General features: G+C 68.9%; 52 protein-coding genes and 1 pseudogene (1 of these 53 cut by a window edge). 14 read left to right on the forward strand and 39 right to left on the reverse strand.

Features of this window, described 5'->3' with window-relative positions:
• Positions 1 to 678: 678 nt before the first annotated feature.
• Positions 679 to 3,177, reverse strand: coding sequence for a PAS domain S-box protein (locus tag AC1DXV_RS00550; protein WP_477932094.1), 2,499 nt, complete (start codon positions 3,175 to 3,177; stop codon positions 679 to 681).
• A 150-nt stretch (positions 3,178 to 3,327) separates the two neighbouring features.
• On the opposite strand from AC1DXV_RS00550, the gene AC1DXV_RS00555 reads away from it, so the two are divergent.
• The gene (locus AC1DXV_RS00555; protein ID WP_477865586.1) at positions 3,328 to 4,329 is read left to right on the forward strand and encodes a Bug family tripartite tricarboxylate transporter substrate binding protein; all 1,002 of its coding nucleotides are present in this window, start codon (positions 3,328 to 3,330) and stop codon (positions 4,327 to 4,329) included.
• A 28-nt stretch (positions 4,330 to 4,357) separates the two neighbouring features.
• Positions 4,358 to 4,744 carry a GtrA family protein gene (locus AC1DXV_RS00560; protein ID WP_477865585.1) on the forward strand — a complete coding sequence of 129 codons (387 nt, stop codon included), beginning with the start codon at positions 4,358 to 4,360 and terminating at the stop codon, positions 4,742 to 4,744.
• A 30-nt stretch (positions 4,745 to 4,774) separates the two neighbouring features.
• On the opposite strand, the gene AC1DXV_RS00565 is transcribed toward AC1DXV_RS00560, so the two are convergent.
• From AC1DXV_RS00565 to AC1DXV_RS00575, 3 genes are read right to left on the reverse strand one after another with little or no spacing between them, the layout of a single operon-like run.
• Positions 4,775 to 5,617, reverse strand: a complete 843-nt coding sequence (locus tag AC1DXV_RS00565) for a ChbG/HpnK family deacetylase (protein WP_477932096.1) — start codon at positions 5,615 to 5,617, stop codon at positions 4,775 to 4,777.
• Positions 5,614 to 6,603, reverse strand: a complete 990-nt coding sequence (locus AC1DXV_RS00570) for a glycosyltransferase family 2 protein (RefSeq protein WP_477865583.1) — start codon at positions 6,601 to 6,603, stop codon at positions 5,614 to 5,616. Before AC1DXV_RS00570 ends, AC1DXV_RS00565 begins: the two co-directional genes overlap by 4 nt.
• A gap of 46 nt (positions 6,604 to 6,649) precedes the next feature.
• Positions 6,650 to 7,036 (reverse strand): hypothetical protein, encoded by a 387-nt coding sequence (locus AC1DXV_RS00575; protein WP_477865582.1) that lies wholly within the window; start codon positions 7,034 to 7,036, stop codon positions 6,650 to 6,652.
• 110 nt (positions 7,037 to 7,146) lie between these two features.
• On the opposite strand from AC1DXV_RS00575, the gene AC1DXV_RS00580 reads away from it, so the two are divergent.
• Entirely contained in the window at positions 7,147 to 8,829 is a 1,683-nt protein-coding gene (locus AC1DXV_RS00580) for a SulP family inorganic anion transporter (RefSeq protein WP_477932098.1), read from the forward strand.
• A 71-nt stretch (positions 8,830 to 8,900) separates the two neighbouring features.
• Here AC1DXV_RS00580 and AC1DXV_RS00585 read toward each other — a convergent pair whose 3' ends face one another.
• From AC1DXV_RS00585 to AC1DXV_RS00610, 6 genes are read right to left on the reverse strand one after another with little or no spacing between them, the layout of a single operon-like run.
• Complete coding sequence (locus AC1DXV_RS00585) at positions 8,901 to 9,476, reverse strand: GNAT family N-acetyltransferase (RefSeq protein WP_477865580.1); 576 nt, start codon at positions 9,474 to 9,476, stop codon at positions 8,901 to 8,903.
• Positions 9,477 to 9,516: 40 nt separating this feature from the next.
• The gene (locus tag AC1DXV_RS00590) at positions 9,517 to 11,913 is read right to left on the reverse strand and encodes a glycoside hydrolase family 3 N-terminal domain-containing protein (RefSeq protein WP_477932100.1); all 2,397 of its coding nucleotides are present in this window, start codon (positions 11,911 to 11,913) and stop codon (positions 9,517 to 9,519) included.
• A complete protein-coding gene (locus AC1DXV_RS00595) occupies positions 11,910 to 12,392 on the reverse strand; it encodes a GNAT family N-acetyltransferase (protein ID WP_477865578.1) in 483 nt (160 codons plus the stop codon). The genes AC1DXV_RS00590 and AC1DXV_RS00595 overlap by 4 nt, the downstream gene beginning before the upstream one ends.
• A 38-nt stretch (positions 12,393 to 12,430) precedes the next feature.
• A complete protein-coding gene (locus AC1DXV_RS00600; protein ID WP_477865577.1) occupies positions 12,431 to 12,652 on the reverse strand; it encodes a DUF167 domain-containing protein in 222 nt (73 codons plus the stop codon).
• Positions 12,649 to 13,050, reverse strand: a complete 402-nt coding sequence (locus AC1DXV_RS00605) for a PDZ domain-containing protein (RefSeq protein ID WP_477865576.1) — start codon at positions 13,048 to 13,050, stop codon at positions 12,649 to 12,651. The genes AC1DXV_RS00600 and AC1DXV_RS00605 overlap by 4 nt, the downstream gene beginning before the upstream one ends.
• Positions 13,051 to 13,063: 13 nt before the next feature.
• Complete coding sequence (locus AC1DXV_RS00610) at positions 13,064 to 13,579, reverse strand: hypothetical protein (RefSeq protein WP_477932102.1); 516 nt, start codon at positions 13,577 to 13,579, stop codon at positions 13,064 to 13,066.
• A gap of 220 nt (positions 13,580 to 13,799) precedes the next feature.
• Between AC1DXV_RS00610 and AC1DXV_RS00615 the strand changes: the two genes are divergently transcribed.
• Both AC1DXV_RS00615 and AC1DXV_RS00620 read left to right on the forward strand, forming a co-directional pair.
• Entirely contained in the window at positions 13,800 to 15,392 is a 1,593-nt protein-coding gene (locus tag AC1DXV_RS00615) for an anti-phage dCTP deaminase (protein WP_477932104.1), read from the forward strand.
• The gene (locus tag AC1DXV_RS00620) at positions 15,379 to 15,606 is read left to right on the forward strand and encodes a hypothetical protein (protein WP_477932106.1); all 228 of its coding nucleotides are present in this window, start codon (positions 15,379 to 15,381) and stop codon (positions 15,604 to 15,606) included. The genes AC1DXV_RS00615 and AC1DXV_RS00620 overlap by 14 nt, the downstream gene beginning before the upstream one ends.
• A gap of 11 nt (positions 15,607 to 15,617) precedes the next feature.
• On the opposite strand, the gene AC1DXV_RS00625 is transcribed toward AC1DXV_RS00620, so the two are convergent.
• A complete protein-coding gene (locus tag AC1DXV_RS00625; protein ID WP_477866865.1) occupies positions 15,618 to 17,321 on the reverse strand; it encodes an AMP-binding protein in 1,704 nt (567 codons plus the stop codon).
• A 146-nt stretch (positions 17,322 to 17,467) separates the two neighbouring features.
• On the opposite strand from AC1DXV_RS00625, the gene AC1DXV_RS00630 reads away from it, so the two are divergent.
• Positions 17,468 to 18,973, forward strand: coding sequence for a glycosyltransferase family 39 protein (locus AC1DXV_RS00630; RefSeq protein WP_477866855.1), 1,506 nt, complete (start codon positions 17,468 to 17,470; stop codon positions 18,971 to 18,973).
• Here AC1DXV_RS00630 and AC1DXV_RS00635 read toward each other — a convergent pair.
• A pseudogene (locus AC1DXV_RS00635) lies at positions 18,940 to 19,230 on the reverse strand (DJ-1/PfpI family protein); the annotation flags it as partial. The gene AC1DXV_RS00630 and the pseudogene AC1DXV_RS00635 sit on opposite strands and share 34 nt — an antisense overlap.
• A gap of 5 nt (positions 19,231 to 19,235) precedes the next feature.
• On the opposite strand from AC1DXV_RS00635, the gene AC1DXV_RS00640 reads away from it, so the two are divergent.
• The gene (locus tag AC1DXV_RS00640; RefSeq protein WP_477866857.1) at positions 19,236 to 19,403 is read left to right on the forward strand and encodes a hypothetical protein; all 168 of its coding nucleotides are present in this window, start codon (positions 19,236 to 19,238) and stop codon (positions 19,401 to 19,403) included.
• A gap of 212 nt (positions 19,404 to 19,615) precedes the next feature.
• Here the strand turns inward: AC1DXV_RS00640 and AC1DXV_RS00645 are convergent, their stop codons facing one another.
• From AC1DXV_RS00645 to AC1DXV_RS00675, 7 genes are all read right to left on the reverse strand, one after another.
• Positions 19,616 to 20,860 carry a carbohydrate porin gene (locus tag AC1DXV_RS00645; RefSeq protein WP_477866859.1) on the reverse strand — a complete coding sequence of 415 codons (1,245 nt, stop codon included), beginning with the start codon at positions 20,858 to 20,860 and terminating at the stop codon, positions 19,616 to 19,618.
• Positions 20,857 to 21,057, reverse strand: coding sequence for a hypothetical protein (locus AC1DXV_RS00650; protein WP_477866861.1), 201 nt, complete (start codon positions 21,055 to 21,057; stop codon positions 20,857 to 20,859). Before AC1DXV_RS00650 ends, AC1DXV_RS00645 begins: the two co-directional genes overlap by 4 nt.
• Before the next feature lie 9 nt (positions 21,058 to 21,066).
• Entirely contained in the window at positions 21,067 to 22,158 is a 1,092-nt protein-coding gene (locus AC1DXV_RS00655; protein ID WP_477866863.1) for an ABC transporter ATP-binding protein, read from the reverse strand.
• 652 nt (positions 22,159 to 22,810) lie between these two features.
• Positions 22,811 to 24,124 carry a GH1 family beta-glucosidase gene (locus tag AC1DXV_RS00660; protein WP_477864990.1) on the reverse strand — a complete coding sequence of 438 codons (1,314 nt, stop codon included), beginning with the start codon at positions 24,122 to 24,124 and terminating at the stop codon, positions 22,811 to 22,813.
• A gap of 27 nt (positions 24,125 to 24,151) precedes the next feature.
• A complete protein-coding gene (locus tag AC1DXV_RS00665) occupies positions 24,152 to 25,000 on the reverse strand; it encodes a carbohydrate ABC transporter permease (RefSeq protein WP_477864991.1) in 849 nt (282 codons plus the stop codon).
• A gap of 4 nt (positions 25,001 to 25,004) precedes the next feature.
• Positions 25,005 to 25,991, reverse strand: a complete 987-nt coding sequence (locus AC1DXV_RS00670) for a carbohydrate ABC transporter permease (protein ID WP_477932108.1) — start codon at positions 25,989 to 25,991, stop codon at positions 25,005 to 25,007.
• 93 nt (positions 25,992 to 26,084) lie between these two features.
• On the reverse strand, positions 26,085 to 27,335 hold the full coding sequence (locus tag AC1DXV_RS00675; RefSeq protein ID WP_477864993.1) for an ABC transporter substrate-binding protein: 1,251 nt from the start codon (positions 27,333 to 27,335) through the stop codon (positions 26,085 to 26,087).
• Positions 27,336 to 27,969: 634 nt separating this feature from the next.
• Between AC1DXV_RS00675 and AC1DXV_RS00680 the strand changes: the two genes are divergently transcribed.
• A complete protein-coding gene (locus tag AC1DXV_RS00680; protein WP_477864994.1) occupies positions 27,970 to 28,956 on the forward strand; it encodes a LacI family DNA-binding transcriptional regulator in 987 nt (328 codons plus the stop codon).
• A 13-nt stretch (positions 28,957 to 28,969) separates the two neighbouring features.
• Here AC1DXV_RS00680 and AC1DXV_RS00685 read toward each other — a convergent pair whose 3' ends face one another.
• A complete protein-coding gene (locus tag AC1DXV_RS00685) occupies positions 28,970 to 29,785 on the reverse strand; it encodes an HDOD domain-containing protein (protein WP_477864995.1) in 816 nt (271 codons plus the stop codon).
• Positions 29,786 to 30,010: 225 nt separating this feature from the next.
• On the opposite strand from AC1DXV_RS00685, the gene AC1DXV_RS00690 reads away from it, so the two are divergent.
• Complete coding sequence (locus AC1DXV_RS00690) at positions 30,011 to 32,662, forward strand: DUF3857 domain-containing protein (protein WP_477864996.1); 2,652 nt, start codon at positions 30,011 to 30,013, stop codon at positions 32,660 to 32,662.
• On the opposite strand, the gene AC1DXV_RS00695 is transcribed toward AC1DXV_RS00690, so the two are convergent.
• The 3 genes from AC1DXV_RS00695 to AC1DXV_RS00705 form a co-directional block, all read right to left on the reverse strand.
• The gene (locus tag AC1DXV_RS00695) at positions 32,631 to 33,392 is read right to left on the reverse strand and encodes a TSUP family transporter (protein ID WP_477864997.1); all 762 of its coding nucleotides are present in this window, start codon (positions 33,390 to 33,392) and stop codon (positions 32,631 to 32,633) included. The two genes, AC1DXV_RS00690 and AC1DXV_RS00695, sit on opposite strands and share 32 nt — an antisense overlap.
• A gap of 270 nt (positions 33,393 to 33,662) precedes the next feature.
• Entirely contained in the window at positions 33,663 to 35,186 is a 1,524-nt protein-coding gene (locus tag AC1DXV_RS00700) for a sensor histidine kinase (RefSeq protein ID WP_477864998.1), read from the reverse strand.
• Positions 35,183 to 35,896, reverse strand: a complete 714-nt coding sequence (locus AC1DXV_RS00705) for a response regulator (RefSeq protein ID WP_477864999.1) — start codon at positions 35,894 to 35,896, stop codon at positions 35,183 to 35,185. Before AC1DXV_RS00705 ends, AC1DXV_RS00700 begins: the two co-directional genes overlap by 4 nt.
• A gap of 154 nt (positions 35,897 to 36,050) precedes the next feature.
• Here AC1DXV_RS00705 and AC1DXV_RS00710 point away from each other — a divergent pair, with 154 nt between their 5' ends.
• Together AC1DXV_RS00710 and AC1DXV_RS00715 are read left to right on the forward strand one after the other, a co-directional pair.
• The gene (locus AC1DXV_RS00710) at positions 36,051 to 36,599 is read left to right on the forward strand and encodes an RNA polymerase sigma factor (RefSeq protein ID WP_477865000.1); all 549 of its coding nucleotides are present in this window, start codon (positions 36,051 to 36,053) and stop codon (positions 36,597 to 36,599) included.
• Positions 36,600 to 36,716: 117 nt separating this feature from the next.
• Positions 36,717 to 37,655, forward strand: coding sequence for a CysB family HTH-type transcriptional regulator (locus tag AC1DXV_RS00715; RefSeq protein ID WP_477865001.1), 939 nt, complete (start codon positions 36,717 to 36,719; stop codon positions 37,653 to 37,655).
• 89 nt (positions 37,656 to 37,744) lie between these two features.
• Here AC1DXV_RS00715 and AC1DXV_RS00720 read toward each other — a convergent pair whose 3' ends face one another.
• The 12 genes from AC1DXV_RS00720 to ssuE all read right to left on the reverse strand — a co-directional run bounded on the left by AC1DXV_RS00720 (position 37,745) and on the right by ssuE (position 48,925).
• Positions 37,745 to 38,800, reverse strand: coding sequence for a sulfate/molybdate ABC transporter ATP-binding protein (locus AC1DXV_RS00720; protein WP_477865511.1), 1,056 nt, complete (start codon positions 38,798 to 38,800; stop codon positions 37,745 to 37,747).
• A 10-nt stretch (positions 38,801 to 38,810) separates the two neighbouring features.
• Positions 38,811 to 39,713, reverse strand: a complete 903-nt coding sequence (cysW, locus tag AC1DXV_RS00725; protein WP_477865512.1) for a sulfate ABC transporter permease subunit CysW — start codon at positions 39,711 to 39,713, stop codon at positions 38,811 to 38,813.
• On the reverse strand, positions 39,710 to 40,543 hold the full coding sequence (gene cysT, locus AC1DXV_RS00730) for a sulfate ABC transporter permease subunit CysT (RefSeq protein ID WP_477865513.1): 834 nt from the start codon (positions 40,541 to 40,543) through the stop codon (positions 39,710 to 39,712). Before cysT ends, cysW begins: the two co-directional genes overlap by 4 nt.
• Before the next feature lie 9 nt (positions 40,544 to 40,552).
• Positions 40,553 to 41,581 carry a sulfate ABC transporter substrate-binding protein gene (locus tag AC1DXV_RS00735; RefSeq protein ID WP_477865514.1) on the reverse strand — a complete coding sequence of 343 codons (1,029 nt, stop codon included), beginning with the start codon at positions 41,579 to 41,581 and terminating at the stop codon, positions 40,553 to 40,555.
• A 191-nt stretch (positions 41,582 to 41,772) separates the two neighbouring features.
• Complete coding sequence (locus AC1DXV_RS00740) at positions 41,773 to 42,783, reverse strand: sulfate ABC transporter substrate-binding protein (RefSeq protein ID WP_477865515.1); 1,011 nt, start codon at positions 42,781 to 42,783, stop codon at positions 41,773 to 41,775.
• A gap of 109 nt (positions 42,784 to 42,892) precedes the next feature.
• On the reverse strand, positions 42,893 to 43,249 hold the full coding sequence (locus tag AC1DXV_RS00745) for a thioredoxin family protein (RefSeq protein ID WP_477865516.1): 357 nt from the start codon (positions 43,247 to 43,249) through the stop codon (positions 42,893 to 42,895).
• Between the two features lie 87 nt (positions 43,250 to 43,336).
• Positions 43,337 to 44,218 (reverse strand): ATP-binding cassette domain-containing protein, encoded by an 882-nt coding sequence (locus AC1DXV_RS00750; RefSeq protein ID WP_477865517.1) that lies wholly within the window; start codon positions 44,216 to 44,218, stop codon positions 43,337 to 43,339.
• Between the two features lie 17 nt (positions 44,219 to 44,235).
• On the reverse strand, positions 44,236 to 44,985 hold the full coding sequence (gene ssuC, locus AC1DXV_RS00755; RefSeq protein WP_477865523.1) for an aliphatic sulfonate ABC transporter permease SsuC: 750 nt from the start codon (positions 44,983 to 44,985) through the stop codon (positions 44,236 to 44,238).
• A 218-nt stretch (positions 44,986 to 45,203) separates the two neighbouring features.
• A complete protein-coding gene (gene ssuD, locus AC1DXV_RS00760) occupies positions 45,204 to 46,373 on the reverse strand; it encodes an FMNH2-dependent alkanesulfonate monooxygenase (protein WP_477865518.1) in 1,170 nt (389 codons plus the stop codon).
• Positions 46,370 to 47,335: a sulfonate ABC transporter substrate-binding protein gene (locus AC1DXV_RS00765; RefSeq protein ID WP_477932110.1), complete on the reverse strand. Its 966-nt coding sequence runs from the start codon at positions 47,333 to 47,335 to the stop codon at positions 46,370 to 46,372. The genes ssuD and AC1DXV_RS00765 overlap by 4 nt, the downstream gene beginning before the upstream one ends.
• Complete coding sequence (locus AC1DXV_RS00770) at positions 47,332 to 48,315, reverse strand: sulfonate ABC transporter substrate-binding protein (RefSeq protein ID WP_477865520.1); 984 nt, start codon at positions 48,313 to 48,315, stop codon at positions 47,332 to 47,334. Before AC1DXV_RS00770 ends, AC1DXV_RS00765 begins: the two co-directional genes overlap by 4 nt.
• Positions 48,316 to 48,385: 70 nt before the next feature.
• Positions 48,386 to 48,925 (reverse strand): NADPH-dependent FMN reductase, encoded by a 540-nt coding sequence (gene ssuE, locus AC1DXV_RS00775; protein WP_477865521.1) that lies wholly within the window; start codon positions 48,923 to 48,925, stop codon positions 48,386 to 48,388.
• 246 nt (positions 48,926 to 49,171) lie between these two features.
• On the opposite strand from ssuE, the gene AC1DXV_RS00780 reads away from it, so the two are divergent.
• From AC1DXV_RS00780 to AC1DXV_RS00790, 3 genes are read left to right on the forward strand one after another with little or no spacing between them, the layout of a single operon-like run.
• Positions 49,172 to 49,729, forward strand: coding sequence for a hypothetical protein (locus AC1DXV_RS00780; protein WP_477865522.1), 558 nt, complete (start codon positions 49,172 to 49,174; stop codon positions 49,727 to 49,729).
• Positions 49,726 to 52,065 carry an RHS repeat domain-containing protein gene (locus tag AC1DXV_RS00785; RefSeq protein ID WP_477864327.1) on the forward strand — a complete coding sequence of 780 codons (2,340 nt, stop codon included), beginning with the start codon at positions 49,726 to 49,728 and terminating at the stop codon, positions 52,063 to 52,065. Before AC1DXV_RS00780 ends, AC1DXV_RS00785 begins: the two co-directional genes overlap by 4 nt.
• 28 nt (positions 52,066 to 52,093) lie before the next feature.
• A complete protein-coding gene (locus AC1DXV_RS00790; RefSeq protein WP_477864328.1) occupies positions 52,094 to 52,540 on the forward strand; it encodes a hypothetical protein in 447 nt (148 codons plus the stop codon).
• Positions 52,541 to 52,614: 74 nt separating this feature from the next.
• Here the strand turns inward: AC1DXV_RS00790 and AC1DXV_RS00795 are convergent, their stop codons facing one another.
• The 4 genes in view from AC1DXV_RS00795 to tauB are tightly spaced (at most 7 nt apart) and all read right to left on the reverse strand, a layout consistent with a single transcriptional unit that may run on beyond the window.
• A complete protein-coding gene (locus AC1DXV_RS00795) occupies positions 52,615 to 53,610 on the reverse strand; it encodes an isopenicillin N synthase family dioxygenase (protein WP_477864329.1) in 996 nt (331 codons plus the stop codon).
• Positions 53,611 to 53,617: 7 nt separating this feature from the next.
• A complete protein-coding gene (gene tauD / locus AC1DXV_RS00800) occupies positions 53,618 to 54,451 on the reverse strand; it encodes a taurine dioxygenase (protein WP_477864330.1) in 834 nt (277 codons plus the stop codon).
• A gap of 5 nt (positions 54,452 to 54,456) precedes the next feature.
• Positions 54,457 to 55,326 carry a taurine ABC transporter permease TauC gene (tauC, locus tag AC1DXV_RS00805; protein WP_477864331.1) on the reverse strand — a complete coding sequence of 290 codons (870 nt, stop codon included), beginning with the start codon at positions 55,324 to 55,326 and terminating at the stop codon, positions 54,457 to 54,459.
• A 7-nt stretch (positions 55,327 to 55,333) separates the two neighbouring features.
• Positions 55,334 to 55,444: the 3' end of a taurine ABC transporter ATP-binding subunit gene (gene tauB, locus AC1DXV_RS00810; protein WP_477864332.1), read on the reverse strand. It continues 684 nt past the right edge of the window; 111 of the gene's 795 nt are visible here — the last part of the coding sequence; the start codon falls outside the window, past its right edge; it ends in the stop codon at positions 55,334 to 55,336.

Here is a 55,444-nt window from a genome sequence, read left to right on the forward strand (position 1 = left end):
CCCTGGGGGGCGAAGACTTCCCTCCGCTGACTGGTTTCATGGCCCGTCGCCCAAACTCCCGCCACTCACTTCGTTCGTTGTGGTCAAACAGTGGGCGACAGTCAGTTCACGAAGCGTGCTGCGCACGCGGGCCACGAAACCCGCCAGCTCCGGCGCCCCGTCCCTATTGGCGCTCCCCAGCCTCCCCCCACATGCCTTTGTGGCACCACCCTGCTCCTTTGGGAGGTGACAAGCGAACAAGTGAAGGTTGAGCCCGGGTTATTACCCGGGCAAGGAATGCCGCTGACCGGCGCCACCAGACGCAGCACATGAGGGTGTCGAGATGGAGGAACGACTGACCGAAGACGCGGAACCGGGCCCGGGTGACAACCCGGGCATCAAACCCCACTTGTTCGCTCGTCACCCAAAAAGTAGCAGTGCGGTGGCACAAAGGCGCGGGTGGGGAGGCTGGGGAGCGCCAATCAGGGTGGGGCGCCGGAGCTGGCTGGTTTCGTGGCCCGCGTGCGCAGCACGCTTCGTGCACTGACTGTCGCCGACTGTTTGACCACAACGAACGAAGTGAGTGGAGGGAGTTTCGGCGACGGGCCRCGAAACCAGYCAGCGGAGGGCAGTCGTCGCCCCGCCAGGGGCSACGACCGCACCGACCGGCGAGCCCCAGCCTCCCCACCCGCGCCTTTGCTACGCCCCCCGTTGCTCATCCAGACACCGCAGCAGCTGCGCCACATTCACCGGCTTGGTCAGGTAGGCCGCGAAGCCCGCCGCGCGCGCCGCCTTGGACTGCTCCGGCGTCGCATCCGCCGACAGCGCGATGCGCGGGCAGCCGAGCGCCGCCTCCAGCGCGCGCGACACCTCGACGCCGCTCATGTCGCCCAGGTGCATGTCGAGCAGCAGCAGGTCGGGGCGCTGCTGCAGCGCCATCTCGACCGCCTGGCGCCCGTTGGCCGCCACCAGCAGCCGCCAGTCGGGCCGCATCTTCATCACCTGGCGCACCAGCTCGACGTTCATCGGGTTGTCCTCGGCGTACAGCACCGTCCACGGCACCGCCGGAATGTCGACGGACACCTCGGTGGGCGCGAAGCCCGGGTCCGACGCCGCCGCCGGCACCCACGGCAGGCTCGCGGTGAAGACGCTGCCGACGCCCGGCTCGCTCTCGACCGACAGCCGGCCGTTCATCAGCTGCACCAGGCGCTGCGTGATCACCAGGCCGATGCCGGTGCCCTCGACGCCGCTGCGCTCGGCGCCGAGCCGGTTGAACGGCTCGAACAGGTGCGCGATCTGCGCCGGCACCAGCCCCTCGCCGGTGTCGCGCACCCGCAGGTGCACCAGCCCCACGCCCTCGTCGACCGGCCAGCTCAGCAGCACCTGGCCGCCGCGGCGGTTGTACTTGATCGCATTGCTCAGCAGGTTCACCAGCACCTGGCGCAGCCGCAGGTGGTCGGCCTGCACGCAGGTGCGCGGATCGGCCGCCTGCGGCGATGCGCGCTCGATCAGCAGCTGCACGCCGGCCTCGGCCGCGGCCGGCGCGACCATCGCGAGCGCCTCGTCGACGACGCGCCGCAGCGCGACGCTGCCCGACACCAGCGCGACGCCGCCGCTCTCGATGCGCGACAGGTCGAGCACGTCGTTGATCATCGCGAGCAGGTGGGTGCCGGCCTGCGTGATGTGCTGCACCCGCATCTGCTGCGCCGCGTTCAGCGGCTGCTGGCTGTCGAGCTCCAGCAGCTGCGCGAAGCCGAGCACCGCGTTCAGCGGCGTGCGCAGCTCGTGGCTCATGCGCGACAGGAACTCGGTCTTCGCGGCGTTCGCACGCTGCGCCGATTCGGCCGCGAGCACCGCCTCCTCGACGCGCTTGCGCTCGGTGATGTCGATCATCAGCCCGCGCAGCAGCCGGTGGCCGCCCTCGGGGCGGAACACCGTGACCCAGCTGCTCATCCAGCGCACGCTGCGGTCGGCCGCGTAGAAGCGGTACTCGATCGCGCTGACCGAGCCGGTGAGCTGCGAATCGGCGACCTCGCGCAGCGCGCGGTCGCGGTCGTCGGGGTGCACGTGCAGGATCCAGAAGCGCGGCTGCATCCAGTCGGCCTGCGGGTAGCCGAGCAGCTGCTTGGCCTTGTCGCTGACGAAGGTGAAGTTCTCGGTGCGTGGGTCGCCCTCCCAGAAGATGCCGTCGACGGAGTTCAGCAGGTCGACGAAGCGCTGGCGGCTCGCGCGCAGCTCGGACTCGGCCTGCTTGCGCTCGGTGATGTCCTGCACCACCGCGATCAGGTAGTCGGGATGGCCGTCGGGCTTGCGCACCAGCGTGACGTTGATGGTGGCCCAGACGATGCGGCCGTCGGCATGCAGGTAGCGCTTGTCGGCACGGTAGCGCGGGATCTCGCCGGCCAGCAGCTGGCGCCGCCGGCGCCGCTCGCCCGCCAGGTCGTCGGGGTGGGTCACGTCTTCGGTGCTGAGCGCGAGCAGCTCGGCGCGGCTGCGCCCGAGCATGTCGCACAGCTGCTGGTTCAGGAACAGCGGGAAGCCGTCGAGCCCGATCTGCACGATGCCGGAGCCGGCCATCTCGAGCACCGCGCGCAGCTGGGTCTCGCTCGCGCGCAACGCGTTCTCGGCCTCGCGCCGCTCGCGGTCGTTGCGGACCGCGCCGAGGATCGCGCCGACGCTGGTGAAGAGCGGCTGCAGCCGCTCGACCAGGGCCTGGTCGAAGCCATCCGGCCGGTTCGCGAGGCCGACCATGCCGAGCATCTCGCCGCCGTGGAACAGCGGCACGCCAAGGAAGGAGCGCATCGCCGGATGGCCGGGCGGCAGACCGCCGCGCCGCGGGTCGACGTCGGGGTCGTTGCTGATGACCGGCGCGCCGCTGGTGATGGCGGCACCGAACAGCGTGCGCATGTTGTGGAACTCGATCGTGTGCTCCGGGCCGCCCTGCATGTGGCGCTCGTACAGCGCGCGTGTCGCGTCGTCCCACGAGATGTCGGTCAGCACGTAGAAGCGCAGGTAGGGCGCGCCGTCGCCATCGTGCAGCACCTCGGCGATGAAGCCGTACTCGCAGGCGGTGCTCTCGAGCAGGTCGGTCAGCAGCGGCGCCAGCATCTCGCGCGGCGGCGCGGCGCGGATGTAGCGCGACTGGACCCGGGCGATGATCGCGCCGAGGTCGTCGGCAGGCGGAAACGGTGGGGGCACGGTCGTCGGTTCCGGTGGGCACGAGAGCGTGCTGGATGCAGGTGAATCGTGGCACAGCGCCCGGGTGGTGAGAAGTAGGGCGAGCGCGGGTACGGGGTGGCGTTGCGCTGCCGCACACTGGGCCCATCCCTCGAGAAGACCGGAGTTCCCATGACCTGTCCGACACGCCGCCAGGTGCTCGCCACCGCAACGGCCGCCGCCACTGCCGCCCTGACCTTTCCCGTGCGCGCCCAGGGCGCCTGGCCGACCAAGCCGGTGCGCATCGTCGTGCCGTTCGCGCCGGGCGGCACCACCGACATCCTGGCGCGTGCGCTCGCGCCCGAGCTGAGCCGGGCGTTCGGCCAGCAGTTCATCGTCGACAACAAGCCGGGGGCCGGCGGCAACGTCGGTGCCGAGCAGGTGGCGAAGTCGCCGCCGGACGGCTACACGCTGCTGATGGGCACGGTCGGCACGCACGGCATCAACCAGTCGCTGTACCCGAAGCTGCCGTTCGACCCGATCAAGGATTTCGCGCCGGTCACGCTGGTGGCCGGCGTGCCCAACGTGCTGGTGGTGAACCCGGCCAAGGCCGAGGCCGCGGGGATCCACAGCGTGGCCGACCTGATCCGCTATGCGAAGGCGCACCCGGGCAAGCTGAACATGGCGTCCAGCGGCAACGGCACCTCGATCCACCTGAGCGGCGAGCTGTTCAAGAGCATGACCGGCACCTTCATGCTGCACTTCCCGTACCGCGGCTCGTCGCCGGCGCTGCTCGACCTGATCGGCGGCACGATGGACCTGATGTTCGACAACCTGCCGTCGGCGATGCCGCAGATCAAGGCCGGCAAGCTGAAGGCGCTGGCCGTCACCAGCGCGCAGCGCAGCGCCGCGCTGCCCGACGTGCCGACGGTCGCCGAGGCCGGGCCGGTGAAGGGCTTCGATGCGAGCTCGTGGTTCGGGCTGCTGGCACCGGCCGGCACGCCGGCGGAGATCGTCAACCGGGTGCAGCAGGAAAGCGCCAAGGCGCTCGGCACGCCGGCGCTCAAGGAGCGGCTGCTGGCGCAGGGCGCGATCCCGAGCGGCATGCCGCCGGCGGAGTTCGCGGCGTACATCGCGGCCGAGACGAAGAAATGGGCGCAGGTGGTGAAGGTGTCGGGCGCGAAAGTCGACTGAGGTCGCTGGTGGGGTTTAATGCGCGGCCATGGCCGCCTCGCTGACCGATCTGTTCGCCCGCTTCCTTCGCTACGGCCTGGTGGGTGTGCTCGCGACCGCGGCGCACTATGCGCTGCTGGCCGCGCTGGTGGAGTGGATGCATCTGCCGGCCTGGATCGCATCCGGGCTCGGTGCGGCGCTCGGCGCGCAGGTCGCGTTCTTCGGCAACCGGCGCTTCACGTTCGATCACCGCGGCGCGCTCGGGCCGGCCTGGCTGAAGTTCCAAGGGACGGCGCTGATCGGGGCGCTGGTCGGCATGGCGATCGTCGCGAGTGGTGTTGCACTGGGGTGGCACTACCTGCTGGCGCAGGTCGTCGCGACACTTGCCGGGCTGGTTCTGACCTTCCTGATCAACCGGCGCTGGACATTCTCGTAGCCCGGGTGACAACCCGGGTTCTCACCCGGGCTACGGAACGGTGATGCCGCGCTGCCAGACCCGCCCGAGCTTGACGTTCGCCGCCGCCAGGTCGTCGGCGAACGCCCCGCTTTCCAGGTAGGCCAGCTCGCGCTGCCGCGCCGCGGCGATCGCGTCGCTGGCCGACTGCGCATCGATCTCGCCCGGGTGGCAGAACACCAGCCCGCCGGAATCCGGCAACGCGCGCAGCCAGCGCTGCATCCAGCCGCGGTAGTCGGTGTCGACGAAGTCGTAGACGCCGAGCAGCGCCGGGTTGTGCAGCCAGCCGCGGCGCAGCAGCTCGCGGTGCAGCCGGCGCCCGCCGGTGCCGGCGATCAGCTGGCGCTTGATGGCGAAGCCCGGCCCGGGCAGCACCCCGGTGTCACGCACCGCCGGCGCCGGCAGCAGCTGGCCGATGCCGTGCAGCAGCAGCTCGCGCACCTGCGGCAGGTGGTGCACATGCTGGTGGCCGTCGATGGTCTGCGGCACGCGGCCGGTCGCGTCGGTGAAGGCGGCCAGCTGCGCCTGCCATTCGGCGCGCAGCGCGTCGACCGGCAGCCGGCGCAGGTGGGCCTGCACGATCAGCGTGGGCAGCGGCGGCAGCACCGGCCACACGCGCGCCAGCTCGGCGCTCAGCGGCAGCCCCTCGGTCAGGTTGAAGTGCAGGCCGCACTCGACGCTGTCGGGCAGGTCGGCCAGCAACGGCGCACTGGCCCGCCAGGCATCGCCGGTCGTGATGCACGACACCACGGTCAGGCGCTGCGCATGCGCCAGCCGTGCGATGCCGCGCGAGACCGACAGCCACAGCCCGAAGTCGTCGGCACACAGGCCGAGGGTGCGCGGCGCGCCGGTCATCGGGATTCCGTCTCCGCCAGGCCCTGGCCGGCCTCGCTCGCCACCAGGTAGATCGGGCGGCGCTTGACCTCGTCGAAGATGCGGCCGACGTACTCGCCGAGGATGCCGATCGACAGCAGCTGCACGCCGCTGAAGAACATCAGGCTGCACACCAGCGTGGCCCAGCCCGGCACGTCGTGGCCGTAGATGAAGTGCTGGGCGATCACGAGCAGCCCGAAGCCCATGCCGCCGAACGCGATCAGCGCGCCGAGCGCGCTCCACAGCCGCAGCGGCACGTTCGAGAACGCGGTGACGCCGGTCAGCGCGAGCCGCACCAGGCTGCGCATCGAGAAGCTGCTGGTGCCGGCATGCCGTTCGGCCGGCGTGTAGTCGATGATCTCGGTGCGGAACCCGACCCACGCGTACAGCCCCTTCATGAAGCGGTTGCGCTCGGGCAGCGACTTCAGCGCATCGACCACGCGCCGGTCCATCAGCCTGAAATCGCCGGCATCCACCGGGATGTGCACCGAGTGCTTCGTGTTGACGAGCCGGTAGAAGGCCCAGGTGCCCAGCCGCTTGGACCAGGTCTCGTCGGCGCGCGAGGCGCGCGCGGCGCACACCATGTCGGCCCCGCCGACCCAGGCCTGCACCATGCGGTCGATCAGGTCGACCGGGTGCTGCAGGTCGGAATCCATCAGCACGACGACCTCGCCGCGCGCCAGGTCGATGCCGGCGGTCAGCGCCTGTTCCTTGCCGAAGTTGCGCGACAGCCGCACATAGCGCACGCCGGGCGTCGAGAGGAAGGGCGCGACCGCGAGCGCGGTGCCGTCGGTGCTGCCGTCGTCGACGATGACGACCTCCCAGCGGTCGGTGAGCCCGGCCAGGTGCGCGCTCAATTGCGGCAGCAGCACCGGCAGGTTGGCGGCCTCGTTGTAGGCCGGCATCACGCAGCTGATGGCGGGGCGGGTCGGTCGCGGGGTGGCGGGGGAGTCGACTGTCGAACGCATGGGTGGGCTGTTCACCGAAACAGCCCGCGACTTTACGCCGGGAAACTCAGCGTTTGCGTCCGGAGGGGACGGCAGCCACGAGTTCGGGGTAGTGCGCGAGCAGCGCCTGCAGCTGCGAGCGGGCCTGGTCGGCCGTCGGCGGCAGCGGTGCCTGGCCCAGCTTGATGCGCTCGATCCGGCCGGCCATCTCCTCGAGCTGGTCGAGTGCGTGGCGGGCGTCGTCGTCCAGCTCGCCGGCCGGCAGCCGCTTCGCCAGGCCCAGCACCAGGTCGCTGAGCACGCCGATCTGCTTGCCGTACGACGCCACCTCGCGCAGCACGCGCAGCTCGGTCTCGTCGTTGCCGGCACGGGCCAGCAGCGAGGGGTGGATGTCCTGCACGACCGAGCCGCTGAACGGCCAGTTGAACTGCGGGTTGAAGTTGAGCCACCACATGGTCGTCGCCTCCCTGGCCGCGGTCGCAGCCTCGCCCGGCGAGTGTTGGGCCGGCACCCGCCGAAGGCAATCAGCTGCCTTGGGGATTGCACTCGACGGACAATCGCCGCATGCGTTTCACCCCCTGGCGCCTGGATTGGCGCGCCTACCGTCGCGAGGCCCTGCGCGACGACCTGGTCGCCGCCTTCGTCATCAGCGTGCTGCTGATCCCCCAGAGCCTGGCCTATGCGCTGCTCGCCGGGCTGCCGGCGCAGGTCGGGCTGTATGCGAGCCTGCTGCCGCTGGTGGCGTATGCGGCGCTCGGCTCCAGCCCGGTGCTCGGCGTCGGGCCGGCCGCGGTGCTCGCACTGATGATCGCGCAGGCGATCGGCCAGGCGCCGGCCGGCACCCCGGCGCCCGTGGTCGCGCTGGTGCTGGCGGCCGAGGTCGGGCTGCTGCTGCTGGCGGCGGCCTGGCTGCGGCTCGATGCGCTGGCCGCGCTGCTCAGCGTGCCGGTGCTGCACGGCTTCGAGACCGGCGCAACGCTGTCGATCGCGCTCAGCCAGCTGCCGGTGCTGCTCGGCTCGTCGGCGCGCGGTGCCGACGCGGTGCAGGTGCTGCACAGCTGGTGGCAGGCAGTGCGGCCGTGGGCACCGATGACAGCGGCCTACGGCCTGGGCGCGGTCGCGCTGCTGTGGTTCACGCGCCGCCATGCGCAGCCCTGGCTGGCCGCGCGGCTGGGCCGGCCGCGCGCGGTGCTGATCGGCCGGCTGGTGCCGCTGGCGGTGCTGGTCGGCGCGATGGCGATCGCGATGCTGAGCCGCGCCGACCAGCACGGCGTGACGCTGGTCGGCGCGCTGCCGACGCTGTCGCCCACGTTCGCGCTGCCGCTGCTCGACGCCGCGCTGTGGTGGGGGCTGCTGCCGCAGTCGCTGCTGATCGCGCTGGTCACCTACGTCAGCAGCCTGGTCGTCGCCGAATCGCTGGCACGCCGGCTCGGCCAGCGGGTGGATCCGCGGCGCGAACTGGCGGGGTTGGGCGCGGCCAACGTGGCCGCGGCGCTGACGGGCGGCATGCCGGTCAGCGCGAGCTTCTCGCGCAGCATCGTCAGCCTGGAGGCCGGCAGCCGCACCCGCATGGCGGGCGTGTTCACCGCGGTGCTGATGGTGCTGGCGATGCTGCTGCTGGCGCAGCCGCTCGGCTGGCTGCCGACGCCGGTGCTGGCCGCGACCATCCTGGTGGCGGTGCTGTCGGGCCTGGCGCTCGGGCCGTTCCGCGAGGCCTGGCACTACGCGCGCAGCGAATGGGTGGTGATGGTCGCGGTGGCCGCGCTGATGCTGCTGTTCGGCGCCGGCTGGTCGCTCGGCCTGGGCGTCGCGGCGTCGATCGCGCTGCTGCTGCAGCGCACCGCGCGGCCGCACGTGGCACTGATCGGCCGCGTGCCGGGCACCGAGCACTACCGCAACATCGACCGCTACCAAGTGGAGCTGACGCCGGGCGTGCTGGCACTGCGCATCGACGAGAGCCTGCTGTTCACCAACGCCCGCCAACTGGAGGACGTGGTCGCGCAGCACCTGGCGACTCACCCGGACACGCGCCGCGTGCTGCTGCAGATGGCGCCGGTGAACCGCATCGACCTCAGCGGCCTGGAGGCGCTGCGCGCGCTGCAGGACATGCTGGCCGCACGCGGCATGCGGCTGGACCTGTCGGAGGTGAAGGGGCCGGTGATGGACGGGCTGCGGGCGGGTGGCTGGCAGCAGTGGTTCAAGGGGGAGGTGTTCCTGAGCGTGCACCAGGGGGTGACGAACCCGTAGCTCGGATGCCAATCCGGGGACCGTCCTTCACTTTCGCCGCCGCTCCCGGATTGCGCTTCGCTCCATCCGGGCTACGAATCCAGCACCACCACCCGCTGCTCGCGCCGCAGCAGCGAGAACTGCACCAGGTCCTGCGCCTGCCCGCCCCACCAGCCGGCCTCGCGCAGCAGGCCTTCGCGCACGAAGCCGAGCCGCTCCACCAGCTTCAGCGACGCGACGTTGTCCGGATGCACCTGCGCCTCGACCCGGTTGAGCTGCATCTGCACGAAGCCGAAGCCCAGCACCGCGAGCAGCGTCTCGTGCATGTAGCCCTGGCCCCAGGCCTCGCGCGCGAGTTCGTAGCCGACCATGCAGGCGCGCCAGTGGCGGTTCCAGCGGAACATCCCGCAGGTGCCGATCAGCCGGCCGTCGTCGCGCCGCTCGATGCCCCAGCGGATGCCCGGGTTGGCCAGCGTGCGCGCCGTCGCCCAGCCCTCGATCACCTTCTGCGCCGCCTGCTCGTCGGGCAAGGGCTCGGTGCCGAACCAGCGCATCGCATCGGCATCCGAATGGATCGCGAACAGCACCGGCGCATCCGCCAGCGAGGTCTCGCGCAGCAGCAGCCGCTGCGTCTCGAGGACAGGGAAATGGCTCGACGGCTCGGACATGGCGGACCTGCAACAACGGTTCGCCGAGTCTACGTCTGCTTCACCCTTGCATCTGACAGACGACCCGGCTCTCCATGCGCCAGTCGCGCCCCAGCGTGCGCACCGCGCCGGTGACCTGCACGCGGGTGCGCAGCCGGATGTCGGCACTCGACGCACCGACCTGCAGCTCGAACTCGCCGGGCTCGACGATGCGTGCGCCGGCCGCGCCGGTGAAGTTCAGCATGTCGACCGGCAGGTGGAAACTGACGCGCGCCGATTGGCCCGGCGCGAGCGCCACGCGGGCGAAGCCCTTCAGCTCCTTGACCGGCCGCACCGCCGAGGCCAGCACGTCCCGCACGTACAGCTGCGGCACCTCGACGCCGGCGCGCGCGCCGGTGTTGGTGATGCGGCACGACAGCGCAATCTCGCCGCGCTCGATGTCGACCTGCGGCTGCGCGAGCTGCAGCTCGTCGTAGGCGAACGCCGTGTACGACAGCCCGTGGCCGAACGGATGGCGGCTGCCGAAATGCAGCGCGATCGGCGTGCCGGCGCTCTTCAGCTTGTGGTTGTAGAAGTACGGCATCGCGCCGGCGCTCTTCGGCACCGACAGCGTCAGCCGGCCCGACGGCTCGACCGCGCCGCTCAGCACCTCGGCGATCGCGGTGCCGCCTTCCTGGCCGCCGGCGAAGGCCATCACCAGCGCGGCCAGCTCCTGCTCGCGCCCGCCGAGCGTGTAGGGCCGCCCGCCGGTCAGCACGACGATGGTCGGCGTGCCGGTGTCGAGCACCGCATCGAGCAGCGCCTGCTGCACGCCGGGCAGCGCGAGCGAATCGGCGTCCGAGCCCTCGCCGACGGTGCCGGTCTGGAACAGGCCCGCGAGATCGCCGACGCAGACGATCGCGACATCGGCAGCCTTCGCGCGGGCCGCCGCCTCGGCAATGCCGTCGCGGCGCTGCGAGACGCGCGAGACCCGCTCGCCGTTCACCGCCTCGGCGACGTCGCCGGGGAAGACCGGCGCGCCGGCGCTGCGCTCCTCGAGGATCGGGCAGCCTTGCGCGTAGCGCACGTTCGCGTCGCCGAACACCGCCTTCAGCGCAGCCAGCGGCGTGACGACCTGCGAGGCGCCTTCGGCCTGGTCGTTGATCTGATCGTTGAGGATGAGGTGCACCGGGAAGCTGTAGCCGCCAAGCAGCGCCAGCGGGTCGTCTGCCGTCGGCCCGATCACCGCGATGCGCCGGCCGGCGCGCGCCTCCAGCGGCAGCACGCCGTCGTTGTGCAGCACGACGACCGATTGCCGCGCCACCTCGCGCGCGAGCGCGATCGTTTCGGGCTGCTGCAATGCGATGGCGGCGACGTCGGTATACGGCCGCTCGAACAGGCCGAGCCGGATTTTCTCGGTCAGCACGCGGGCGACGATCTCGTCGATCTTCTGCATCGTGATCAGGCCGCGCTCCAAGGCCACGCGCAGCTGCGGCGCGCAGTCGTCGCCGGGCAGCTCGATGTCGAGCCCGGCATTGAACGCTTGCGCCGCCGCCTCGGCGCGGTCGGCGGCCACGCCATGGTGCTGGTAGAGCAGGCTGATGCCGACGTAGTCGGCGACGACCAGCCCGTCGAAGCCCCACTGGCGGCGCAGCACCTCGGTCAGCAGGTGCTGCGAGGCATGCGACGGCTCGCCGTCGATGTCGTGGTACGCCGGCATCACCGAGCCGGCGTTCGCCTGCTTCACCGCCATCTCGAACGGCAGCAGGAACACGTCGTTCAGCTCGCGCCAGCCGAGGCTCACCGGCGCGTGGTTGCGCGCGCCCTCGCTGGCCGAGTGGCCGGCGTAGTGCTTCAGCGTGGCGAGCAGGTCGCGGCGCGGCCCCTGCAGCCCGCGCACATAGCGCGTGGCCAGCACGCCGACGAGGTAGGGGTCCTCGCCGAAGGTCTCTTCGGTGCGGCCCCAGCGCACGTCGCGCGAGACGTCGAGCACCGGCGCCAGCCCCTGGTGGCAGCCGACGCTGCGCGCCTCGCGGCCGATCGCCTGCGCCACCTGCTCGACCAGCTCGGGGTTCCAGGTCGCGCCATACGACAGCGCCGACGGGAACAGCGTCGCGCCGCGACCCATCAGCCCGACCAGGCACTCCTCGTGCGACAGCGCCGGGATGCCGAGCCGGGTCTCCTCGACGAGGAATTTCTGCAGCCGGTTCAGCGCACGCACGCCGCTGGCCGCGTCGACGCTGTGGCTGCCGAGCGGGCGCGAGATCTGGCCCAGGCCATGGCGCAGGCCGTGCCGCACCGTGTCGGCGTCGCTGCCGCCGGTGAAGCTGTCCATGCGCGGCCGATGGTTGCCGTCCTCGGACAGCACCAGCCAGAAGGCGTGCAGCTGCGCGATCTTCTCGTCGAGCGTCATGCGCGCGAGCAGGTCGGCCACGCGTTCGGGGACCGGGCGGGCCGGGTCTTGATAGGGATGGGTCATGGGTTTGTCTCGGATCTGTTCTGGGAAACGTCGAGCGCCTTCGCCAGGCACACCGACTGCGTGCGCCCGGCGTAGTGGCCGAAGTTGGGGATGCGCGCATAGCCGCGCGATTCGTAGAAGCGAACGGCCCGCTCGTTGACGACACGGGTCGACAGCCACAGGGCGTGGTAGCCGAGGGCAGACGCCTCGGCTTCCAGGAAGGCGAGCAGCGCCGAGCCGACGCCGCGGGTGCCAGGCAGGGCGTACATGCGCTTCAGTTCGGCGATGCCCGGTTGCAGCGGCCGCAGCGCCCCGCAGCCGAGCGGCCGCGACTGCGCGTCGCGCGCGACAGCGAAGCGCGCCAGCGGATGGCGCACGTCGTCCGGATCGAACGAGGAGCGACCCGGGTCGCCGGTGATCGCGGCGAGCGTGTCGGAGAGTTCGTCCATCAGCGCCCGCGCATCGGGCGATCCGGGGTCTTCGGCAGTGATGGTCAGCATGGCGACATCGAGGAAAACTGCGCGACACCGCAAGCTCGTCACTCGAACTGCACCAGCTTCATCCGGCCGGACGCCCCGCTCTTGATCTGCACCTGCGATTTGCGCAAGCCGAAATGTTCGGCGATCAGCGCGATCAGTTCCTGATTGGCCTTGCCATCTATCGGGGGCGATTTGAGGTGGGCGAGCCAGCTGCCGTCCGGCTGGGCCTCGAGCTGGCGCAGGCGCGCGTTCGGCTTGACCCTGACCTGCAGCGTCGTCACCGGGCCGGTGCCGCGGGGGCGGGCTTCGCGACCGCGACCAGCGTCACCTCGTAGGCCTTGCCGTCCGGCCGCTTCAGCGCAAGGCGCAAGGACTGGCCGACCGTCTTGTGCATCACCGGCTCCAGCTCGCGGGCCTTGCGCCCGGCGATCGTCAGGCCGTCGGCGGCGATCACCTGGTCGCCGACCGCGACGCCCTTCTGCGCGGCCGGCGACGCAGGCGCCACGCGCGAGATCGTCACGCTCTGCAGCTTCGGGTTCCACGGCATGCCGCCGTCGGTCTTCACCGAGATGCCGATGCCGTAGTAGCCGACCGGCGGCGCGTCGGCCGCGTGGGCCGCGTCGACGACCGGCAGGCACAGCGCAACCGCGGTGGCCGCGAGCAGCAGGTGCCGTCTCATCCGAGCCCCTCTCTCAGCTGGCGGCGCGCGGCATGGCCGGGATCTCGCACGTCGCGGCGGCGCCCAGTCCCTTCAGGAACGCACGGCGCACGGTGCCGGCGGCGATGGCGGCGGCGACATCGCGCGAATAGCGCTCGGCACCGCTGAGCTTGCGGATCCAGCCGCGGAACGGCACCACGCCTTCGGCAGCGCTGCGCAGGTTGCCGACTGCCATGCCGCTGGCGGTGCCGGCGCCGCGCTCGATCAGGCTCGGGTTGCTGGACGACGGCGGCGTGTCGAGATCGGGGCCGAGCACCGCGTCGAGGGATTGCACCTCGGCGACCAGCGCCGTGCAGCCGGCCGGCGACGGCACCGCGTACGGCGCCTTCTGCGCGGCCTGCAGCGGTGCGGGGATGTCGGTGCGGATCAGGTTCAGGTCGTTCAGCGGGGTGACCATCGCCTCGCCGGCCTGCGTGAGCGTCTGGCGCGGGGCGTCGGAGGCGCAGGCGGTGAGGGCGAGCGCGAGGCAGGTGAGGGCGAGTTTGGTCATGGGGTGGCAGTCTAGTGGGGAACGGCACGATCCAGAGCAGGTGCTACAAAGCCGGCATCCCCCAGATGATGGATGCCGTTGACGGTGGTTGACGATTCCCCTCTTGGCGGGCTCGCAGGCGAGGCACAGAATTCGCCGCATTGCAGCGTCGGCGACGCTCCATGGCAGTTCCGAAGTAGCAGTGCATCGCCCGCCCGCTGTGAATCTGGAATTCAGAGACATGAACAAACCTCGCCCCGTACTCGCCCCTCCGAAGCACGCCCGCTCGGCAGAACTGTTCGAAGGCACAGCCACCTCGGACCTATTGGCGTCGACTCACACGCGCGAACTCGTCATCGCCCTGTGCGGCCCCATCGGCTCACCTGTCCATGAAGTCGCCGCAAAACTGCAGGACATGCTCAAGACGGCATTCGGTTACGCATCCTGCAAGGTCATCAAGCTGAGCGGCTTCATCGAGGACCACGCGAGGAAGGCCAGCAGGTCCATCGATCAAAGACCAGACCGTCGCAGGCACGCCCTGATCAGCCTCGGCGACGAGATGCGGCAAAGGTACGGGCATGGCGTGTTGGCAGAACTCGCCGTCCATGAAATCCGGATCGACAGGGAGTTGGAGGGAAAAGATCCCACGAGCGGCCAGTACGTGCCCCGTCGGGTGTGCCACATCATCGACTCGATCAAGAACCAGGAAGAGCTGGAGTTGCTGCGCACCGTGTACCGCGAGGCGCTGTATGTCGTTGGTGTCTTCGCACCGCTATGGCAGCGCGAGGAAGCATTGCGCTCGCATGGACTCGACGGCCCTGCTGTTGCCGCATTGATGGATCGCGATTCAGGTGAAGAACTGGCGGGTGGGCAAACCGTTGCCGAAACCTTTCCCCAATGCGACTTCTTCTTGCGGATGGACTCGCAGACCGAAACTCAGCTGCGTGCCCGAGTTGAGCGATTTCTGAACCTCATCCTCGGCACGCAGGTCATCACGCCGACGCGATCGGAAGCCGCCATGTACGCCGCCGCTTCCGCAGCAGGAAACTCCGCCTGCCTGTCGAGGCAAGTGGGCGCTGCGGTCACCGACGCCACAGGCGAGGTTCTGGCCGTCGGCTGGAATGATGTGCCGAAGGCATTCGGCGACCTCTACGTGACCGATCTCGCTGCCGACACGAACGGCGACCAGGACAAGCGTTGCTGGAATCATGGCGGCAAGTGCTACAACGACGAGGAAAAATCACTGCTGGCAGAGCATGTCATCGCATCGCTCGATGGGTTGATCCCTGCGGAGAAGCGTGATCAGGCCGTCACCGCAGTACTGACGAACAAGAAGCTGCGGGGGTTGATCGAGTTTTCCAGATCGATCCACGCGGAGATGCATGCCATCCTGACGGCGCTGCGACAGAAGGGCGACCGGGTGCGAGATGGCCGCATCTACATCACGACCTATCCCTGCCATTCATGTGCCCGCCACATCATCGCGGCTGGAATCCGGGAGATCTACTACATCGAGCCCTACCAGAAGAGCTTGGCCATCAAGCTGCACGGCGATGCGTTGAGCGAGCATGAACAGGACGCATCGAAGGTTCGCTTGATCCCCTACGACGGCGTGGCGCCCAGCCGCTATCTGAGCCTGTTCCGCATGCGGCCGGATTCGCGCAAGAAGAATGGCAAGGTGATCCGCGTCAGGCCCGATGTCGCTACGCCAAAGCTTGAGAAGAGCCTGGAGGCGTTGCCCGCGCTGGAAGCGCTGGTCGTAGAATCTCTCATCCAGCGCAGGCTGGTTTCTCAAGCCCCGTCCCAAGCAGGAGCAGCACATGAAGACACCTGAGCAGCTCCCCCTCAATTTCTCTGCATCCCCGTTCGATCGCGCGAATTCGAACGAACCCACATCGGCCGATGTCGTCGATCTCGGTGCGGTGCGAGCTGCAAAGCGCGATCGGCGCATGAGCGCCGTCTACAACGCTATTCGAGAGTCCATCCGGCACATCGACCTGCGTCGCGCGGCCACCGGTCGCGACTTCGAGGATTCGTCCTACGGCTGACCACCGAGACGTCAGCCCGCGTGCCACAGCACGGCACGACCCGCCCGTGACCAGCCCTCGAACAAGGCCCCGTACGCCTCCTCGATCCGGTTGCGCTTGACCTTGAAGGTCGGCGTGATGAAGCCGTTGTCGACGGTCCACGGCTCGCTCACCGTGACCAGGCAGTCGAGCTGCTCGTGCGGATCGAGCCGCTCGTTGACGTGGCGCAGGTGCGCCTCGAACGAGGTCTCCAGCTCCTGGCGCGACAGCGGGTTGCCCGCGCCCTGCGCGGCCGCCGGCGACAGCATCAGGATGCCCATCGGCTGGCCCAGGTTCGCACCGATCACGCAGCAGGCCTCGACCGCCGGGTGCATCACCAGCTGGTCCTCGATCGGCGCCGGCGACACGTACTTGCCCTTGCTCGTCTTGAACAGGTCCTTCACGCGGCCGGTGATGCGCAGGTTGCCTTGCGCGTCGATCTCGCCCTTGTCGCCGGTGTGCAGCCAGCCGTCGTCGGTCATCGCCTCGCGCGTCAGCCCGGGCGCCTTGTAATAGCCCATCATCAAGCCCGGGCTGCGCATCTGGATCTCGCCGTCGATTGCGGCGATGCGGCACTCGACGCCGTCGTAGGGCGGGCCGACCGTGCCGGGGCTCGCGCGCCCGGGGTGCGTCGCATGCGACACGCCGCAGTTCTCCGTCATGCCATAGGCATCGAGGATCGGCAGCCCCAGGCCCTCGTACCAGCGGCGCAGCTCCGGCGGCAGCGGCGCGGCGCCGCAGGCGGCGATGCGGCACTGGTCGAGACCGAGCGCGCGCAGGATCTTGCGCCGCACCAGCGCACCGACCAGCGGGATCCGCAACAGGCGCTGCAGCTTCGCCGGCGGCAGCTTCGCGTGCACGCCCTGCTGGAACTTGACCCACAGCCGCGGCACCGAGAAGAACACCGTCGGCCGCGCGCGCTGCAGGTCGCTCGCGAAGGTCTCCAGGCTCTCGGCGAAGAACAGGTGCATGCCGGTCACGAGCTGCCCGTGCTCGACCAGCGCCCGTTCGGCCACGTGGGCCAGCGGCAGGTAGCTCAGCATGCGGGTGTCGGGATCGATCGCGTCCAGCCGCTTCAGGCCCGCGCGGATCGACCATGCGAACGCGCCGAAGCTCTGCATCACGCCCTTGGGCATGCCGGTGGTGCCGGAGGTGTAGATGAGGGTCGCGAGCTCGGCCGCGTCGCGCACCGGCTCGCCGGTCAGCGGCGCGGTGCGCGCGACGAGCGCATCCCATTGCGGGTACCCGTTCGGCGGCGCGAGCGGCATGCCGATGCACGGCAGCTCGTCCGGGATGCCGGACTTCATCGCCTCCCAGCCGTCGAGCTTGCCGACGAACAGCAGCTGCGCCTCGCTGTGCAGCAGGATCTGCCGGATCGTCGCGGCCGACAGCGTCGGGTACAGCGGCACCGAGACGCCGCCGGCCATCCAGATCGCCCAATCGGCCATCAGCCAGTGCGCGCAGTTCTTCGACAGCAGCGCCACCTTCGCGCCGTCGCGCACGCCGCGCTCGCGCAGGTGGGCGGCCATGCGCCGCACCTCGGCCATCGCCTGCGACCAGGTGAACTCGCGCAACACGCCGCCACCCTGCGGCTGCGTGAAGCAGATGCGGTCGGGCGCGCTGCGCTCCCAGTGGTACAGGCGCTGCAGCGCGAGGTGTTCCGGCAGGATGGGATCGGCCACGTGCAACTCCGGCATCGGCGCGATGGCACCGGTCACCGACGATAGGAGCGGCGGGGCCTCGGCGCCTAGAGGGTGAGTACCGATCGACCGCGAAGCACCCTTGTCCATGGGGGGCGGGGATTAAACTGCGGCGCCCTGTCGGCAGCCGGCTTCCCCCACCCATGGCCTTGTCTTCCCCTGTCTCCGCTCGCGCTCCGCGCCTGCCGCCGGCGCTCGCATTCGCGTTGCTGTTCGGCATCGGCTGGGCGCTGTTCGGAGCGCTGCTGAACCCCGGCCAGCCGGGCGATCACTTCGAGCAGTTCACCTGGTCGCACAGCTTCGAGGGCGGCTACCACAAGCACCCACCGCTGCCGACCTGGATGCTGGCCGCCGCGATCCGCGTGTTCGGCTTCTCGCCGCTGTGGCCCTACGTGCTGGCCGCGCTGTGCGTCGCCGGCACTGCCGTGTTCACCTTCCTGGTCGCGCGCCGCCTGCTCGGCGAGCGGCTGGCCGGCGTGGCCATCGTGCTGTGGGGGCTGCACTTCGCGTTCAGCTGGAAGGGCCAGCTGTTCAACCACAACACGGTGATGATGCTGTGCCTGGCGGCTGCGGCCTGGGTCGCACTGCGCGCCGCCGATGCCCGCGCCGGCTGGGGTGGGTGGATCGCGCTCGGCGCGCTGGCGGGGCTCGCGCTGCTGTCCAAGTACCAGTCGGCGGTCGGGCTGGCGGGGCTGATCCTCGCGCTGGGCCTGGGCGGCATGCTGGCCACCGCCCGCGCGCGCATCGGGCTCGCGCTCGCGGTGCTGATCTCGCTCGCGATGTTCGCGCCGCACATCGCCTGGGTGTTCCACCACCAGTTCTCGACGCTGCGCTATGCGTCGACGACCGCGCTGCAGCTCGATGCCGCGGGCCGCGTGCAGAAGCTGCTGTCGTTCACTGCGGTGCACCTGCGGATGCTGGTGCCGGTGCTGGTCGCGATGCTCGCGCTGCTGGCCTGGCAGCGCGCCGCGCCGGCCGCTGCGGCGCATGAGGATGCCGTGCCTCCCCGCGTGCGCCGAGCCTGGCTGTTCGGGCTGCTCGGCTTCCCGCTCGCGGTGCTGGTCGTGATGTGCCTGGTGTTCGGCGTGCGCCTGCAGGATCACTGGGGCTTCCAGAGCGTGCAGTTCATCAGCCTGTGGTTCGCCTGGCTGCTGCGCAAACGCACCGGCGCGGCCACGCTGCGGCGCCTGTGCGTGCTGGCGCTCGTGATCCACGTCGCGTTGATGGCGGCCTACGCGCGCTCGGTGCTCGATCCGTCGACGCTCGCCGGACGCGGCCGCCCCGACCAGTTCTACCCGGCGCAACGCCTCGCCGACACGGTGCTGGCCGCCTGGCGGCAGACGACCGCGTGCCCGCTGCGCTTCGTGGTCGGCCCGACCTACGAGGGCGGCATGGTCTCGGTGTATTCGGGCGGCAACCCGCCGGTGCTGGAGTCGGGCGATCCGCTGAAGTCGCCGTGGGTCGACCTGGCGGCGCTGCGCGAGGCCGGCTCGGTGCAGCTGTTCCACAGCGCCGACGAGGCCCCGCCCGGCACGCCGCCGCTGCACAGGCTGCCGTTCATGCCCGGCGGCTCGACCACGTCGACCTACGACATCCTGTGGACCATCGTGCCGCCCCGCGACCCCGCCTGCGCTGCCCCGGTCAAGTGAACTGCCGCCGATAGTCGCGCGGCGCCACGCCGACGCGCCGCGCGCAGCGCAAGCTCGCGGCCATGGTCCTCTTCGACCATCGCGAGCGCCAGGTCCATGCCTGCCGTCACGCCCGCCGAGGTGCAGAGCGGGCCGTCCTTCACGTAGATCGCGTCGGGCTCGACGGTGGCGCCGGGGTTCTCGGCGGCGAGGCGTTCGACGGAATTCCAGTGCGTCGCGACGCGCCGCCCCTGCAGCAGCCCGGCCGCGGCGAGCACGAAGGGTGCATCACGAGCCGCTGGTGGGGGCGATGGTGCCGTCGCTGCTGGTGCTGATCGGGCCGTTCGCGGTCGGCTTCCTCGCGCTGCTCGCCTTCCTGACGATGGTGCTGGCGGTGCTGACGATGCGCACGCTGCGCATCGCGATCGACGGCCGGCTGCTCGCCGGCTGAAACGAGCAGATCGGAAAGAGCACACGCAAAAAGGCCCGGCACAGGGCCGGGCCAACGCTCTCTCGCTTCGGACCCCCACCGCCGTGGGGATCCCGCGGGTCACGGCGCCGAGGCGCCGAGCCCGCGTGATCGGGCCGCACACCGGGGGAGTCGGGCAAGCACGATCCCCCAACCGCGGCAAAACCTCTCCGTCCGGCGGCGGCCCGGGCCGATCACCACCAGGTCTCGCCTTGGACCCCGACGGACGTGCCGGCCTTCTTGTCGCCGAAGACGGCCTGCGTGGTGCCGCCCAGGTTCAGGCGTGCCGCCTCGTTCCACGCGGCGTGGGTGACGAACAGGCGCACGGTCGGACGCGACCCCGGGTCCTTGCCGGCCGAAGCGGCCAGCGTGCCGGTGATCTTGGTCATCGTCAGGTTGCCGGTGCTGCCGGCAGCGGCCGCGAGGCTCGAGCCGAGGTCCGGCTTGACCTGGTCGTGGCCCACTTCGAGCAACGCGCGGAACGGCCCGCCGAGGTAGGTGTCGGTGCGCGCACCGAGCGCGAACCACTTGTTGCCGGCGTCGCCGCCGGCGGCGTTGATCTGCTTGTTGATGCGGTACTCGGCGATCGCATCCCAGCCGGTGGTCTCACCGAACTTGCCGGTCTGCTGGATCACCACGCGGCTGTTCTTGGTCTCGCCCAGCTTGTCGAACTTGGCGCCGAAGATGGTCGCGCCGCCGAGCGTGCCGTTGATGGTCTGGTAGGCGCCGACCGCGAGGCCCTTCGGTTGCTTGGGAGCTTCCTGGCCGTTGGCACCGCTGGTCTTCGACTGCATCGAGCCGGTGACGTAGATCGACAGCTCGCCGTTCGGGATGTCCTTGATGCCGGTCAGGCGCACCGGGAAGGTGAAGCGGTTGTTCTTCACCGAGGTGTCGGTGGCGACACCGGGCACGCCGTAGTTCGGGTCCATCATGAACGCGACGCTGAGCTTGCCGATGCCCAGCTCCATGTCCTCGATGCCGGCACCGTTGCCGTCGTTGTTCTCGAGGAACTGGTCGTTGATGCCGAGCTGCAGGCGGTTGTAGAAGCGGCGGCCGGCCCAGATCTTGCCGTTGGCCAGCTGGCTGATGTGGTCGCCGTAGGTGTAGATCTGGCCGAAGCGCGTGGTCAGCGCGTCGGGCTGCGACTGGCCGGCATCCCAGGCCTTGTAGACGCTCGGCATCACGTGCACGTGCCAGTCGGAGCCCTCGAATTCGGCGAGCTTCGCGTTGATGTTCGGCTCGACGACGTAGTCGCATTCATTGCCGAGGCGCCACTTGGTGTCGGCGCCGGCCAGCTGGTAGCACACCTGGTTGCCGCCGCGCGTGTTCAGGCCGACGCCCGCACGCATGTAGCCCGAGAAGTCGATGACTGGTCCGGCGGCGGCCGAACCGACGGCGCCTGCAAGCGCCATCGCGAGGAACAGAGGTTTCTTGTTCATGGTTTCTCCTGGTCTCCTGTTGGGGTGGAAGGAAGGTCGTTCGCCGAAGTGGCGGCTTTTGGCCTTTGGAGTGGCAGGCCAAAACGGGGGCGCGACGCTGCAGCCGGCACCGGGCGGTCCGTGGAAAACGCGCGCGGCAACAGCGGTGCAATCGTTTTCATCACGGCGGTGAGGAGCGTGGGCAGCGGAACGTGCATGGGGGATCCCTAGTGGAGGGCGAGGGCGGCGCCGTTGTCGTTGAACAGCAGGGCGCGCGAGGCTTGCGGCACGAGGCCGATGTCCTGGCCGGCGCCGAGGCCTTCCTGGTCGGCGGGCACGCGCAGCGAGACGGTGTTGGCGGTGCCGCGCAGCGTGGCGTGCACGATGATCGAATCGCCGAGGTGTTCGAGCAGGTCGACGCGGGCGGCGAGGCCGTTCTCGACGCGGCCGATGCCCAGGTGTTCGGGGCGGATGCCGAGCACGAGTTGCGCCGACGCGCCCGAGGGCAGGCCACCCGGCAGGCTGAGCGTGCCGGCCTGTTCGACGCGCAGCTGCACCGCGCCGCCGCCGGCCGCCGCCGCGACGCAAGGAATGAAGTTCATGCGCGGCGAGCCGAGGAAGCCGGCGACGAACTGGTTGGCCGGCTGCTCGTACAGCGACATCGGCGTGCCGACCTGCTCGATGCGGCCGGCGTTGAAGACGGCGATGCGGTCGCCGAGCGTCATCGCCTCGACCTGGTCGTGGGTGACGTAGATCATCGTGTTGCCGATTTCCTTGTGCAGCTTCGACAGCTCGATGCGCATCTGCACGCGCAGCGAGGCGTCGAGGTTGGACAGCGGCTCGTCGAACAGGAAGACGCGCGGCTTGCGCACGATGGCGCGGCCGATCGCGACGCGCTGGCGCTGCCCGCCCGAGAGCGCCTTCGGCTTGCGTTCGAGCAGGTGCGTGATCTGCAGGATCTCGGCGGCGCGGCCGACGGCCTTCTTGACGTCGTCCTTCGACTGCCCGGCGAGCTTGAGCGCGAAGCCCATGTTCTCGGCGACGGTCATGTGCGGGTAGAGCGCGTAGCTCTGGAACACCATCGCGACGCCTCGGTCGGCGGGCGGCACCTCGTTGATCAGGTCGCCGCCGATGTGGATCTCGCCGCCGCCGATGTCCTCGAGGCCGGCGATCATGCGCAGCAGCGTGGACTTGCCGCAGCCGGACGGGCCGACGAAGACGGCGAATTCACCATCGGCGATGTCGAGGTCGATACCGCGGATCACCTCGACGTTGTTCTCGTAGCTCTTGCGCACGCCGCGCAGGGTCAGGGTGGACATGGTTGCTCAGGTCTCCGATGAGGTCTTGTTGTGCGCGTCGGCTGCGGCTGGGGGTGTGGCCGGGCGGCTCATGCCGGGGCGGTCGGCCCTGGCGGGCCGACTCCACGAAGAAGAGTGGCTTCGGCGGTGCATCGCCAAACTCCCTCCACTCACTTCGTTCGTTGTGGTCAAACAGTGGCGATGAGTCAGTTCACGAAGCGTGCTGCGCACGCCACCGCCGAAGCCACTCTTCTTCGTCGCCCCAGAAATCGCCCCCCAGCCACACCCCCAGCCGCAGCCGCCGAACGGCTTGTGTTCGTAGCCCGGATGCCAATCCGGGATGTGTCGAACAAACCCCGGATTGGCATCCGGGCTACGGATCACCGTCGTCGCCACAAAGGCGCGGGTGGGTAGGCTGTGGAGCGCCAATAGGGACGGGGCGCCGGAGCTGGCTGGTTTCGTGGCCCGCGTGCGCCAGCACGCTTCGTGAACTGACTGTCGCCGACTGTTTGACCACAGCGAGCGAAGCGAGCGGAGGGAGTTTCGGCGACGGGCCGCGAAACCAGTCAGCGGAGGGAAGTCATCGCCCCTCCGGGGCGATGACCGCACCGGCCGGCGAGCCACAGCCTGCCCACCCGCGCCTTTGCCGCTCCGACACGCGAACGTCGCCATCTCAACCCCCACTCCGAGAACGCGCGATGAACTCGCGGTACCAATGAGCGCTGTCCTTGAGGGTGCGCTGCTGCGTCGCGTAGTCGACATGCACCAGCCCGAAGCGCTTCGCGTAGCCGGAGTTCCACTCGTAGTTGTCGAGCAGGCTCCAGTAGAAGAAGCCGCGCACATCCACGCCCTGCGCGATCGCGTCACTCACCGCACCCAGGTGGCTGCTCAGGTAGTCGATGCGCTGCGGGTCGGCCACCTTGCCGCCCTCCAGCTTGTCCGCACAGGCCGTGCCGTTCTCGGTGATCCACACCGGCGGCAACGGGTAGTCGCGGTGGATCTTCACCAGCAGCTCCGTCAAGCCCTGCGGATAGTTCTCCCAGCCCATGTCGCTCTCGCCACGCAGCTTCGGCGGCGGACGCGGCGGGTCCTCGCTCGAGGCCCAGATCCGCGTGTAGTAGTTGACGCCGAGGAAATCGAGCTTTTGCGCGATCACTTCGAAATCGTTTTCATGAGTGACCGGGTAAAGGTGCACACCGGGGGCCGTCGGGTAGCGCTTCAGGAAGATCGGGTCCATGTACCAGCGCACGAAGGTCGCGTACTCGCGCTCGGCCAGTGCGATGTCGGTCGCGCTGTTCGTGGCGGGCGTCGCCGGCGACTGGTTCAGCACGATGCCCAGCGGCGCCTTCACGCCGGCCGCGCGCATCGCCTGCAGCGCGAGGCCGTGCGACAGCAGCAGGTGGTGCGCGACCTGCACCGTCAGCTGCGGGTCCTTGAAGCCCGGTGCGAACTGGCCATTGCCGTTGCCGAGGAAGGCGGTGCACCACGGTTCGTTGTGCGTGGCGATGCTCGCCACCCGGTCGCCCAGCCGGCGGCCGATCACCTCGGCGTACTCGGCGAAGCGGTACGCGGTGTCGCGCGAGCCCCAGCCGCCCCGATCCTGCAGGCCCTGCGGCAGGTCCCAGTGGTACAGCGTCAGGTGCGGCGCGATGCCGCGCTCGAGCAGCCGGTCGACCAGCCGGTCGTAGAACGCCAGCCCCTTGTCGTTCCAGGCGCCATGGCCCAGCGGCTGCACGCGCGGCCACGCGATCGAGAAGCGGTAGCTGTCGACGTTCAGGCCGGCGATCAGCTCGACATCGTCGGCCCAGCGGTGGTAGTGGTCGCAGGCGACGTCGCCGGTGTGGCCCTCGAAGGTCTTGCCCGGCGTGTGCGAGAACGTGTCCCAGATCGACGGGCCGCGGCCGTCCTCACGGGCCGCGCCTTCGATCTGGTAGGCGCTGGTGGCAACACCCCACGCGAAGCCGCGGGGAAATTTCGGGTCGGTCACGGGTCGGAATCCTTGAGATGAAACGGGTCAGGCCTTGACCGCGCCGGCGGTCAGCCCTTCGATCAGCCGGCGCGAGGCCAGCACGAACATCACGAGCAGCGGCAGCACCGCGATCGACGAGCCGGCGCAGATCGCGCCCCACGGCGTCTGGCCGGTGCCCTGCAGCGAACGCAGCGCGAGCGGCACGGTGAACATCTCCATGTCGCGCATCACGATCAGCGGCCCGAGGAAGTTGTTCCACGCACCGATGAAGGTGACCAGGCCCAACGTGCCCAGCGCCGGGCCGATCAGCGGCACGATGATGCGCAGGTAGATGCCGAACTCGCCGCAGCCGTCGATGCGCGCGGCATCGATCAGGTCGCGCGGTATCGCCGAGCCGATGTACTGCCGCATCATGAAGATGCCCAGCGCCCCGCAGGCCGCCGGCACGATCAGCGCCTTCGGCTGGTTCAGCCAGCCCAGCCAGCTCATCGTCAGTGCCGTCGGGATCATCCCCACGAAGCTCGGCAGCAGCAGCGTCGCCATCACGAAGGCGAACAGCCGGTCCTTGTGCTTGAAGTCGTACATCGCGAACGCGAAGCCGGCCAGCGAGCAGAACAGCAGGTTCAGCGCGGTGATCGCGACCGCGATGTACAGGCTCCAGCTCAGGTTGCGCCAGAAGAACGGCAGGCGGTCGAGCAGCAGCTTCACGTTGTCGATGAAGGCATCGCCGAACCACAGCGGCGGCGGCACCGACAGGATCTCGCGGTTCGAGTGCGTCGCGAACACGAACATGAAGTAGAACGGCGCCAGCATCAGCAGCGCACCGCCGAGCACGATGGCGTAGGCGCTCGCGGCGGTGGCCGGGTTGGCGAAGCGGATGGACGTGGAGCTCATCGCGTCAGGCCTTCTTTTCGCCAAGCAGGCGGTTGTTGGCCCAGGTCACCACGGCGATCACCATGAACAGCAGCCACGCGATGCTCGACGCGGTGCCGAAGTCGTTGTCGATGAAGGCGGTGGCGTACATGTGCATCGCCGCCGTCTTGCCGGCCTGGTCCAGGCCGCCGGTGCCGCCGGTCAGGATGAAGGGCTCCTCGAACAGCTGCAGGTTGCCGATGATGGTCAGCGTGACCGCGAAGAAGATCATCGGCTTGAGCATCGGCAGCGTCACGTAGCGGAACTGCTGCCAGGCCTTCGCGCCGTCCATCGTCGCGGCCTCGAACAGGTCCTTCGGGATCGTCTGGATCGCCGACAGGTACAGCACGGTGTTGAAGCCAACATAGCGCCACCAGACGACGAACGAGATCATCCACTTCGTGTAGTACGGCTGCCCCCAGTCGATGTTCTGCGCCGGAAACAGCCAGCCGATCACCGGCACCTGCGACATCGCGCCCAGTGCCGCGTTGACCACGCCGTAGTCGCGCGAGAACAGCGACGAGAACACCAGCGAGATCGCCACCGTCGACGTGATGAACGGCAGGAAGTACGCGCCGACCACCGCGTTGCGCCAGCGGCCGAACGCGGTGTGCAGGAAGAACGCCAGCGGCAGCGCCACCAGGTGCTGCGGCACGCCCGAGACGATCGCCATCCACACCGTGTTGTAGAGCGACTTGTGGAACCAGTCGTCGTTGGTGACGACGTAGATGTAGTTCTCCAGGCCCACCCACTGCATCGCCTCCAGCCCGGCCGCCGGCTCCCAGCGGTGGAACGACATGAAGATCGAGAACAGCAGCGGGAACAGCCCGAACACCAGGAACAGGACGAAGAACGGGCTGATGAACACGTACGGCGCGATGTCGCGGAAGCTGCGGCGGCGCTTGCGCGTGCCGGGCTGCGCGACGAGCGGCGTCGTCGTGTCCGTGGTCGCCGGGACCGTGGGTTTGGGCATGGCCTGCATGGTGTCGGGTACAAGCCGGGCACGGCGGTGCGCGCCGTGCCCGGTCGTTCAGCGGGAGATCAGACGTGAGTCACACGCAGCGGGTCAGCGGCGAACGCGCTTCTTGACCTGCTCTTGCGCATCCGCCAGGGCGGTCTTGATGTCCTTGTTCTGCTCGAGCACCTTGTCCAGCTCGGCGTTCACGACGTCGTTGGCCACCGGGTCGTACTTGTCGACGGCGATCGCCTTGATCTTGTCGGCCGACAGCTTCCACAGCTGGCGCGCCTTCTGGCCGCCCAGGTACTCGATCGGCTGGTCGATGAAGGGATCGCTCTGCGCCTCGATCAGCGACGGGAACGCGTCCAGGCTGCGGAAGGCCTCGATCTGCATGCCCTTGTCCAGGCTCATGAACTTGATGAAGTCCCAGGCCGCGGCCTTGTTCGCCGCCTTCTTCGGGATCGCGTAGAACGAGCCGCCCCAGGAGGCGAACGCGCCGTTGGGCAGTTGCGCCGAACGCCACTTGCCCTTGGATTCCGGTGCCAGCCAGTTCGACAGGTGGCCGGCCAGCCAGGCACCCATCATCTGCGAGGCCACCTTGTCGCGCTTGAAGCCCTCGCTCCACTCGTTGGACCAGGCGGCGATCTTGGCGTCGATGCCGGCGGTGCGGGCCGCCTTTGCCAGCTCGAAGCCCTTCTGGAAGCGCGGCGTGTTGATCAGCGGCGTGCCCTTCTTGTCGAAGAAGATGCCTTCGCCGTCCTTCAGGCCGGAGCGGATGTAGATGTCCTTGATGTCCACTGCGTTCGCGAGCAGGTAGGCGCCGGTCGCGGCCTTCACCTTCTTGCCCGACTCGATGTACGACTCCCAGGTCTTGGTGAGGTCGGCCTCGCTGACGCCGGCCTTGTCGAGCAGGTCCTTGCGGTAGAAGAGGGCGCCCGGGCCGATGTCGGCCGGCATCGCGGCGAGCGCGCCGCTGCCGCTCATGCCCTGCGGCACGGTGAACTTGGCGATCTTCGACTGGTACTGCAGGCCGTTGTACGGCGCCTTGCCGAGGTCCTCCAGGCCGCCCGACTCGGCGAACTTGCCGATGAAGCCGACTTCCACCGCCATCACGTCCGGCACGTTGGCACCGGTGGCCAGCGCCGTCGTCATCGCGGTGTGGTGGTCGCCGAAGGCCAGGCTGGTCAGCTTGATCTCGACCTCGGGGTGCAGCTTCTTGTACAGCGGAATCGCCGCCTTGACGGCCAGGTCGAAGCTCGGGAAGGACGCCACCGTCAGCGTCGTCGTGGTCTGGGCTGAAACGGCTCCGGCCATCGCCAGCGCTGCGCACAGCAGCAGGGGTTTCGTCAGTCGTGTCACGTCGGGTCTCCTAAGGTCTTTGTGGACGCCGGGCGGGCTGCCTTTTGCTCCGTCGGCTTTTGTACAGGCTCGTGCCTGACGCGGGTCGAACTTCGGCCAGATCGGCTCGGCTGAAATCGATTTCACTTCTGCAAACGATTTCAGCGGCGGCGTGCCCCGGTGTCAATCGACAAAACCCGGGGTGCTGCACCAATGAGGGAAAGTCCTCTCCGGACTCACCCTGAAGGGAATCCGGACAGTTCTGTTTCTCTGAATCTGCCCTCATTTCTGAAATCGATTTCAGAATGAAACGAATTAGAAACGTGGCGACACCATCGGTCAAGACATTCGAGACTGGGGAAATCCCCGAGATGGCGCGCCGTGCCGGGCCGGGGCATGCGGTTTCACAATAACGCTGCAGGCCAGCATTGGCGCCATTCATGGCCGGCGCTTCAGCCATCATCCGTTGCACCAGCACACAATCCAGGCGCCAGGAGGCGAGCCATCGATCCCGCTCATGGTGCCATCTGGTTTCGGCAAGGCTCTGAAAACGTTGCCATACTTGAAACCCCATGCAAAATCGCGAATCGCCCTCTCGCCACAGCCCACCGTGACCCGTCCGACCGTACGTTCGCCCCTGACTGTGCCGGCTGCCGTGACCCTGCTCGACGTGGCACGCGAGGCCGGCGTCTCGCCCAGCACGGTGTCGCGCATCCTGAATGGCACCGCCCGCGTCACCTCCGACAAGCGGCAGGCGGTTGAAACCGCCATCAGCAAGCTCGACTTCAAGCCCAACCTGTTCGCGCGCAGCCTGAAGACCGGCACCACGATGACCATCGGCATCCTGGCGCAGGACATCGAGAGCCCGTTCTACACGCGGGCGATGAAGGGCATCGAGACCGGGCTGCTGGGCAGCGGCTATGCGCCGATCATCGTCAGCGGCCACTGGGATGCGCGTGAAGAGGCCGAGCGGGTGCGGCTGCTGATGACGCGCCGCATCGATGGCGTCGTGATCCTCACCGGCCACATGGACGACGCGCAGATCGTCGAGTTCGCGCGCCACCAGCCGATCGTCGTGACCGGGCGCCACCTCGACAGCCACAACATCATCGCGATCAAGCTCGACCAGGTGCGCGGCGGCTACCTGGCCACGCGCCACCTGATCTCGCTCGGGCACCGGCGCATCGCCCACATCGCCGGCGTGCGCGACCACGACGACGCGAAGGACCGCTACCAGGGCTACCTGCAGGCGCACGAAGAGGCGGGGCTGACGCCCGACCCCGAGCTGGTGGTGCAGGGCGATTTCACCGAGCCGGGCGGCCTGTTCGCGATGACGCGGCTGCTCGACGGCGGGCGCTCGTTCACCGCGGTGTTCTGCGCGAACGACCAGTCGGCCTTCGGTGCGCGGGTGGTGCTGTACCGCCGCGGCATCCGCGTGCCGGACGACGTGTCGCTGGTCGGTGTCGACGACCTGCCGGCGGCGGCCTACCTGACGCCGCCGATCACGACGGTGCGCCAGCCGATCTACGAGATGGGTCTGTATGCGGCGCACGCGCTGCTCGGCATGCTCGGGCACGCCGCCGAAGAGGTGCACGTGCCGCCGCTGGAGCTGATCGTGCGGGAGACGACGCGGCGCGTGTGAGCGCCAGCCGAAGCTAGCGGGCTTCGGCGTCTTCGATCTGTTGTTTGACCTTGCGCGCACCGCGCAGCACCAGCGTCTCGTCGAGCAGCGCCTGCGGCGCCACCGCGCGCGCCACCTCCTCGAGCGAATCGGGGTCGGTCATCAGCGCATTCGCCAGCGCCGACAGCGCGCAGATCGAGCGCCGCGGCACCTGCGGCGGCAGCTCGCGCGTCGCGTTCACCGTCACGTGATGGCGCACGCTCGCGACGGCTGCCGCGGCCAGGCCCCAGCTCTCGCACAGCGCGGCGCCGAGCAGGTCGTGGCTGACGCCGAAGGCTTGGTGCTCCAGGTACATCAGCTCGGTGTCGTCGGCGGCCGAGGCGAGCATCGGCTGGTAGACGGCCTGCGAATGCTTGAACAGCACCGCCTTGCCGCATTCCTCGAACAACCCGGCCGAATGCGCGCCCCACGGGTCGACGCTCAGCACCTGGCCGATGCGGCCCATCAGCAGGCCGCGCACGCCGGCGCGCTGCCACAGCGGTTCCAGTTCGGGCGCCGGCGGGAACACCGCGCGCAGGCCCATCTCGAAGGTGACGGCCGCGACTTCGCGCGTGCCGAGGTAGGTGACGGCCTGCTGCACGCTCTGCACGCGGCCCTTCAGCCCGTACAGCGACGAGTTCACGGCCTTCAGCACCGCCGAGGCGAGCGCCATGTCGCTCTCGATCAGGCGGGCGAGCGCCTGCAGGTTCACGTCGTCCTCGGCGAGCAGCAGGGACAACTTCACCAGCGCTTCCGGCTGGGCGGGCACGTCGATGTTCAGTGAACGCAGCTTGGGATCGATGGGAGGCATGGCGGAATCCGGGTCGTAGAGCAGTTCTTCACGGTCGATGCTACGCAGCCAGCCGGCGCCCGATCCATCGAACAGGCGGGAATTTCAGCCTTTGTTGGCGCGGCAGGCACCCGCCGGGGCCGGTCGGGCCCCTGGATTCGCCGACACTGCATGCCGTTCATCCGCCGCACGTGACAGGCGGAGACACGTCCGCGGACCAGCCGCGCCCTGGAGGGGGATGTCTTGATGTCGAACTTTCGCATTCGCAGGCTGCGAGGCCTCTTCACAGTCTTCGCAGGCCTGCTGGCCGGGGCCAGCGTGGCGGCCGCCGATTTCACGGTCAGCGCGCCGCCGGCCTGGGTCGAAGCCATCGCCCCGGACCTGGCGGCCTCTGCGCCGACCGAACAGCTGAGCGCGGGCGTTCACTACCTGCTGTCGGACACGCAGACGCGCGTCGACGCCCAGGACCGCACGACCTGGCGGCACCTCGCGATGAAGGCGGTGAATCAATCGGGGGTCGAATCGGTGGCGCATGTGCAGATCGGCTTCGACCCGGCCTGGCAGGTGCTGAGCCTGCACTCGATCCGGTTGCACCGCGACGGCCGCGTCATCTCCAAGCTGAATGCCGCGGCCGTCAAGGTGCTGCAACAGGAAAAGGAGCTCGAGTACCGCATCTTCGACGGCAGCAAGACGGCTCACGTGTTCCTCGAAGACGTGCGCGTCGGCGATGTCGTCGAGTACGCCTACTCGGTGCGTGGCAGCAACCCGGTGTTCGGCAACCGGCAGTTCGGCCGCATCGAACTCCAATGGAACGTGCCGGTGCACCAGCTGGTGGCGCGCCTGGCGTGGCCCGTGGCGCGCAAGCTGGCGCTGAAGCCGCTGCACACCGCGTTGCAGCCCGTGATCACCGAGCACGACGGCCTGGTCGACCACCGCTGGGAAGCGCGCGATGTGGCACCGCTGGTGGTCGAGGCCGGCGCCCCGGAGGGCTTCAATCCCTATCCCGTCGTGCAGTGGAGCGAGTTCGCCGACTGGGGCGCCGTCGCCCGTTGGGCCGAGCCGCTGTACCGCCTGCCCGCCGTCCTCGGGCCGGCGCTGCGTGCGGAGGTCGATCGCATCGCGGCTGCAGGGGGCAGTGCACCCTACAAGACGGCGCAGGTGCTGCGCTTCGTGCAAGGCGAGATTCGCTACCTGGGGGTGGAGGTGGGTCCGGGCTCGCATGCGCCGAGCGCGCCCGATACCGTGCTGGAGCGCCGTTTCGGCGACTGCAAGGACAAGTCGCTGCTGACGGTCACGATGCTGCATGCGCTGGGCATCGAGGCTCGCCCGGCGCTGGTGCACACCAGTTCGCGCGGCACGATCGCCGATCTGCAGCCGACACCTGGCGCCTTCAACCATGTGGTCGTGCGAGCCGAGGTCGATGGAACGACCTACTGGCTCGACCCGACGCGATCACCGCAGCCGGGCACGCTCGACACCCTGGTGCAGGCCGGCTTCGGCCGCGCGCTCGTCGTCGGCGCCGGCACCACCGGCCTGGCCGAGGTCCCGCCGGCCCCGCAGCAGCATCGCGAGGTGCGCATGCTGATCGACGCCGGCGCCGGGCTGGACCAGCCGGTGCGGCTGACGGTCGCCACCATCGCGGACGGCACCTATGCGGAATCGCTGCGCGACAGCCTCGCGACGACCAACCGCGACGACCTGCAGAAGAATTACCTGAATTACTACGCCCGCTACTACCCCGACATCGCGGTCGCCAGCCCGATCACGGTGGCCGACGACGGCCATGCCAACCGGGTGACCGTGACGGAGAGCTACCGCATCACCGCGTTCTGGACCCGCAACGAGGACAAGAAGCGGCTGGAGTCCGCGGTGTTCGCCCCCGACATGGAAGACGCGTTGCGCGCCCCGCGCCAGACCCGCCGCGATGCGCCGCTGGCCCTGGGCCTGCCGACCGAGTTCGTGCACACGGTCGAGGTGCGGCTGCCCGGGGAATGGCCGATCCAGGCGGAGCACACCGAGGTCAAGGACCCGGTCTTCAGCTTCGAGCACAGCGTCGGCACCCAGGCCGATCGCCGCGTGGTCACCCTGCGCGACCGGCTGGTCTCGCATGTCGATCAGGTCGCCGGTGCCGACGCGCAGCGCTATGCCGGCAACCTGGAGCGCGCGCGCGGCAACCTCGGCTACAACTTCTACAAGAACGACGCGGGAGCGGTGCCGGCGGCCGCGGCCGGCACGGGCTTCAACTGGCTGGTCGCGCTCCTCGGAGCGATGTTCGCCGGCCTCTGGTGCATGCTGGCGTGGAAGCTGTACCGCTGGGATCCGCTGCCCCGGGCGCCCGTGCAGGATCCGTCGCTCGCCGGCCTGCGCAGCTGGCTGGTGCTCGTGGGACTGTCGCTGGTCTTCGCACCGGTGAGGTTGGTATTCGACATCGGCTCGACCCTGCCGAGCTACTCGCTGCAGACCTGGAATGCGTTGACCGTCGCCGGGCAGAGCGCCTACGACCCGATGTGGGCGCCGGTGATGCTGATCGAACTGGCCATCAACCTGGCCAAGCTGATCTTCGTGGTCATGATCGCGGTGCTGTTCTTCCGCAGGCGCAGCAGCCTGCCGGCCTTGCTCATCGGGTGGATGGTGATCACGCCCCTCGTCCATGCGGCCGACCTGGTGGTGGCGGCCCGCTTGCTCAAGACCGACGATGCCGCGTCGGCGCGCAACTGGGCCGAGGTCGGCCGTTCCGTGTTCTTCAGCCTGGTGTGGACCTTGTACTTCGTGCGCTCCGAGCGGGTGGCGGCCACGTTCACGCGCCGCCTGCGGAGCGAGCTCCCTCCCGCGCCCACCGAGGATGCAGGCCCCGCAGGCCCACCAGTCAGCGCAGAAACGCGTCCCACCCCGTCTTGAGGATCAGCGCCGACACCACCGCGATGAACACCCCGCGCACGAAGCCCGCGCCGTGCTTCAGCGCGAGCCGCGTGCCGAGCAGGCTGCCGATCACGTTGGCCACCGCCATCGTCAGCGCGATGTGCCACCACACGTGGCCCTTGATCGCGAACAGCGCGAGCGCGGCCAGGTTGGTCGCGGTGTTCAGCAGCTTCGCGCTCGCACTCGCGTTCAGGAAGTCGTAGCCGAGCAGCCGCACGAACAGGAACACGAAGAAGCTGCCGGTGCCGGGGCCGAAGAAGCCGTCGTAGAAACCGATCACCAGGCCGATGCCGCTGGCCAGCAGCGCCTGCGTGCGACCGCTGTGCAGCGGCGCGTGCGTGCGGCCCATGTCCTTGCGCGCCAGGGTGTACGCGAGCACGCCGACCAGGATCAGCGGCAGCGCCTTGCGCAGCCCGTCGGCGCTGACCAGCGTGACGGTCCACGCACCGCTCAGCCCGCCGACCAGCGCCGCCACCGCGGCCGGCAGCAGCGCACTCCACTGCAGCTGCACGCGCTTGGCGAACTGGGCGGTGGCCCAGCCGGTGCCCCAGACACCCGCGCCCTTGTTGGTGCCCAGCAGCGTGGCCGGCACCGCGTTCGGGTAGACGCTGAACAGGGCCGGCACCAGGATCAGCCCGCCGCCGCCGACGATGGCATCGATGAAGCCTGCGAACAACGAGGCGAGGGTGACCGTGACGAGATCGAGCATGCGGGGGGCAGGGAAGAAAAGGAATCCCGGAATGGGAAAGGGCGCCAGGATCACCTGGCGCCCTTCGCATTTTGTCATCGGTCCGGTCGCTCTCTGGAGTGCCGGCCTGTCGGTGTGTCGCAGCCTTGAACGCGTGAATGACGCGACCCTGGATGCGTTGTGTCTGTCTCCTCAGTCCCCCGCCCAGCCGGTCATCCGGGGATGTCGGCCGCGAGTGGGCGGATTTTGGGAGCAGGCCTTCACGCACGCACTAGGTGTTTTCCTGCACCGTTACAGGGCAGCGCTGTCCCGCAGCAAGGGAATGCGCAGGGTCACGCGCGTGCCTGATGTGTTGATCTCGGCCGGGCTCTGCACCTCGACCTCGCCGCCATGCAGCTCCGTGATGCGCTTCACGATCGCGAGCCCGAGGCCCTTGCCGCCTTCGCCGGTGGCAGGCGCCACCTTGGTGCGCGCCTGGTAGAAGCGATCGAACAGATGCGGCAGGTCGATGGCCGGGATGCCGGGCCCGGTGTCGCTGACGCTGACCTCGGCCTGCGTGCCGACGCAGGCGGCCGCCAGCGTCACGCGGCAGCCGCGACCGCAGAACTTCAGCGCGTTGTCGACCAGGTTCGCGATCGCGCGCTCGAAGAGCTCGACGTCGACCTGGGCCGGCACCGGCGCCTCGCCGAGCTCGGCCCGCAGCTCGACGCCCGACTGCGCCGCGCGCTCGGCGAAGCGCATCTCGATGTCATTGAGCAGCTCGCGCAGGTCGACCTGCTCGGCGCGCAGCTGGAAGCTCGGCTCGTCGAGCGTCGCGAGGTCGCCGAGTGCCTTCACCAGGCGCGATGCATTGCGCGTGTTGCGCAGCGCCACCTCCACCAGCCGGCGGTCTTCGCTGCGCGCCGCATCGCCGGCCCAGCGCGCCTCCAGCGTCTCCAGGCAGGCATCGGTCGCGGTCAGCGGCGAGCGCAGGTCGTGCGACAGGTTGCTGACCGCCTCGCGCCGGAAATGATCGAGCCGGCTCAGCGCGTTCCACTGCCGCTGCAGCGTCGCGAGCATCGCGCCGAACGCACGCGTCAGCTGCCCGAACTCGTCGGCGGTGGCCGGCGGCAGCAGCGGCTGCGCATCGGCCGCGCCATGCTGCAGGCCTTTCTCGGACAGCATCGCGACCGCATCGGTCAGCCGCCGCAGCGGCCGCGTCACCGAGGCGATGACCATCGCCGCGAGCAGCGTGGTCAGCATCACGATGCCGGCGATCACGCCGAGCGCCGGCCGCGCGAGGCTCGCGCTCAGCACCTGCCAGCGGTCGGCCGGCAGGTCGGCCTTGTGCGCCACCAGGTACAGGTAGCCGGCGAGGTTGTCGCCGCTGCGGATCAGCGGGCGGCGGATCGGCCGCGCGGCGATCACCGCATCGGCGTCCATGCGCTCGGGGTCGTCGCCCATCACGTACGACGACGCCTGCGATGACACCGCCTGCCGCACCGGATCGATCGCGACGCGGAAGCCCGGCGCGAGCTTCGCCGAGCCGGTGCTCGCGAGCACGGTGCCCTGCACGTCGAGCAGGTAGAGCTGGGTGTCGGGCTCGAACAGCACCAGGTTCTTCAGGAAGCCGTCGAAGTCCTGCGGATGCCGTTCGCGCATCTCGAACAGGTTGTCGTACATCGCGACGACCCGGCCGAGGAACAGCGTCGCGCGCTGGTAGGTGGTCTCGTGCTCGAAGCGCTGGAACGCGAACGCGACGGTGGCGATCACCGCGAGCGCGGTGACCAGGCCGGTCGCGAGGATGGTCAGCGCGATCTTGAGGCGCACGCTCATGCTGGAGCGTCACGCATCTTGTAGCCGGCACCGCGCACCGTGAGGATCAGCTGCGGCCGCATCGGATCGGCCTCGAGCTTGGCGCGCAGCCGGTTGATGTGCGTGGTGACGGTGTGCTCGTAGCCGTCGTGCGTGTAGCCCCACACGGCGTTCAGCAGCTGCCCGCGCGAGAACACGTGCCCCGGGTGGCTCGCGAAGTGCAGCAGCAGGTCGAACTCGAGCGCGGTGAAGTCGATCTCGTCGCCGCGGTAGCGCACCTGGCGCCTGGTCGGCAGGATCTCCAGGTCGCCGTTGCGCAGCGTGCTGGCCTGCGCCTGCGCGCCGGCCTGCGCGGCGCGCAGCAGGTCGGCGCGGCGCAGCAGCGCCTTCACGCGCGCCAGCAGCTCGGCCAGCGAGAACGGCTTGGTCAGGTAGTCGTCGGCGCCCAGCTCCAGCCCGAGCACCCGGTCGAGCTCGGTCGCCTTGGCGGTGAGCATCAGGATCGGCGTGCTGCGGCCGCGCGCGCGCAGCGCCTTGCAGACCTCCAGGCCGTCCAGGCCCGGCATCATCAGGTCGAGGATCAGCAGGTCGCTCGCCTGCTCGTTCTGGCTGGCCAGCGCCGCGACGCCGTCGGCCACCGCAGTCACCGCATAACCCGAATTGCTGAGGTTCAGCACGATCAGATCGCGGATGTCGGTCTGGTCTTCGGCGACGAGGATGGTGGCGGGCATGGGGCGATTGTCGTGCGGGCCGGGAAGATTCTTACAGGGCGGGAGAACCGCATCCTGAGGCAAATGTGATCTTCCTGTGATGTGGGGCGAGGGGGGCGCGAGGTGCGCTGGCGACAGTCATGCCATCGACAACGCCCGTTCCCAGGAGCCCACCATGCAAGCCACCGCCGCCGCTTCCGCATCGACCGCCTTCATGCCGGCCGCCGTGTCCTGGCCCGAGGTGGTGGCGCACCGCGGCTACCTGGTGCGCTTCGCGCAGCGCAGGCTGCACGACCCGATGCTGGCCGAGGACGTGGTGCACGACGTGTTCGAGGCGGTGCTCAGCGGCCGCGCGAGCTTCGGCGGGCGCGCCGCGCTGCGCTCGTGGCTGACGGCGGTGCTGAAGAACAAGATCGTCGACCTGGTGCGCCAGCGCGCCGGCCATGACAGCCTGGATGCGCAGTGGCTGGACGACGACGGCGAGGCGGTCGGCGCCGCCGCGGTGGAGTGCCCGCAGCCGCGCCCGGACCAGGTCGCCGAGCAGCGCCAGCAGCTCGACCGGATGCTCGCGCGCATCGAGGCCCTGCCGACCGGGCTGCGCGACGTGATGCGGCTGCGCGTGCTGCACGACCAGCCGACCGAGCAGGTCTGCGCGGCGCTGTCGATCACCGAGGACAACCTGTTCGTGCGCCTGCACCGGGCCCGCAAGCAGCTGCTGTCGTGATCCCGACACGAATATGGTCATAAGCAAACGTTCGTTGTAGGCAGCGGGACTGCTCAGCAGAATCACGCACCTACTCATGCGCATGCCGCGGCCACCCCCGCGGCCGCGCCCACGCGAATGAATTTCCAGCAACTGCGGTCTGTCCGCGAGACCGTGCGCTGCGGCTTCAACCTGACCGAGGTTGCCGCGGTGCTCCACACGTCCCAGCCCGGCATCAGCCGGCAGATCCGCGAACTCGAGGACGAGCTCGGCATCGAGATCTTCGTGCGCGCCGGCAAGCGGCTCACCGGCCTCACGCCGCCCGGCGAGGCGGTGCTGCCGATCGTCGAGCGGCTGCTGCTGGATGCCGAGAACCTGCGCCGCGCCGGCGATGAGTTCAGCGCGCAGACCAGCGGCCGGCTGTCGATCGCCGCGACCCACTCGCAGGCCCGCTATGCGCTGCCGGCGGTCGTGCGCGATTTCCGCCAGCTGTACCCGCAGGTCACGCTGAACCTGCACCAGGGCTCGCCGAAGCAGGTGGCCGAGATGCTGCTGTCCGGCGAGGCCGACATCGGCATCGCGACCGAGGCGCTCGCCAGCTACGAGCAGCTGGTGGCGCTGCCCTGCTACCGCTGGACGCACAGCGTGGTGGTGCCGATCGGCCATGACCTGCTGAAGCAGGAGGGGCCGCTGACGCTGCAGCGCCTGGCGCGCTACCCGATCATCACCTACGACGTCGGCTACACCGGCCGCACCCACATCGACGAGGCCTTCGCCGCCGAGGGGCTGAAGCCGAGCGTGGTGCTGACCGCGATGGACGCCGACGTGATCAAGACCTATGCCGAACTCGGCATGGGGGTGGGGATCGTCGCGTCGATCGCGTTCGATCCGGAACGCGACCGGCAACTGCGCGCGATCGATGCGCGGGATCTGTTCGCGGTCAACCTGACGCGGCTCGCGGTGCGGCGTGGCACCTGGCTGCGCGGGTATGTCTACTCGTTCATCGAGGCGTTCGCACCGACGCTGACGCGCGAGACGGTGGAGCGGTCGTTGAACGGGGAAGCGGTCGAGGAGTAGCCAGGCTCGTTGACTGCGCTGGCTTCGACAGGCTCAGCCCGAACGGAGAAAACCGTTCGCCCTGAGCCTGTCGAAGCCCAGCGGAGTCCTCAGATCATCGCCGCGGGGTCCGGCAACTCGTCGCTCGCAAACCGCTGCACGCGCCGCGGCTTCAGGTGCACCTTCGAACCGGTCGCCAGCTGCAGCTTCTCGCGCAGGCCCTGGTACTCCGAACGCGGCAGCTCCACGTCGACATAGCTGCCGTCGTCTTCGCGCTTGAACTCCAGCCGCGTGTTCGGCCCGACCGTCAGCGCCTGCGACAGCGTCACTTCCAGCGTGCCGTCCTCGGCCGAACCGAGGATCTGCAGCTCATGCGGCCGCACGTAGCTCACGTCTTCGGCGGCCGTGCCCGCGCCGCTGCGCCCGAAGCGTCCGTGGAACAGGTTCACGTCGCCGAGGAACTGCAGCACGAACGGGCTGGCCGGGTGGTCGTACACCTCGTCCGGCGGGCCGTCCTGCTCGATGCGGCCCTGGTTCATCACGACGATGCGGTCGGCCACCTCCATCGCCTCTTCCTGGTCGTGCGTGACGAACACGCTGGTCACGTGCATCTCGTCGTGCAGCCGGCGCAACCAGCGGCGCAACTCCTTGCGCACCTTGGCGTCGAGCGCGCCGAACGGCTCGTCGAGCAGCAGCACCTTCGGCTCCACCGCCAGCGCGCGCGCGAGCGCGATGCGCTGGCGCTGGCCGCCGGACAGCTGGTGCGGGTAGCGGTCGGCGATCCAGTCGAGCTGCACCAGCTTCAGCAGGTCGAGCACCTTGGCCTTGATCGCGGCATCGCTCGGCCGCGTGGCCTTCGGCCGCACGCGCAGCCCGAACGCGACGTTCTCGAAGATCGTCATGTGGCCGAACAGCGCGTAGTGCTGGAACACGAAGCCGACCTGGCGCTCGCGCACGTCGGTGTTCGTCGCATCCTCGCCGTGGAACAGCACGGTGCCGCTGTCGGGCACTTCCAGCCCCGCGATGATGCGCAGCAGCGAGGTCTTGCCCGAGCCAGAGGGCCCGAGCAGCGCCACCAGTTCACCGGCCGGGATGTCCAGGTTCAGGTTGTCGCAGACGACGGTCTTGCCGAAGCTCTTCTTCAGGTTGCGGACTTCGATGCTCATTCTGGAAACCTCATTCCGAGCGGCCTTCGGCCGCCTTCTTCTGCGCGCGCACGCGGCGCTCGACCAGGTACTTCAACACCAGCGTCACCAGCGCCAGGCCGGCCAGCAGCGACGCGACCGCGAACGCCGCGGCGAACTGGTACTCGTTGTAGAGGATCTCGATGTGCAGCGGCATCGTGTTGGTCTGCCCGCGGATGTGGCCCGAGACGACGCTGACCGCACCGAACTCGCCCATCGCGCGCGCATTGCACAGGATCACGCCGTACAGCAGCGCCCACTTGACGTTCGGTAGCGTGATGCGCCGGAAGATCTGCCAGCCGTTGGCGCCCAGCACGCGGGCCGCCTCTTCCTGCTCGGTGCCCTGGGCCTGCATCAGCGGGATCAGCTCGCGCGCGACGAACGGGAAGGTCACGAACACGGTCGCGAGCACGATGCCCGGCACCGCGAAGATGACCTTCAGGTCGTGGTCGCGCAGCCACTCGCCCCACCAGCCCTGCAGGCCGAACAGCAGCACGTAGATCAGGCCCGAGATCACCGGGCTGACCGAGAACGGCAGGTCGATCAGCGTCAGCAGCACGTTCTTGCCGCGGAACTCGAACTTCGCGATGCACCAGGCGGCGGCGATGCCGAACACCAGGTTCATCGGCACCGAGATGGCCGCCGCGATGAAGGTCAGCTTGATCGCCGACAGCGCATCGGGGTCGGTGATGGCGGCGAAGTAGACGCCAACACCCTTCTTGAACGCCTCGGCGAACACGATCGCCAGCGGCACGAACAGGAACAGCGTCAGGAACGCGAGCGCGATGCCGATCAGCGTCCACTTGACCCACGCGGGTTCGGTGGTGGCTGATTGCAGGTGGCGCGGGGCCACGGCCGGGCTCGCGGCGTTGCGGGGAACGGTCACGGTGTTCATCGGCCTTGCCTCGCGCGGGTCCAGGCTTGCAGGCCATTGATCCCCAGCAGCAGCGCGAACGCACTGACCAGCATCACGACCGCGATCGCGGTGGCGCCGGTGTAGTCGTACTGCTCCAGCTTCGTGATGATCAAGAGCGGCGTGATCTCGCTGATCAGCGGCATGTTGCCGGCGATGAAGATCACCGAGCCGTATTCACCGAGCGCCCGCGCGAACGCGAGCGCGAAGCCGGTCAGCAAGGCCGGCGAGATGATCGGGAAGATCACCTTCGTGAAGGTCTGCAGCCGCGACGCGCCGAGCGTGGCCGCGGCCTCCTCGATCTCCTTGTGCAGGTCTTCCAGCACCGGCTGCAGCGTGCGCACGACGAAGGGCAGGCCGATGAAGGTGAGGGCCACGAACACGCCGAGCGGCGTGAAGCTGACCTTGAACGGCAGGTAGCGGCCGATCCAGCCGTTCTGCGCGTACAGCGCCGTCAGCGCGATGCCGGCCACCGCGGTCGGCAGCGCGAACGGCAGGTCGACCAGCGCATCGATCAGCCGCTTGAACGGGAACTCGTAGCGCACCAGCACCCACGCGACGACGAGCCCGAACACCGAGTTCATCAGCGCGGCGGCGAACGACGCGCCGAAGGTGAGCCGGTACGACGCGAGCACGCGCGGCGCGGTGACGGCGTCCCAGAACGCCGGCCAGGTCATCGTGGCCGTCTTCAGGAAGGCCGCCGACAGCGGCAGCAGCACGATGAAGCTCAGGTACAGCAGCGTGAAGCCGAGCGCCAGGTCGAAGCCCGGCAGCACGCTGTGCCGCTTCAGCAGGGTGCGGGTGAACAGCACGGAAGGCGCTTACTTCTTCGCGGCGGCGAGGATCTGGTCGTAGATCGCGCCGTCGTCGAAATGCTCCTTCTGCGCCTTGGTCCAGCCGCCGAAGACCTCATCGATCGTGAAGGTGTTGACCTTCGGGAAATCCTTCGCGTACTTGGCGAGGATGGTCGCGCTGCGCGGGCGCAGCTGGTGCTTGGCGGCGATCTCCTGCGCCTCGTCGGTCCACAGGAACTTCAGGTAGGCCTCGGCCTGCTTGCGCGTGCCCTTCTTGTCGGCCACCTTCTCGACCACCGCGACCGGGTTCTCGGCCAGGATCGTCGCCTTCGGGTAGACCACCTCGAAGTTGTCGCCGAACTCTTCCTTGATCAGGTTCACTTCGGATTCGAAGGTCGCGAGCGCATCGCCGATGTTGCGCTGCGCGAAGGTCGTCGTCGCGGCGCGGCCGCCACCGTCGAACACCGGCACGTTGGCGAAGATCTTCTGCACCAGCTCACGGGCCTGCGCCGGCGTGCCGCCCGCCTTGATCACCGAGCCCCAGGCGGCCACGTAGCTGTAGCGGCCGTTGCCGGTGATCTTCGGGTTCGGGATCACGACGCTGGTGCCCGGTTTCGCGAGGTCGCCCCAGTCCTTGATGCCCTTCGGGTTGCCCTTGCGCACCAGGATCACGGTGAGCGAGGTGGTCGGCGCCGCATTGTTCGGCAGGCGCCTGGCCCAGTCTTCCGGCAGCAGCTTGCCGCGGGTGGCCAGCACGTCGATGTCGCTCGACTGGTTCATTGTCACGACATCGGCCTCGAGGCCGTCGAGCACGGCGCGCGCCTGCTTGCTCGAGCCGCCGTGCGACTGGTTGATCGCCACGTCTTCGCCGGTCGCGGCCTTCCAGGACTTCTGGAACGCCGGGTTGATGTCCTTGAAGAACTCGCGGGCGACGTCGTAGCTGACGTTCAGCAGCGTCGGGCCGGCCGCATGGGCGGGCGCGAAGGCGAACAGCGCGGCGGCACCGATGGAGGACAGCAGGAGCGCGCGACGCGCAGCGGAAAGGCGTGAGGACATGGTGTTTCGGCCGCCAACGACGCAGCCCATGCAGATCGGAGCGGCGATGTTACGGACGGACACCGCAACAGCGAACGACTCAATCGGCGAATCCTTATGAGTTTTTTGCACAAGCGAGTTCGCGGCGGGACGCCGAAGCGCCCGCCGCGATCAATTGAAGCCCGCGCTTACTTGCGATTTAATGCTTCAGATCACTTCGAATAGATCTGGTCGAATACACCACCGTCGGCGAAGTGGGTCTTCTGGGCCTTGGTCCAGCCGCCGAACACCTCGTCGATGGTGAACAGGTTCAGCTTCGGGAACTGCTTCTCGTACTTGGCGGCGATCTTCGGGTCGATCGGGCGGTAGAAGTTGCGCGCCGCGATCTCCTGGCCTTCCGGTGTGTAGAGGTATTCGAGGTAGGCCTGGGCGACCTCGCGGGTGCCGCGCTTGTCGACCACCTTGTCGACCACCGACACCGGCGGCTCGGCCAGGATGCTGATCGGCGGGTAGACCACATCGAACTTGTCGGCGCCGAATTCCTTCAGCGACAGGTAGGCCTCGTTCTCCCAGGCCAGCAGCACGTCGCCGATGCCGCGCTCGGCGAAGGTCACGGTGGCGCCGCGCGCGCCCGAATCGAGCACCGGCACGTTCTTGTAGACCTTCGAGATGAACTCGCGGGCCTTGGCGTCGTTGCCGCCGTTGCGCTTCAGCTCGAAGCCATAGGCGGCCAGGTAGCCCCAACGCGCGCCGCCCGAGGTCTTCGGGTTCGCGGTGATCACCGAGACGCCCGGCTTGACGAGGTCGTCCCAGTTCCTGATGCCCTTCGGGTTGCCCTTGCGCACCAGGAAGATGTAGGTGGAGCTGTACGGCGTGCTGTTGTGCTGCAGGCGCTTCTGCCAGTCGGTGGGCAGCAGCTTGGCGCGTTCGGCGATCTCGTCGATGTCGTAGGCGAGGGCCAGCGTGACCACGTCGGCGTCGATGCCGTCGATCACCGAGCGTGCCTGCTTGCCCGAGCCGCCGTGCGAGGCCTTGATCGTCACGTTGTCGCCGGTCCTGGCCTTCCAGTACTTGCTGAAGGCGGCGTTGTATTCCTGGTAGAGCTCGCGCGTCGGGTCATAGGACACGTTGAGCAGCGTGATGTCCTTGGCGAGCGCGACGCCCGCCGTGGCGGCCAGTGCGAGGGAGAGCAGCGAGTGGCGGATGAAGCGAGCCGTCGTCATGAAATCGTCCTGGGTGGGCGGCCCGAAGCCGCGGGGAGGAGACGAATGGTAGGCAGCCGGCCTAACTCGCGGAACGAATCAAAACTTCCGTTCTTATGCGCTTTCTGGCTTAGGCGCTGTCGACTTGGAGGGCGCGGATCCGGGCCGGCATGCCTTCGAGTCCCATTTCGCGCACGCCGGGCAGGTTGCCCTCGGTGGCGCTCTGCACCAGGCGGGACAGCGTCTGCACATGCGGCAGCACGGTGCCGAAGAACAGCGGCCGGTCGCCGCGGGCGATCAGCAGCGTCGGGAAGTTCTCGACGTCGATCGGGCCGAGCACCTCGTCGTTGTCCTCGATGTCGACCCAGGCGAACTGCGCGTCGGGGTGCTCGGCGCGCAGGCTGTCGAACAGCGGCTCGTACTCGCGGCAGGTGCCGCACCAGGCGGCGCAGAGGCAGGCGATCAGCAGGGGTTCGGAGGCGGGCATGGCCGCCAGTGTGCCAAGAGTCGGATCAACCTGTAGCCCGGATGCCAATCCGGGATGTGTCGGACAAACCCCGGATTGGCATCCGGGCTACACGGAAAAGCGCCAGTCGGCGAAGGGCGGCAGCGTCTCGGGGGCGTCGCTTCCCGGCGTCTGCAACACCCGCTGCAGCACCCGTTCCTCCAGCGCCGCGAACGCCGCGTTGCCGCGCGATCGCGGACGCGGCAGCGCAATGCGCTCGTCCAGCGTCACGCGGTGGTCCTCGATCAGCAGCACCCGATCGGCCAGCGCGACCGCCTCGGACACATCGTGCGTCACCAGCAGCGCGGTGAAGCCGTGCCGCTTCCACAGCGATTCGATCAGCGATTGCATCTCGATGCGCGTCAGCGCATCCAGCGCGCCGAGCGGCTCGTCGAGCAGCAGCAGCCGCGGCGCGTGCACCAGCGCGCGGGCCAGCGCGACGCGTTGCCGCTGACCGCCCGACAGCACCGCCGGCCAGTCGTTCGCGCGATCGGCCAGGCCGACCTGCGCCAGCGCTTCCAGCGCGCGCTCGCGCCCATCGGCCGCATCCAGCCCGAGCGCGATGTTGTCGATCACGCGCTTCCACGGCAGCAGCCGCGCATCCTGGAACATGAAGCGCAGGTCGCTCCTGTGCTGCGCGAGCGGTGCGCCGTCGAGGCTCAGCGCACCGGCGCTCGCCTCTTCCAGCCCGGCCACCAGCCGCAGCAGCGTGCTCTTGCCGCAGCCGCTGCGCCCGACGATCGCGACGAACTCGCCCGGGTCGACGCGCAGGTCGATGCCGGACAGCACCTCGCGCTCGCCGAAGCGCTTCGACAGGCCGCTCACCTGCAGGCCGATGCCGGCCGGCGCGCTGCGGCGCGGCACCGCGGCGCTCGACTCGCGCAAGGTCGCGTCGCCGGCCGACTCGCCCGCAAACGCCATGCTCTGCAACTCGATCTGCGAGGGCAACATCGCCATCCTCTTGAACATCATTTCGCCACCTGATACGCCGGGTTCCAGCGCAGCCACCAGCGCTCCAATCCCTTGGCCAATACGTCGGCCAGCTTGCCGAGCAGCGCGTACAGCAGGATGCCGACCAGCACCACGTCGGTCTGCAGGAACTCGCGCGCGTTCATCGTCATGTAGCCGATGCCGGCCTGCGCCGAGATCGTCTCGGCGACGATCAGGATCACCCACATGAAGCCGAGCGAGAAACGCACGCCGACCAGGATCGACGGCAGCGCGCCCGGCAGGATCACGTGCCGGTACAGCGCCCAGCCCGACAACCCGTAGCTGCGCGCCATCTCGATCAACCCCTTGTCGACCGAGCGGATGCCGTGGAAGGTGTTGATGTAGACCGGGAAGAAGACGCCCAGCGACACCAGGAACAGCTTGGCCGACTCCTCGATGCCGAACCACAGGATCACCAGCGGGATCAGCGCCAGCGTCGGGATGTTGCGCACCATCTGCAGCGTCGAGTCGAGCAGCGTCTCGGCCGCGCGCCACGAGCCGGTCGCAAGCCCCAGCAGCAGGCCGAGCCCGCCGCCGATCGCGAAACCGGCCAGCGCCCGACCGGTGCTGGTGGCCACGTGCTGCGCCATCTCGCCGGACAGCAGCAGCGCCCAGAACGCCTTCACGACGGCCAGCGGCTCCGGCAGCACGCGCGTGGACAGCCAGCCGCTGCGCGACGACAGCTCCCACGCGAGCAGCACCGCGACCGGCAGCAGCCAGGGCAGCAGGCGCCGGCGCACGCCGTCGAAGGTCGCTCTAAACGGCGATCCGGATGTCCGTGACACGGTGCTGCGTCTCCGCATCAGGGTGGTGGGGTTCGATCAGTTCGAGGCGGTTGCCTCGCGCAGGCCGAGCGCGTCCTCGCAGAACGCGCGGGCCCGCACGGCGCCGCCAAGGGGAATGGGCAACTGCACGTGGTCGACGCTGCGGAAGTCGGGCATGGTGATCAGCTTTGCGAAACCTGGGGCACGTAGGTGTTGGCGACGACCTCGCCGAACGGGCCGGTGAGCACCTGGCCGGCCAGCCGTTCCCGCAGGTTCACCGGCAGCAGCGGGAACACCAGTTCGGCGAAGCGGTGCGCCTCTTCCAGGTGCGGGTAGCCGCTGAGGATGAAGTACTCCAGCCCGAGCGCCGCGTACTCCTGGATGCGGTCGGCCACCTGCTGCGGGTCGCCCACCAGCGCGGTGCCGGCCCCGCCGCGCACCAGGCCGACGCCGGCCCACAGGTTCGGCGCCACCTCGAGCCCCTCGCGCACGTTCTTCGGGTTGAACCTGCCCTTGTTCAGTTCGGCCATGCGGCGCTGGCCGACCGAATCCATCTGCGCGAACTTCTGCTGCGCACGCGCGACGGTCTCTTCGTCGAGGTGCGACACCAGTTCGGCCGCGGCGCGCCAGGCTTCGTCCTCGGTCTCGCGCACGATCACGTGCAGGCGGATGCCGAACTCCAGCGTGCGGCCGTGCTTCGCGGCGCGCTGGCGGATGTCGGCCACCTTGGTGGCGACGGCCGCCGGCGGTTCGCCCCAGGTCAGGTAGGTGTCCAGCTGCTGCGCGGCGAGCTCGTGCGCTTCGTCCGACGAACCGCCGAAGAAGATCGGCGGGTACGGCTTGTTGATCGGCGGATACAGCACCTTGCCGCCCTTCACGCGCAGGTGCTCGCCCTCGTGGTCGATCGCTTCGTTGTCGTGGCTCTTCGCGAGAACTTCACGCCAGATCGTCAGGAACTCGCGCGACAGCTCGTAGCGCTGCGCGTGCGGCAGGAACAGGCCGTCGCCCTCCAGTTCTTCGGCATCGCCGCCGGTCACCAGGTTGACCAGCAGGCGTCCGCCCGACAGGCGGTCGAAAGTCGCGGCCATGCGCGCCGACTGCACCGGCTGCACCAGCCCCGGCCGCAGCGCGACCAGGAACTTCAGGCGCCGCGTCGCGTCGATCAGGCTCGCGGCGAGCACCCACGAGTCTTCGCAGGAGCGGCCTGTCGGCAGCAGCACGCCTTCGTAGCCCAGGCTGTCGGCCGCGATCGCGACCTGCTTGAAATAGTCGAAGGTCGCGGCACGCGCGCCCTTGCTGGTGCCGAGGTAGCGCGAATCGCCGTGCGTGGGGATGAACCAGAGGATCTTCATAGGGACTTCGAAGTAGGGGACCAGACGATGTCGGCGACGCGCACCACCTGCGGGAGGAGGCCGAGCCGCGCGAACGCATCGGCCACGCGCTGCTGGTCGGCGACGATCGCCGGCGTCAGCGGTGCGGTCGGCGAGACCGGGCGGCGCGAGATGAACAAATGGGTGGTCGCGAGGCTCAGCCCGCTGAAATCGGAGATCAGCTGCGCCGCCTCCTTGCGGTGGGCCTGCACCCAGGCATCGGCGCGGCTCAGCTCGGCCAGCAGCGCCAGCACGGCCTGCGGGTGCTGCTCGGTGAGCGCGCGCGACGCGAGGTAGAACGAGTTGTTGCTCGACAGGTCGCGGCCGTTGGCCAGCACGCGCGGTTTCAGGTCGAGCTCGACGGCGGCGTAGTACGGGTCCCAGATCGCCCAGGCGTCGACGCTGCCGCGCTCGAACGCGGCGCGCGCGTCGGACGGCGCGAGGTACACCGGCTGGATGTCGGACCACTGCAGCCCGGCGCGGTCGACCGCGCGCACCAGCAGGTAGTGGGCGCTCGACCCCTTCTGCAGCGCGACCTTGCGGCCCTTCAGGTCGGCCAGCGTCTTCAGCGGCGCATCGGGCTTCACGAGAAGGGCCGACGACAGCGGCTTCGGCGGCTCGGCGCCGACGTAGCGCAGGTCCTTGCCGGCGGCCTGCGCGAACACCGGCGGCGTGTCGCCGGTCAGGCCGAACTCGAGGCTGCCGACGGCCAGCGCCTCCAGCAGCTGCGGCCCGGCCGGGAACTCGATCCACTTGACGGTGCTGGCCGGGAAACGCTTTTCCAGTGCGCCCTGCTGCTTCAGCACGACGAGGTTGACGGCTGCCTTCTGGAAGCCGATGCGCAGCTGCGCGGGTGCCGATTCAGCCGCATGCGCGAACCCCGGCAGCGACACCGCGGCCGCGCCGAGGCTCGCCTGCAGCAGTTCGCGTCGCGTGAAACTCATGGCGTGCTCGCGGTCTTCAGCGCCGTCGGCAGCGCATCGGAGATGCGGATCGCCTTCGGGATCAGCTTCAGTTCGAAGAACGCATCGGCGATCTTCTGCTGCTGCGCGGCCACGGTCGGCGTGATCGGCACGATGCCGTAGGCGAAGCGGCCGGCGGCGACTTCGGCCACGCCGATGTCGAGCCCGATCTGCGGCGCGAGGAAGGCGGCCACCTCGCGGCTGTTGCCCTCGGCCCAGCGGTCGAGCCGGGCGAGCTCTTCGACGATCGCGCGGATCACCTGCGGCTGCTTGTCGGCATAGGGCCGCGATGCGAGGTAGAACTGGTGGTTCGAGACCAGGCCACGGCCATCGGCGAGCACGCGCGCGCCGAGCTGCTTCTCGGCCGCGGCCAGGAACGGATCCCAGATGACCCAGGCGTCGACGCTGCCGCGCTCGAACGCGGCGCGCGCATCGGCCGGCGCGAGGAACACGGTCTGGATCTCGCCGTACTTGATGCCGGCCTTCTCGAGCGCCTTCACCAGCAGGTAATGGACGTTGGAGCCCTTGTTCAGCGCGACCTTCTTCCCCTTCAACCCGGCCACCGAGCGGATCGGCGACTCCTTCGCGACGACGATCGCCTCGCCGGCCGGTGCGGGTGGCTGGTTCGCGACGTAGACCAGGTCGGCGCCGGCCGCCTGCGCGAAGATCGGCGGTGCTTCGCCGACGGTGCCGAAATCGATCGAGCCGACGTTCAGGCCTTCGAGCAGCTGCGGGCCGGCCGGGAACTCGGTCCACTTGACGTCGACGCCCTGCGGCGCGAGGCGCTTCTCGAGGTCGCCACGCGCCTTCAGGATCGTCAGCGTGCCGTACTTCTGGTAGCCGATGCGCAGCTCGCTGCGGGTCTGCGCGAGGGCCGGGCCGGCGACGAGGCCGAGGGCCAGGGTCAGCACGAGGCCGAGGCGGCGGCGCGTCGAGAACAGCGAGTCGATCCGCAGGTTCATGGTGGTACTTCCGGAGGTGGACGAAGAAGGATAAAGACACCCCGGCCCCTTGCGGCGCCGGGGTGCCGAATCACCCGGCGTTCATGGCAAGCGGGCGAGGAGACAAGGGTTGCAGCGCGCGGTCGAGGCGTTCGACCAGCGCGTCATCGGGAACATAGCCACCGGATTCGTGCGGCACCAGCTGCGCATCGGTGGCGAACACGCCGTCGAGGATGTCGCGGGCGCCGAGGGCGGACAGCACCGGCTTCAGCGCGTAGTCGAGCGCGAGCAGGTGGGCGAGGCTGCCGCCGGTGGCCAGCGGCAGCACGGTCTTGCCGCGCAGGCCGTCGGTGGGCAGCAGGTCGAGGAACAGCTTCAGCAGGCCGCTGTACGCGGCCTTGTAGATGGGGGTCGCGACGAGCAGCAGGTCAGCGTCGCGCACCTCGTCGAGGGCCGCGCGGATCGGGGCGTTGCGCGCATCGGCGTGCAGCAGCGGCGCGGCAGGCAGCTCGCGCACCGCGATCAGGCGGCTGGTGTCGGCCGTGCCTTCGAGCCTCGTTTGCGCGAGCTGGAGCAGCCAGCCCGAGCGCGATCGGAGCGAGGGACTGCCGGAAATGCTGACGATCTTCATGGCGGGTCGGGCGGGGTGGTGCCCGGTGATGACGACGAGCCGCCACGATAGGGACCGGTGCATCGAACGCCAACGAATGAAAGTGGGTTTGCTTATTGGCTGGGCGCATAGGCACCCACAGCCATCGCTTTTCGAGAACCCGATATCTCGGGAATGTGACCCGGACATCTTTCACCTGACGTGGCCGGCGCGAGTTCACGAGACTGCGCGCTCGCAATGCAACCGCCAGATCAGGGAGAAGAATAGATGAGCATTCGACGCCTTTCGTGGCTTCGCGCCTGGGGCACGGCCTTGGCGGCCCTGTGCTGCACACCCACCGCGCTCGCCGAGCCTTGCCCCGGCACCGAGCCAGGCCGCCATCGACGCGGCGACCTGAAATCCATCACCACGCCGGACGGCAAGGTCACGATGTTCACGGACTACGACGCCAACGGTCTGCTGCTGCGCAGCGTTTCCCCCGACTGCGTCGTGACGCTGAACACCTACGACCTGCGCGGCCGGCTGCTGAGCCATACCGAAGGGCCGCACACAACACGCTTCACCTACGACCCGGTCGGCCAGCTGACCCGTATCACGCTGCCGGATCAAACCTGGCTGGGATTCGACTACGACGACGCACACCGTCTCGTCGCCCACTACGACAACACCGGCAGTCGGATCGAGTACCAGCTTGACAAGGCCAGCCAGCTGATCGGTGAGCGGGTGAACGACCCGGATGGCAGCGTCCGGGCCATGCTGGTGCGCGGCATGGACGCGTTGGGCCGGGCGCAACGCAGTGTTCGTCCTGGAGCGACACAGCCATGAAGACGCTGCTGCTGGCTTTTGTCACCGGTGCGCCGGTGCTGTCCGTCGGACAGCCTCTGCCGCCCGTGCCGGACTCTCCGGCATCGATCACCGACTACGAGTACGACGCCGAAGGCCGCATGACGCGAATGGCGCGCGGCAGCGGCACCCTCGACCTGTCGATGCGGCTGAGCCGCGACAGGTTGGGCCGCGTCGAGACGATCACCGATCCCACGGGTGGCACCACCCGTCTGGGCCACGACGCGGCTGGGCGGCCGCTGCAGGTCATTGACCCGCGCAACTTGGCGACTCGCTACGAGCGCGATGGCTGGGGTCGGATCGCAAAGATCATCAGTCCGGACGGCGGCACGGCCGAGTTTCACTACGACGGCGCACACAATCTGGCGAAGTCGTTGGACGGCCGCGGCGTCGCCGGCTGGTTCGAGCACGACTGGCAGCACAGGCCGACATTGGCGCGCTACAGCCGTGCCAGGGCGACCGACGAGGTGCTGCGTTGGACCTACGATGAGACCGGGCCGCTGTCCGGCTTCGGCCACGGAAACCTGACGAGCACCTCGTTCCCTGCAGGATCCACTCGATACCTTTACGGAGAAGGCCGCGAACTGGTGAAGGCCACCCAGCGCATCGAGCCTGCCTCGGGTGCTCATGCCGTTGCGCTGATCCACGTCACTGAGTACGGCTATGTGCAAACACGGCTGACACGCATCACGTATCCGTCCGGGCGCCAATTGCACATCACATGGAACGCGGGGCGCATCGAGGCGATGGGACTGGCGGCACAAGCGGAAGCGCAGCCGAGAACACTCATCAGCCAAGTGACCTGGGAACCCTTCGGTGCCGCGGTGCGCGGATGGAGCTGGGCGACCGCGACCGGCCCGATACGTCATGACCGCACGCGAGATCTGGCAGGACGGTTGGTTCGCTATCCGCTGGGCGATGCGATACGCGACCTACGCTACGACGAGGCCGATCGGATCGTCAGCTTCACTCACTTGGCACGCGACGGCACGGCGCGGCCGATGCTGGACCAGCAGTTCAGCTTCGATGCGAATGACCACCTGACAGGAGTCGTCTCCACAACGGCAAGCTGGCGCATCGAGCACGACACAAACGGCAACCGAACCTTGCTCAGCCTCAACGGCAACTCGCAGACCTACGGCATCGACCCGGCCAGCAATCGACTGCTGTCCGTGAGCAATCCCGAGGTCCGCCTGGTACACGATGCAGCCGGAAACCTGGCCGAACTCACCGGCGCAGGACGAGCGTTCGTGGTTGGCCACAACCTCGCAGGGCAGGTAGCCACCCTCAGCCGCAATGGCGTGATGACGAGCTACGCCTATGACGCGCTCGGTCAGCGCATTCGCAAGTCCGACAACCGAACTGTCGAACACACCACCGTGTTCGTCTATGACCCCGACGGTCATTTACTCGGCGAATACGATCACACCGGCAAGGCCCTGCGCGAATACATCTGGCTGGACGACACTCCGGTCGCCGTCTTCATGCCAGACCCTGCTGACCCGGCTGGCGCACCCGAGGTGTTCTACATCCACGCTGATCACATCGACACGCCACGCGTGGTGGTCGACCTCCACAACCGGATGCGCTGGCGTTGGTGGTCAGAGCCTTTCGGGACGACAGCGCCCGAGACCAATCCACAGGGGCTCGGAAACTTCATCTTCAACCTGCGCTTCCCTGGGCAATACGCGGATGCGGAATCGGGCTTGTTCTACAACGGGTTTCGGTACTACAGCCCACAAGGTGGTCAGTACACGCAGAGCGACCCGATCGGGCTGATGGGCGGGAACCTGTCGACGTACACCTATGCGAACGGGAATCCAGTCAGCTTTGTCGATCCCGACGGCCTCTTCGCTTGGGGCATCGTGTTCGGTGGAGCAGATCTCGCGTGGCAGCTCTACCAAAACGGCGGCCGCTGGAAGTGCGTCAACTGGATGGATGTAGGCCTGAGCATGACCGGTGGAGGGCTGCTGAACGGTCTGCTGAAGGGGGCCGGCAAGATCAAGACCGGATCCAGACTCTACGGCGCCAACTGGCGCAGGTGGTATCGCCGAAATATCGAAGACTATGACGGCGGTACTCACAATGCCCACCATTGGCTTCTGGAACGAAATCAGGGATTGGGACGGCACATGCCAGACGCCGTCAAGAATCAGCCGTGGAACGTCAACGTGATCAGTGCCCAGTTCAACAATTGGCTCTCGCGCCATCCGACGCTCGCGCCGCTGGGCGGCCCGCTGTGGGCTGGTGAGCTTGCTGGCGGCCTGGCTACGACGGCCCTGGGATCGGGCCAAGGAGATGATTGTGAGTGTCGATAGGCCACGCGCAGTCGCCGATCCCGTTGTCGTGCTGCTGGTCGACCAGCACAAGGGATCACTCCTCCCGTTGAATCAGCGTGGGCTCGAACGCACCCAGAAGAGCCGCCGACGCTTGAAGGCCGACTATCCAGATGCTGTGATCCTGTTGCCCTGCGGCGCGGTGCTTCCGATTGCTGACTTCTTGCTGGGCAGGTCCATCGATCCGGGGCTGCCATGGCCGTTTGAATGGCTGACGCTCGGCGGCGAGAGACATCTCACGCTCGTCTTTGGAGAAGCGAAGACGCCGCCCCTAGAAGAAACCCGACGGATGATCCTCGACTGCCTGAATCGGGAAACGCATCGCGATGAGTGGCTGCTAGACGACGATTCGTGGGATCAGCTCATGCTTCGGGTGCAACAGGCAGACTCCCCCCGCACCCTCTTCGAAGCCTTGCACCTGACATCGCCGGAAGACGGCCTCGACGTGTTCTCGTGAAATGCGCAGGCCTTCCGGGACCAAAGCTCTCAACATGGTTGGGAGAAATCCAATCCGACAGGCTCTTCCCTGCGTCAGAGCACCTGATCCCTCAGCTGCGGAAACACCTTCCCCACCTTCCCCAGCAGGTAGTCCCCATACGTCCCGTCGAATGCATGCGGGTTCGCGCGGTCCCAGCGCGTCGCACTGTCGTCGTCGGCCGGCGGCAGGCCCTCGATCGGCTGCACCCGCACGTCGAAGGCCGGGTCGAAGAAGAACGGGAACGACAGGCGGTCGCGGCCCGAGGTGTTCAGGCACACGCGATGCGGCGTCGAGCGGTACAGCCCGCCCGTCATGCGGTCCAGCATGTCGCCGATGTTGCAGACGAAGCTGCGCGGCACCGGCGGCGCCTCGATCCAGCCCTCGCGCGTATTGACCTGCAGGCCGCCCACGTCGTCCTGGCGCAGCAGTGTCAGCAGCCCGTAGTCGGTGTGCTCACCCACACCCCACTGCGCATCGGTGCCGGCCGGCACCGGCCGCGTCGGGTAGTTGAACAGGCGGAACAGGATCAGCGGATCGGCGGTGCAGCGCTCGGCGAAGTAGCCGGGCGGCAGCGCCAGACTCTGCGCGATGGCGCGCATCACGCGGTGGCCCAGGCCTGTCAGCGCGCTCATCGTCGCGAGCAGCGTCTCTCGAAAGCCAGGCAGCGACGGATGCTCGGGGAACAGGTTGCGCCCATGCACCGGCATGCGCGCCTGCACGCGCGGATCGTCATCCCCGAGTTCCTCGCCAAGGTACAGGCCTTCCTTCCAGTCGGGCCGCCCCGAGGTCAGCTCGCCGCCCAGAGGAAAGTAGCCGCGCCACGCCCTGCCACCGAGCGCCATGCGCCATTGCAGCTTGGTCGGCTCATCGAGCGCGAAGAAGCGGCGGCTCAGGTCTTCCAGCCGGTCCATCAAGGCCTCGTCGACGCCATGGCCGACGACGTAGAAGAAGCCATGCGCGCGGCAGGCCTCGCCGATCCGCCGCGCCACCTCGGGCTCCGGCGACGCCAGGTCGATCACCGGCACGTGCTGCTGCAGCGAGAGTGCCATCAGCGCATCAGAACGGTTTGTCGCCCAGCACCGTCGCACGGTGCATCACGCGGCGGTGCGGCAGGTAGTCGGCGGTGGCGTAGTGCTGCGTCAGCCGGTTGTCCCAGAAGGCCAGGTCGTGCAGCTTCCAACGCCAGCGCACCGTGTGCTCCGGCTTGGCCACGTGCTCGAAGAGCAGCCGCAGCAGCGCGTCGCTCTCCTTCGCGGCCAGTTCGACGATGTGGGTCGTGAAGCCCTCGTTGACGAACAGGCCGCGCAGCCCGCTGACCGGGTGCGTGCGGATCACCGGATGAATCACCGGCGGGTTCTTCGCGCGCGCGTCGTCCCAGCGCACGCGCTCGTCGGGCGTGCGGGCGAAGCGGTGCGCGGGAAAGGACTTCACCATGTCGTGCTCGGCCGTCAGGCCATCGAGCATACGCTTGAGCGGTGCCGACAGGCTCTCGAACGCCGCGATGCCGCTCGCCCACAGCGTGTCGCCGCCCGACGGCGGCAGCTGCCGCGCCGACAGCAGCGCGCCCATCGGCGGCGTCTCGATGAAGGTGACATCGGTGTGCCAGTTGTCGTTGTCCGGCAGGTTCTTCGCGTCGGTGTCGAGCACGATGATCTCGGGCACCTCGGCCACGTGCGGGTAGATCGGGTGGATGTGCAGGCCGCCGAAGCGCTCCGCCAGGTCGCGCTGCTGCTGCGGCGTGACGGGCTGGTTCTCGAAGAACAGCACATGGTGGCGCAGCAGCGCGCCGAGCAGATTGTCGTGCGCGGCATCGCTGAGCGGCTCGCGCAGGTCGATGCCGGACACCAGCGCGCCGAGCGCCGGGCCGAGCGGCGCGATCTGCAAACCCACCGCCATCACCCCCGCCCCTGCCACGGCACCAGCCGCCGCTGCAGCGCCCGCAAGCCCAGCTCCAGCCCGAACGCGACCAGCGCGATCGTGAAGATGCCCAGCAGCACGATGTCGGTGGCCAGGAACTGCGCGGCCGACTGCACCATGAAGCCCAGGCCGCGCGTCGCGGCGACCAGTTCGGCCGCGACCAGCGTCGACCAGCCGACCCCGAGCCCGACGCGCAGCCCGGTCAGGATCTCCGGCAGCGCCGTCGGCAGCACCACGTGGCGCAGCAGCTGCCAGCGCGTCGCGCCGAAGGCCTGCGCGGCGCGGCGGCGCGTCTCGTCGACCTGGCGCACGCCGGTGGCGGTCGCGATCACCAGTGGCGCAAAGATCGCGAGCGTGATCAGCAGCACCTTCGACAGCTCGCCGATGCCGAACCAGATCACGATCAGCGGCAGGTAGGCCAGCGGCGGCACCGGCCGGTAGAACTCGATCAGCGGATCGAACACGCCGCGTGCGGTCGGCGACAGGCCCATCCACAGCCCGAGCGGGATGGCCGTCAGCACCGCGATGCCCAGCGCCAGCGCGACGCGCGCGAGGCTCGCGCCGGCGTGCTGCCACAGCGTGGCATCCATGTAGCCCTCGCCGGCCACGCGCACGAACTTCTCCCACACCGCGGCGGGCGGCGGCAGGAAGAGGGGCTCGATCCAGCGCGCCGCCGTCACCGCCTGCCACGCGGCCAGCAGCACCAGCACGCTCAGCAGGCTGATCACGACGGGGCGCGACCACAGCGGCGCGGTGGCCTCGCGTGCGGCCGGCGGCCTGGCGGACTCGTCGTCCAGCGCGGCGGGCTGCGTCAGCACGCGCACCGTCATCGGGGAAATGGCATCCATCGTGGGTTCAGTGCAGCGCTTCATCCTGCGCGAACACCGCGCCCAGCACCTGCTCGCGCACCGCGACGAACTCGGGCAGCGACTTGATCGCCCGCGCCGCCTCGCCCTGCGCATGGCG

Source organism: Rhizobacter sp. P3_C12 (assembly GCF_056402735.1).

Excerpts from the sequence above, each read along its gene's own strand:
- AC1DXV_RS00605 (WP_477865576.1), bottom strand. The coding sequence starts at position 13,050 with ATGAGACGGCACCTGCTGCTCGCGGCCACCGCGGTTGCGCTGTGCCTG.
- AC1DXV_RS00565 (WP_477932096.1), bottom strand. The coding sequence starts at position 5,617 with ATGACCGGCGCGCCGCGCACCCTCGGCCTGTGTGCCGACGACTTCGGG.
- AC1DXV_RS00710 (WP_477865000.1), top strand. The coding sequence starts at position 36,051 with ATGCAAGCCACCGCCGCCGCTTCCGCATCGACCGCCTTCATGCCGGCC.
- AC1DXV_RS00665 (WP_477864991.1), bottom strand. The coding sequence starts at position 25,000 with ATGAGCTCCACGTCCATCCGCTTCGCCAACCCGGCCACCGCCGCGAGC.
- AC1DXV_RS00750 (WP_477865517.1), bottom strand. The coding sequence starts at position 44,218 with ATGTTGCCCTCGCAGATCGAGTTGCAGAGCATGGCGTTTGCGGGCGAG.
- AC1DXV_RS00575 (WP_477865582.1), bottom strand. The coding sequence starts at position 7,036 with ATGTGGTGGCTCAACTTCAACCCGCAGTTCAACTGGCCGTTCAGCGGC.
- AC1DXV_RS00560 (WP_477865585.1), top strand. The coding sequence starts at position 4,358 with ATGGCCGCCTCGCTGACCGATCTGTTCGCCCGCTTCCTTCGCTACGGC.
- AC1DXV_RS00615 (WP_477932104.1), top strand. The coding sequence starts at position 13,800 with ATGAACAAACCTCGCCCCGTACTCGCCCCTCCGAAGCACGCCCGCTCG.
- AC1DXV_RS00695 (WP_477864997.1), bottom strand. The coding sequence starts at position 33,392 with ATGCTCGATCTCGTCACGGTCACCCTCGCCTCGTTGTTCGCAGGCTTC.
- AC1DXV_RS00705 (WP_477864999.1), bottom strand. The coding sequence starts at position 35,896 with ATGCCCGCCACCATCCTCGTCGCCGAAGACCAGACCGACATCCGCGAT.
- AC1DXV_RS00585 (WP_477865580.1), bottom strand. The coding sequence starts at position 9,476 with ATGTCCGAGCCGTCGAGCCATTTCCCTGTCCTCGAGACGCAGCGGCTG.
- cysW (WP_477865512.1), bottom strand. The coding sequence starts at position 39,713 with ATGAACACCGTGACCGTTCCCCGCAACGCCGCGAGCCCGGCCGTGGCC.
- AC1DXV_RS00580 (WP_477932098.1), top strand. The coding sequence starts at position 7,147 with ATGCGTTTCACCCCCTGGCGCCTGGATTGGCGCGCCTACCGTCGCGAG.
- AC1DXV_RS00610 (WP_477932102.1), bottom strand. The coding sequence starts at position 13,579 with ATGACCAAACTCGCCCTCACCTGCCTCGCGCTCGCCCTCACCGCCTGC.
- AC1DXV_RS00650 (WP_477866861.1), bottom strand. The coding sequence starts at position 21,057 with ATGCACGTTCCGCTGCCCACGCTCCTCACCGCCGTGATGAAAACGATT.
- AC1DXV_RS00690 (WP_477864996.1), top strand. The coding sequence starts at position 30,011 with ATGTCGAACTTTCGCATTCGCAGGCTGCGAGGCCTCTTCACAGTCTTC.
- AC1DXV_RS00625 (WP_477866865.1), bottom strand. The coding sequence starts at position 17,321 with ATGCCGGAGTTGCACGTGGCCGATCCCATCCTGCCGGAACACCTCGCG.
- AC1DXV_RS00620 (WP_477932106.1), top strand. The coding sequence starts at position 15,379 with ATGAAGACACCTGAGCAGCTCCCCCTCAATTTCTCTGCATCCCCGTTC.
- AC1DXV_RS00740 (WP_477865515.1), bottom strand. The coding sequence starts at position 42,783 with ATGACGACGGCTCGCTTCATCCGCCACTCGCTGCTCTCCCTCGCACTG.
- ssuD (WP_477865518.1), bottom strand. The coding sequence starts at position 46,373 with ATGAAGATCCTCTGGTTCATCCCCACGCACGGCGATTCGCGCTACCTC.
- AC1DXV_RS00630 (WP_477866855.1), top strand. The coding sequence starts at position 17,468 with ATGGCCTTGTCTTCCCCTGTCTCCGCTCGCGCTCCGCGCCTGCCGCCG.
- AC1DXV_RS00715 (WP_477865001.1), top strand. The coding sequence starts at position 36,717 with ATGAATTTCCAGCAACTGCGGTCTGTCCGCGAGACCGTGCGCTGCGGC.
- tauC (WP_477864331.1), bottom strand. The coding sequence starts at position 55,326 with ATGGATGCCATTTCCCCGATGACGGTGCGCGTGCTGACGCAGCCCGCC.
- AC1DXV_RS00745 (WP_477865516.1), bottom strand. The coding sequence starts at position 43,249 with ATGCCCGCCTCCGAACCCCTGCTGATCGCCTGCCTCTGCGCCGCCTGG.
- AC1DXV_RS00765 (WP_477932110.1), bottom strand. The coding sequence starts at position 47,335 with ATGAGTTTCACGCGACGCGAACTGCTGCAGGCGAGCCTCGGCGCGGCC.
- AC1DXV_RS00555 (WP_477865586.1), top strand. The coding sequence starts at position 3,328 with ATGACCTGTCCGACACGCCGCCAGGTGCTCGCCACCGCAACGGCCGCC.
- AC1DXV_RS00770 (WP_477865520.1), bottom strand. The coding sequence starts at position 48,315 with ATGAACCTGCGGATCGACTCGCTGTTCTCGACGCGCCGCCGCCTCGGC.
- AC1DXV_RS00720 (WP_477865511.1), bottom strand. The coding sequence starts at position 38,800 with ATGAGCATCGAAGTCCGCAACCTGAAGAAGAGCTTCGGCAAGACCGTC.
- AC1DXV_RS00735 (WP_477865514.1), bottom strand. The coding sequence starts at position 41,581 with ATGTCCTCACGCCTTTCCGCTGCGCGTCGCGCGCTCCTGCTGTCCTCC.
- AC1DXV_RS00700 (WP_477864998.1), bottom strand. The coding sequence starts at position 35,186 with ATGAGCGTGCGCCTCAAGATCGCGCTGACCATCCTCGCGACCGGCCTG.
- AC1DXV_RS00570 (WP_477865583.1), bottom strand. The coding sequence starts at position 6,603 with ATGCGTTCGACAGTCGACTCCCCCGCCACCCCGCGACCGACCCGCCCC.
- AC1DXV_RS00590 (WP_477932100.1), bottom strand. The coding sequence starts at position 11,913 with ATGACCCATCCCTATCAAGACCCGGCCCGCCCGGTCCCCGAACGCGTG.
- AC1DXV_RS00670 (WP_477932108.1), bottom strand. The coding sequence starts at position 25,991 with ATGCCCAAACCCACGGTCCCGGCGACCACGGACACGACGACGCCGCTC.
- AC1DXV_RS00780 (WP_477865522.1), top strand. The coding sequence starts at position 49,172 with ATGAGCATTCGACGCCTTTCGTGGCTTCGCGCCTGGGGCACGGCCTTG.
- AC1DXV_RS00655 (WP_477866863.1), bottom strand. The coding sequence starts at position 22,158 with ATGTCCACCCTGACCCTGCGCGGCGTGCGCAAGAGCTACGAGAACAAC.
- ssuE (WP_477865521.1), bottom strand. The coding sequence starts at position 48,925 with ATGAAGATCGTCAGCATTTCCGGCAGTCCCTCGCTCCGATCGCGCTCG.
- AC1DXV_RS00785 (WP_477864327.1), top strand. The coding sequence starts at position 49,726 with ATGAAGACGCTGCTGCTGGCTTTTGTCACCGGTGCGCCGGTGCTGTCC.
- AC1DXV_RS00645 (WP_477866859.1), bottom strand. The coding sequence starts at position 20,860 with ATGAACAAGAAACCTCTGTTCCTCGCGATGGCGCTTGCAGGCGCCGTC.
- AC1DXV_RS00595 (WP_477865578.1), bottom strand. The coding sequence starts at position 12,392 with ATGCTGACCATCACTGCCGAAGACCCCGGATCGCCCGATGCGCGGGCG.
- AC1DXV_RS00685 (WP_477864995.1), bottom strand. The coding sequence starts at position 29,785 with ATGCCTCCCATCGATCCCAAGCTGCGTTCACTGAACATCGACGTGCCC.
- AC1DXV_RS00795 (WP_477864329.1), bottom strand. The coding sequence starts at position 53,610 with ATGGCACTCTCGCTGCAGCAGCACGTGCCGGTGATCGACCTGGCGTCG.